This window comes from Massilia sp. BSC265, from assembly GCF_000740675.1.
GTDB lineage: Bacteria > Pseudomonadota > Gammaproteobacteria > Burkholderiales > Burkholderiaceae_D > Telluria.
In genome coordinates this window covers 113,177-169,479 of sequence record NZ_JPXI01000030.1, presented here as the reverse complement: position 1 = coordinate 169,479, position 56,303 = coordinate 113,177, and the positions used below count along the sequence as shown (strand labels likewise).

52 protein-coding genes and 1 riboswitch (2 of these 53 running past the window's edge) are annotated in these 56,303 nt (G+C 65.6%); of the genes, 19 read left to right on the top strand and 33 right to left on the bottom strand.

Features of this window, described 5'->3' with window-relative positions; genetic code table 11:
- On the bottom strand, positions 1–1,142 hold the 5' portion of the coding sequence (locus MA09_RS10585; protein WP_036248032.1) for an FAD-linked oxidase C-terminal domain-containing protein. Its footprint begins 340 nt before the window's first position; 1,142 of the gene's 1,482 nt are visible here — the first part of the coding sequence; the start codon lies at positions 1,140–1,142; its stop codon lies beyond the left edge, outside the window.
- An 81-nt stretch (positions 1,143–1,223) separates the two neighbouring features.
- Here MA09_RS10585 and MA09_RS10580 point away from each other — a divergent pair, with 81 nt between their 5' ends.
- Entirely contained in the window at positions 1,224–1,778 is a 555-nt protein-coding gene (locus MA09_RS10580; protein WP_036247917.1) for a cob(I)yrinic acid a,c-diamide adenosyltransferase, read from the top strand.
- A 4-nt stretch (positions 1,779–1,782) separates the two neighbouring features.
- Positions 1,783–2,481 carry a 2OG-Fe(II) oxygenase gene (locus MA09_RS10575; protein WP_036247914.1) on the top strand — a complete coding sequence of 233 codons (699 nt, stop codon included), beginning with the start codon at positions 1,783–1,785 and terminating at the stop codon, positions 2,479–2,481.
- A 111-nt stretch (positions 2,482–2,592) separates the two neighbouring features.
- Here the strand turns inward: MA09_RS10575 and dxs are convergent, their stop codons facing one another.
- Genes dxs through MA09_RS10560 form a run of 3 tightly spaced genes read right to left on the bottom strand, consistent with a single transcriptional unit; the run spans position 2,593 to position 5,591 of the window.
- Positions 2,593–4,464, bottom strand: a complete 1,872-nt coding sequence (dxs, locus tag MA09_RS10570) for a 1-deoxy-D-xylulose-5-phosphate synthase (protein ID WP_036247912.1) — start codon at positions 4,462–4,464, stop codon at positions 2,593–2,595.
- Positions 4,465–5,355, bottom strand: coding sequence for a polyprenyl synthetase family protein (locus tag MA09_RS10565; RefSeq protein WP_036247909.1), 891 nt, complete (start codon positions 5,353–5,355; stop codon positions 4,465–4,467).
- A complete protein-coding gene (locus MA09_RS10560) occupies positions 5,352–5,591 on the bottom strand; it encodes an exodeoxyribonuclease VII small subunit (RefSeq protein WP_036247906.1) in 240 nt (79 codons plus the stop codon). Before MA09_RS10560 ends, MA09_RS10565 begins: the two co-directional genes overlap by 4 nt.
- Before the next feature lie 336 nt (positions 5,592–5,927).
- On the opposite strand from MA09_RS10560, the gene MA09_RS10555 reads away from it, so the two are divergent.
- Genes MA09_RS10555 through MA09_RS10535 form a run of 5 tightly spaced genes read left to right on the top strand, consistent with a single transcriptional unit; the run spans position 5,928 to position 9,828 of the window.
- Positions 5,928–7,028, top strand: a complete 1,101-nt coding sequence (locus MA09_RS10555) for an aromatic ring-hydroxylating dioxygenase subunit alpha (RefSeq protein ID WP_036247904.1) — start codon at positions 5,928–5,930, stop codon at positions 7,026–7,028.
- Between the two features lie 14 nt (positions 7,029–7,042).
- Positions 7,043–7,969 carry a DMT family transporter gene (locus MA09_RS10550; RefSeq protein WP_036247901.1) on the top strand — a complete coding sequence of 309 codons (927 nt, stop codon included), beginning with the start codon at positions 7,043–7,045 and terminating at the stop codon, positions 7,967–7,969.
- Between the two features lie 8 nt (positions 7,970–7,977).
- Positions 7,978–8,844 (top strand): sulfurtransferase, encoded by an 867-nt coding sequence (locus MA09_RS10545; RefSeq protein ID WP_036247898.1) that lies wholly within the window; start codon positions 7,978–7,980, stop codon positions 8,842–8,844.
- A gap of 48 nt (positions 8,845–8,892) precedes the next feature.
- Positions 8,893–9,444 (top strand): hypothetical protein, encoded by a 552-nt coding sequence (locus MA09_RS10540; RefSeq protein WP_051933360.1) that lies wholly within the window; start codon positions 8,893–8,895, stop codon positions 9,442–9,444.
- Between the two features lie 6 nt (positions 9,445–9,450).
- Positions 9,451–9,828: a Fur family transcriptional regulator gene (locus MA09_RS10535; protein ID WP_036247895.1), complete on the top strand. Its 378-nt coding sequence runs from the start codon at positions 9,451–9,453 to the stop codon at positions 9,826–9,828.
- Between the two features lie 131 nt (positions 9,829–9,959).
- Here MA09_RS10535 and MA09_RS10530 read toward each other — a convergent pair whose 3' ends face one another.
- From MA09_RS10530 to MA09_RS10480, 10 genes are all read right to left on the bottom strand, one after another.
- Complete coding sequence (locus tag MA09_RS10530) at positions 9,960–10,340, bottom strand: MerC domain-containing protein (protein WP_036247893.1); 381 nt, start codon at positions 10,338–10,340, stop codon at positions 9,960–9,962.
- On the bottom strand, positions 10,340–12,445 hold the full coding sequence (locus MA09_RS10525) for a TonB-dependent receptor domain-containing protein (protein ID WP_036247891.1): 2,106 nt from the start codon (positions 12,443–12,445) through the stop codon (positions 10,340–10,342). The genes MA09_RS10530 and MA09_RS10525 overlap by 1 nt, the downstream gene beginning before the upstream one ends.
- 127 nt (positions 12,446–12,572) lie before the next feature.
- Complete coding sequence (locus MA09_RS10520) at positions 12,573–13,310, bottom strand: ZIP family metal transporter (protein ID WP_036247889.1); 738 nt, start codon at positions 13,308–13,310, stop codon at positions 12,573–12,575.
- Positions 13,311–13,445: 135 nt separating this feature from the next.
- A complete protein-coding gene (locus MA09_RS10515; protein WP_036247887.1) occupies positions 13,446–14,330 on the bottom strand; it encodes a dienelactone hydrolase family protein in 885 nt (294 codons plus the stop codon).
- A 77-nt stretch (positions 14,331–14,407) separates the two neighbouring features.
- Positions 14,408–15,610 (bottom strand): DUF4382 domain-containing protein, encoded by a 1,203-nt coding sequence (locus tag MA09_RS10510; RefSeq protein WP_036247884.1) that lies wholly within the window; start codon positions 15,608–15,610, stop codon positions 14,408–14,410.
- A 162-nt stretch (positions 15,611–15,772) separates the two neighbouring features.
- On the bottom strand, positions 15,773–16,426 hold the full coding sequence (gene udk, locus MA09_RS10505; protein ID WP_036247882.1) for a uridine kinase: 654 nt from the start codon (positions 16,424–16,426) through the stop codon (positions 15,773–15,775).
- Between the two features lie 119 nt (positions 16,427–16,545).
- On the bottom strand, positions 16,546–16,851 hold the full coding sequence (locus tag MA09_RS10500; RefSeq protein WP_036247880.1) for a putative quinol monooxygenase: 306 nt from the start codon (positions 16,849–16,851) through the stop codon (positions 16,546–16,548).
- Between the two features lie 78 nt (positions 16,852–16,929).
- Positions 16,930–20,484 carry a pectinesterase family protein gene (locus MA09_RS10495; protein ID WP_051933358.1) on the bottom strand — a complete coding sequence of 1,185 codons (3,555 nt, stop codon included), beginning with the start codon at positions 20,482–20,484 and terminating at the stop codon, positions 16,930–16,932.
- Positions 20,485–20,504: 20 nt separating this feature from the next.
- Positions 20,505–21,095, bottom strand: coding sequence for a PEP-CTERM sorting domain-containing protein (locus MA09_RS10485; protein ID WP_081897539.1), 591 nt, complete (start codon positions 21,093–21,095; stop codon positions 20,505–20,507).
- Positions 21,096–21,467: 372 nt separating this feature from the next.
- Positions 21,468–22,112, bottom strand: coding sequence for a glutathione S-transferase family protein (locus MA09_RS10480; RefSeq protein ID WP_036247873.1), 645 nt, complete (start codon positions 22,110–22,112; stop codon positions 21,468–21,470).
- 112 nt (positions 22,113–22,224) lie between these two features.
- Between MA09_RS10480 and MA09_RS10475 the strand changes: the two genes are divergently transcribed.
- Positions 22,225–23,262: a YafY family protein gene (locus MA09_RS10475; RefSeq protein ID WP_036247871.1), complete on the top strand. Its 1,038-nt coding sequence runs from the start codon at positions 22,225–22,227 to the stop codon at positions 23,260–23,262.
- Between the two features lie 5 nt (positions 23,263–23,267).
- Here the strand turns inward: MA09_RS10475 and MA09_RS10470 are convergent, their stop codons facing one another.
- The gene (locus MA09_RS10470) at positions 23,268–24,254 is read right to left on the bottom strand and encodes an aldo/keto reductase (RefSeq protein ID WP_036247869.1); all 987 of its coding nucleotides are present in this window, start codon (positions 24,252–24,254) and stop codon (positions 23,268–23,270) included.
- Between the two features lie 42 nt (positions 24,255–24,296).
- Positions 24,297–27,071, bottom strand: coding sequence for a DNA polymerase I (polA, locus tag MA09_RS10465; RefSeq protein WP_036247866.1), 2,775 nt, complete (start codon positions 27,069–27,071; stop codon positions 24,297–24,299).
- A 198-nt stretch (positions 27,072–27,269) separates the two neighbouring features.
- Here polA and MA09_RS10460 point away from each other — a divergent pair, with 198 nt between their 5' ends.
- From MA09_RS10460 to MA09_RS10450, 3 genes are read left to right on the top strand one after another with little or no spacing between them, the layout of a single operon-like run.
- On the top strand, positions 27,270–27,782 hold the full coding sequence (locus MA09_RS10460) for a hypothetical protein (RefSeq protein ID WP_036248022.1): 513 nt from the start codon (positions 27,270–27,272) through the stop codon (positions 27,780–27,782).
- Between the two features lie 59 nt (positions 27,783–27,841).
- Complete coding sequence (locus MA09_RS10455) at positions 27,842–28,801, top strand: homoserine kinase (protein WP_036247863.1); 960 nt, start codon at positions 27,842–27,844, stop codon at positions 28,799–28,801.
- The gene (locus tag MA09_RS10450) at positions 28,798–29,580 is read left to right on the top strand and encodes a BPSS1780 family membrane protein (RefSeq protein WP_036247860.1); all 783 of its coding nucleotides are present in this window, start codon (positions 28,798–28,800) and stop codon (positions 29,578–29,580) included. The genes MA09_RS10455 and MA09_RS10450 overlap by 4 nt, the downstream gene beginning before the upstream one ends.
- Before the next feature lie 115 nt (positions 29,581–29,695).
- Here the strand turns inward: MA09_RS10450 and MA09_RS10445 are convergent, their stop codons facing one another.
- Positions 29,696–32,008, bottom strand: a complete 2,313-nt coding sequence (locus MA09_RS10445) for a UvrD-helicase domain-containing protein (protein ID WP_036247858.1) — start codon at positions 32,006–32,008, stop codon at positions 29,696–29,698.
- Between the two features lie 157 nt (positions 32,009–32,165).
- Between MA09_RS10445 and MA09_RS10440 the strand changes: the two genes are divergently transcribed.
- A complete protein-coding gene (locus MA09_RS10440) occupies positions 32,166–32,672 on the top strand; it encodes a hemerythrin domain-containing protein (protein WP_081897538.1) in 507 nt (168 codons plus the stop codon).
- A gap of 23 nt (positions 32,673–32,695) precedes the next feature.
- Here MA09_RS10440 and MA09_RS10435 read toward each other — a convergent pair whose 3' ends face one another.
- Positions 32,696–33,100, bottom strand: a complete 405-nt coding sequence (locus tag MA09_RS10435) for a GFA family protein (protein WP_036247853.1) — start codon at positions 33,098–33,100, stop codon at positions 32,696–32,698.
- Positions 33,101–33,319: 219 nt separating this feature from the next.
- Here MA09_RS10435 and MA09_RS10430 point away from each other — a divergent pair, with 219 nt between their 5' ends.
- Positions 33,320–33,868 (top strand): SRPBCC family protein, encoded by a 549-nt coding sequence (locus MA09_RS10430; RefSeq protein WP_081897537.1) that lies wholly within the window; start codon positions 33,320–33,322, stop codon positions 33,866–33,868.
- A gap of 142 nt (positions 33,869–34,010) precedes the next feature.
- On the opposite strand, the gene MA09_RS10425 is transcribed toward MA09_RS10430, so the two are convergent.
- Complete coding sequence (locus MA09_RS10425; RefSeq protein WP_036247851.1) at positions 34,011–35,861, bottom strand: M56 family metallopeptidase; 1,851 nt, start codon at positions 35,859–35,861, stop codon at positions 34,011–34,013.
- Between the two features lie 227 nt (positions 35,862–36,088).
- Positions 36,089–37,195: an S-(hydroxymethyl)glutathione dehydrogenase/class III alcohol dehydrogenase gene (locus MA09_RS10420; protein ID WP_036247849.1), complete on the bottom strand. Its 1,107-nt coding sequence runs from the start codon at positions 37,193–37,195 to the stop codon at positions 36,089–36,091.
- A gap of 355 nt (positions 37,196–37,550) precedes the next feature.
- On the opposite strand from MA09_RS10420, the gene MA09_RS10415 reads away from it, so the two are divergent.
- The gene (locus MA09_RS10415) at positions 37,551–39,113 is read left to right on the top strand and encodes a S8 family serine peptidase (RefSeq protein WP_036247846.1); all 1,563 of its coding nucleotides are present in this window, start codon (positions 37,551–37,553) and stop codon (positions 39,111–39,113) included.
- Positions 39,114–39,161: 48 nt separating this feature from the next.
- Here the strand turns inward: MA09_RS10415 and MA09_RS10410 are convergent, their stop codons facing one another.
- From MA09_RS10410 to MA09_RS10400, 3 genes are all read right to left on the bottom strand, one after another.
- Positions 39,162–39,695: a GNAT family N-acetyltransferase gene (locus tag MA09_RS10410; RefSeq protein ID WP_036247843.1), complete on the bottom strand. Its 534-nt coding sequence runs from the start codon at positions 39,693–39,695 to the stop codon at positions 39,162–39,164.
- Positions 39,692–41,128, bottom strand: a complete 1,437-nt coding sequence (locus MA09_RS10405) for a M28 family metallopeptidase (RefSeq protein ID WP_036247840.1) — start codon at positions 41,126–41,128, stop codon at positions 39,692–39,694. The genes MA09_RS10410 and MA09_RS10405 overlap by 4 nt, the downstream gene beginning before the upstream one ends.
- A 94-nt stretch (positions 41,129–41,222) precedes the next feature.
- The gene (locus MA09_RS10400) at positions 41,223–41,969 is read right to left on the bottom strand and encodes a hypothetical protein (protein ID WP_036247837.1); all 747 of its coding nucleotides are present in this window, start codon (positions 41,967–41,969) and stop codon (positions 41,223–41,225) included.
- A 135-nt stretch (positions 41,970–42,104) separates the two neighbouring features.
- Here MA09_RS10400 and MA09_RS10395 point away from each other — a divergent pair, with 135 nt between their 5' ends.
- A complete protein-coding gene (locus MA09_RS10395; protein ID WP_036247834.1) occupies positions 42,105–42,419 on the top strand; it encodes a hypothetical protein in 315 nt (104 codons plus the stop codon).
- Positions 42,420–42,454: 35 nt separating this feature from the next.
- Here the strand turns inward: MA09_RS10395 and thiE are convergent, their stop codons facing one another.
- From thiE to thiC, 5 genes are all read right to left on the bottom strand, one after another.
- Positions 42,455–43,069 carry a thiamine phosphate synthase gene (gene thiE, locus MA09_RS10390; protein WP_036248018.1) on the bottom strand — a complete coding sequence of 205 codons (615 nt, stop codon included), beginning with the start codon at positions 43,067–43,069 and terminating at the stop codon, positions 42,455–42,457.
- A 41-nt stretch (positions 43,070–43,110) separates the two neighbouring features.
- Positions 43,111–43,854: a hydroxymethylpyrimidine/phosphomethylpyrimidine kinase gene (locus MA09_RS10385; protein WP_036247831.1), complete on the bottom strand. Its 744-nt coding sequence runs from the start codon at positions 43,852–43,854 to the stop codon at positions 43,111–43,113.
- On the bottom strand, positions 43,854–44,648 hold the full coding sequence (locus MA09_RS10380) for a thiazole synthase (protein ID WP_036247829.1): 795 nt from the start codon (positions 44,646–44,648) through the stop codon (positions 43,854–43,856). The genes MA09_RS10385 and MA09_RS10380 overlap by 1 nt, the downstream gene beginning before the upstream one ends.
- Positions 44,649–44,769: 121 nt before the next feature.
- A complete protein-coding gene (thiS, locus tag MA09_RS10375) occupies positions 44,770–44,973 on the bottom strand; it encodes a sulfur carrier protein ThiS (protein WP_036247827.1) in 204 nt (67 codons plus the stop codon).
- Positions 44,973–46,886, bottom strand: a complete 1,914-nt coding sequence (gene thiC, locus MA09_RS10370; RefSeq protein WP_036247826.1) for a phosphomethylpyrimidine synthase ThiC — start codon at positions 46,884–46,886, stop codon at positions 44,973–44,975. The genes thiS and thiC overlap by 1 nt, the downstream gene beginning before the upstream one ends.
- 67 nt (positions 46,887–46,953) lie before the next feature.
- Positions 46,954–47,057: riboswitch (TPP riboswitch) on the bottom strand.
- A gap of 90 nt (positions 47,058–47,147) precedes the next feature.
- Here thiC and MA09_RS10365 point away from each other — a divergent pair.
- Entirely contained in the window at positions 47,148–49,958 is a 2,811-nt protein-coding gene (locus tag MA09_RS10365; RefSeq protein ID WP_036247821.1) for a valine--tRNA ligase, read from the top strand.
- Positions 49,959–50,090: 132 nt separating this feature from the next.
- On the opposite strand, the gene MA09_RS10360 is transcribed toward MA09_RS10365, so the two are convergent.
- Together MA09_RS10360 and MA09_RS10355 are read right to left on the bottom strand one after the other, a co-directional pair.
- Positions 50,091–51,050: a hypothetical protein gene (locus tag MA09_RS10360; protein WP_036247818.1), complete on the bottom strand. Its 960-nt coding sequence runs from the start codon at positions 51,048–51,050 to the stop codon at positions 50,091–50,093.
- A gap of 37 nt (positions 51,051–51,087) precedes the next feature.
- Positions 51,088–52,074: a hypothetical protein gene (locus MA09_RS10355; protein ID WP_152594618.1), complete on the bottom strand. Its 987-nt coding sequence runs from the start codon at positions 52,072–52,074 to the stop codon at positions 51,088–51,090.
- 200 nt (positions 52,075–52,274) lie between these two features.
- Here MA09_RS10355 and MA09_RS10350 point away from each other — a divergent pair, with 200 nt between their 5' ends.
- From MA09_RS10350 to MA09_RS10340, 3 genes are all read left to right on the top strand, one after another.
- Entirely contained in the window at positions 52,275–52,721 is a 447-nt protein-coding gene (locus MA09_RS10350; protein WP_036247814.1) for a DUF2147 domain-containing protein, read from the top strand.
- Between the two features lie 106 nt (positions 52,722–52,827).
- The gene (locus tag MA09_RS10345; protein WP_036247812.1) at positions 52,828–53,169 is read left to right on the top strand and encodes an SMR family transporter; all 342 of its coding nucleotides are present in this window, start codon (positions 52,828–52,830) and stop codon (positions 53,167–53,169) included.
- A gap of 106 nt (positions 53,170–53,275) precedes the next feature.
- Positions 53,276–53,698 carry a hypothetical protein gene (locus MA09_RS10340; protein ID WP_036247809.1) on the top strand — a complete coding sequence of 141 codons (423 nt, stop codon included), beginning with the start codon at positions 53,276–53,278 and terminating at the stop codon, positions 53,696–53,698.
- Between the two features lie 40 nt (positions 53,699–53,738).
- Here MA09_RS10340 and MA09_RS10335 read toward each other — a convergent pair whose 3' ends face one another.
- The 3 genes in view from MA09_RS10335 to MA09_RS10325 are tightly spaced (at most 18 nt apart) and all read right to left on the bottom strand, a layout consistent with a single transcriptional unit that may run on beyond the window.
- On the bottom strand, positions 53,739–54,344 hold the full coding sequence (locus MA09_RS10335; protein WP_036247806.1) for a response regulator transcription factor: 606 nt from the start codon (positions 54,342–54,344) through the stop codon (positions 53,739–53,741).
- A complete protein-coding gene (locus tag MA09_RS10330; RefSeq protein WP_036247803.1) occupies positions 54,341–55,453 on the bottom strand; it encodes a sensor histidine kinase in 1,113 nt (370 codons plus the stop codon). Before MA09_RS10330 ends, MA09_RS10335 begins: the two co-directional genes overlap by 4 nt.
- 18 nt (positions 55,454–55,471) lie before the next feature.
- On the bottom strand, positions 55,472–56,303 hold the 3' end of the coding sequence (locus MA09_RS10325; protein ID WP_036248016.1) for a CIA30 family protein. 962 nt of this gene lie beyond the right edge of the window; 832 of the gene's 1,794 nt are visible here — the last part of the coding sequence; its start codon lies beyond the right edge, outside the window — the gene reads right to left on this strand; its stop codon occupies positions 55,472–55,474.

Genomic DNA, 56,303 nt, shown 5'->3' with positions numbered 1-56,303 from the left:
GCGTGGAACACGTTCGAGCAGCGCAGGTTGAAGGTCTTCTCCATCTGTTCGATGCCGCCGAGTACCCTCGCGAGCTGCTTGCGCGGAATGGTGCCGTCCATGCAGTAATAATCCGGCGAGATACGCCCTGCCGCCGGGAAGGCGTTCTTGCGGCCGGACCAGAAGCGCATGCGCTCGGCCTCGCTTTGCGAGACGGCAATCGCCGTGGCGCCGGCGCCCTCGAACACCGCCTTCATGCGTTCGATTTCTTCCGCCACTTCGAGCGCGGTGCCGTCGGCCTCGCACAGGAGGATGGCGGCGGCATCGGTATCGTAGCCGGCGCGCACGAAAGGCTCGACCATGCGCACCGAGGTGCGGTCCATCATTTCCAGGCCGGCCGGGATGATGCCGGCGGCAATAATGCTGGCCACCGCGTTGCCGGCCGTGATGACGTCGGCGAACGAGGCCATGACGACCTGGGCCACCGCCGGCTTCGGGACCAGTTTCACGGTGACCTCCGTCACGATGCCGAGCATGCCTTCGGAGCCGATGAACACGGCCAGCAGGTCCAGGCCCGGCGCATCCAGTGCTTCGCTGCCGAGCTCGATTATCTCGCCGTCGATGGTGGCCACGCGCACGCGCAGCACGTTGTGCACCGTCAGGCCGTATTTCAGACAGTGGACGCCGCCCGAGTTCTCTGCCACGTTGCCGCCGATGGTGCAGGCAATCTGCGACGAGGGATCGGGCGCGTAGTACAGGCCGTACTGCGCGGCCGCTTCGGAGATGGCGAGGTTGCGCACGCCCGGCTGGACCACGGCGGTGCGCGCAAAGGCATCCACCCGCACGATGCGGTTCAGGCGCGCGGTCGAGATGACGACGCCGTCGGCGATCGGCAGCGCCCCGCCGGACAGGCCGGTGCCGGCGCCGCGCGGCACGATCGGCACGCCCAGCTCGCGGCAGGTGTTCAAGATCGCCAGCACCTGCTCTTCGCCGGTGGGCAGCGTGACGATCATGGGCAGCTGGCGGTAGGCAGCCAGGCCGTCGCATTCGTAAGGACGGGTATCTTCGGGATCGGACAGGACGCAGCCATCGGGCAAGCGCGCGCGCAATGCGGCGGTGACCTGTTCACGCCGGGCGACAAGGGTGGAGACGGAGGCGTTCATCATGACATTGTAGGCACAATTGACGCGTTTTGTCGTATGCTCGCCCTATCGTTTTTTTACAATATTTCATAAGGCTACATCATGGGCAACCGACTTTCGAAAATCGCCACCCGCACGGGCGACGACGGCACGACCGGCCTCGGCGACGGCAGCCGCACCGGCAAGGACAGTGCACGCATCCACGCCCTCGGCGAAGTCGACGAGCTCAACTCCTTCGTCGGCCTGCTGCTGTGCGAAGAGATGCCGGCCGAACTGCGAGAGGAACTCATCTCGATCCAGCACGACCTGTTCGACCTGGGTGGCGAGCTGTGCATCCCGGGCTACGAGATGATCAAGGACGAGCACGTTGCTCGCCTGGACGGCCTGCTCGAGAAGTACAACGCCGACCTGCCGATCCTGAAGGAATTCATCCTGCCGGCCGGCTCGCGCGCCGCCTCGCTCGCCCACGTATGCCGCACCGTGTGCCGCCGCGCCGAGCGCAGCATCGTGGCGCTGTCGCATGCCGAGGAGATCCGCCCGCACCCGCGCCAGTACGTGAACCGCCTGTCGGACCTGATGTTCGTGCTGGCGCGCGTGCTGAACCGCTTCGCCGGCGGCAGCGACGTGCTGTGGCAGCACGAGCGCAAGCGCGGATAAACCGATGGAAGACTTCATCGGCATCTACGACCAGGCCCTCACTGCCGAGCAGTGCGAGGCGATCCGCGCGCGTTTCGACGCCAGCGGCAAGGTGGCGCGCGGCCGCACCGGCAACGGGGTCGACGTCAGCAAGAAAGACAGCTACGACCTGACCATCAACGGGCACCCGGAATGGGACGACGTCGGCGCCCTGCTCACGCAGACCATGGCGCGCCACCTGGCGCAGTACATGGACCGGTACCGCATGCTCCTGATCGGCGCGCTGTCGCCGCAGGTGGCGCATCCGCAGACCGGCGAGCCGGTGACGCTGTCCCTTGGCAACTTCGACGAATGCGGCACGCCGAACGTCGTGGCGCTGATGCAGTCGATGTACCGGGTCGGGAGCATCAACCTGCAGAAGTACCTGCAGGGCACCGGCGGCTACCATCATTGGCATTCCGAGATCTACCCGCAGAACGCCAGCTGCGAGACCCTGCACCGGGTGCTGCTGTGGCAGTTCTACCTCAACGACGTGGAAGACGGCGGGGAGACGGAGTTCCTGTACCAGGGGCGCAAGGTCGAGGCCCGCACGGGACGCCTGATCATTGCGCCGGCGGGGTTTACGCATACCCACAAGGGGCATGTTTCCAGGAGCGGGGACAAGTACATCGCGACCTCGTGGATTTTGTTCCAGAGGGCGGAGGCACTGTTCGGGGGTTCGTAGGGTGGGCGGCCATGCCGCCCACGCGGTGATAGTTTGCCGCAAGATCATCCGGCACGATGACGGCGCCGATAACGATCACCGCGTGGGCGGGAAACCCGCCCACGCTACAGTTCAGGTGTTGTTGACGACCAGGCGCGGTTCACCGACTGCAAAACGCTGGCGAATCGACGCCGCAATGCCCTTGGCGTCCAGCCCAACGGAAGCCAGCAGCGCCGCCGGATCCCCCTGGTCGATGAACTTGTCCGGCAGACCCAGGTTCAGCACCGGCTTGGCAATCCCTTCCGCCGCCAGCGCTTCCATCACCGCGCTACCTGCGCCGCCCATCACGCAGCCCTCTTCCACCGTCACCAGGTAGTCATGCTCCTTCGCCAGGCGCTTGACCAGTTCCACGTCGAGCGGCTTCACGAAGCGCATGTTGGCCACCGTGGCGTTCAGCTCTTCGCCGGCCGCGATGCTCGGCGCCACCATCGAGCCGAAGGCCAGGATCGCGATGCCCTTGCCTTCGCGGGCTACCACCCCCTTGCCGATCTCGATCGAGCTCAAGGCTTCCTGGATGCTTGCTCCGACGCCCGCGCCGCGCGGATAGCGCACCGCGGCCGGGCCGGGATAGTGGTATGCCGTGGTCAGCATCTGGCGGCACTCGTTCTCGTCCGATGCAGCCATGACGACCATGTTCGGGATGCAGCGCAGGTAGGCCAGGTCGTAGTTGCCGGCGTGGGTGGCGCCGTCGGCGCCCACCAGGCCTGCGCGGTCGAGCGCGAAGGTCACGTCCAGGTTCTGCAGGGCCACGTCGTGGATCAGCTGGTCGTAGGCGCGCTGGAGGAAAGTAGAGTAGATCGCCACGACCGGCTTCAGGCCTTCGGTGGCGATGCCGCCCGCAAACGTCACCGAGTGCTGCTCGGCGATGCCGACGTCGAAGTAGCGCTCCGGGTACTGCTGGTGGAAGCGCACCATGCCCGAGCCTTCGCGCATCGCCGGCGTGATGCCGACCAGGCGCTTGTCCGCGGCCGCCATGTCGCACAGCCAGTTGCCGAACACTTCGGTGTAGGTGATCTTGGCCGGTGCCGTAGCCGCCTTGATGCCTTCGAGCGGGTTGAACTTGCCGGTGCCGTGGTACAGGATCGGCTCGGCCTCGGCCAGCTTGTAACCCTGGCCCTTCTTGGTGACCACGTGCAGGAACTGCGGGCCCTTGAGCTTCTTGATGTTCTCCAGGGTCGGGATCAGCGAATCCAGGTCGTGGCCGTCGATCGGGCCGATGTAGTTGAAGCCGAATTCCTCGAACATCGTGGCCGGGACCACCATGCCCTTGGCGTGTTCTTCGAGCTTGCGCGCGAGATCCAGCACCGGACCCGGCAGCACGCTTTTTCCGACATTCTTGGCGGCGGCGTAGAACTGGCCGCTCATCAGGCGCGCCAGGTAGCGATTCAGCGCGCCCACCGGGGGCGAGATCGACATGTCGTTGTCGTTCAGGACGACCAGCAGGTTGCAGTCCTCCTCGACGCCCGCGTTGTTCAGGGCCTCGAAGGCCATGCCGGCGGTCATCGAGCCGTCGCCGATCACGGCGATGGCGTGGCGGTCTTCGCCTTTCAGCTTGGCCGCCTTGGCCATGCCCAGGGCCGCCGAGATCGAGGTCGACGAGTGCGCGGTGCCGAAGGTGTCGTAGATGCTCTCGTCGCGCTTCGGGAAGCCCGACAGGCCGTTCAGCTGGCGCAGCGTCGGCATGCGCCCGCGGCGGCCGGTGAGGATCTTGTGCGAATAGGTCTGGTGGCCCACGTCCCACACGATGCGGTCGTGCGGGGTGTTGTAGACATAGTGCAGCGCGATGGTCAGCTCCACCGTGCCCAGGTTCGACGACAGGTGTCCGCCGGTCTTGGACACCGAATCGAGCAGGAACTGGCGCAACTCGGTCGCGAGCGGGGTCAGTTGCGTGCGCGGCAGCTTGCGCAGGTCCGCGGGGTCGTTGATGGTCTCTAGCAGGTTCATTTATGCCTTCCGCTGCACGATGAGGTCCGCGAGTTCGCGCAGCCGCAGTGCTTGTTCTCCGAATGGCGCCAGCGCTTCGTGCGCTTCACGCCGCAATTGCTCGGCCAGTTCCTTCGATTGGTCCAGCCCGAGGATCGACACGTAGGTCGGCTTGTTGTCGGCGGCGTCCTTGCCCGCGGTCTTGCCCAGCGTGGCCGAATCGGCCGTCGCATCGAGCACGTCGTCCACCACCTGGAAAGCCAGGCCGATCGCCTTCGAATAGGCGCCCAGGGCTTCCAGCTCGACCGGCGACAGGTCGCGGCCGGCAAGCGCGCCCAGGATCACCGAGACGCGCAGCATGGCCCCGGTTTTGAGCTGGTGCATGCGCTCCAGTTCCTCGCGCGTGAGCGCCAGGCCGACGCTGTCAAGGTCGATCGCCTGGCCGCCGCACATGCCGCTCGATCCTGCCGCTTCGGCCAGCAGGCGCAGCATCGACACCAGGCGCGCGGGCGGCAGGGACGCGATCCCCGCCAGGGTCTCGAAGGCCTGGGCCTGCAGCGCGTCGCCGACCAGCAGCGCGGTCGCTTCGTCATAGGCGACGTGCACGGTCGGCTTGCCGCGGCGCAGGTCGTCGTCGTCCATGCAGGGCATGTCGTCGTGCACCAGCGAGTACACGTGGATCATCTCGACGGCACTGGCCACGCGCGCCAGCACTCCAGCGTCGCCGCCGAACAGGTCGCCGCTCGCGTAGGCCAGCAGCGGGCGCACCCGCTTGCCGCCGCCCAGCGCGGTGTAGCGCATCGCCTCGTGCAGCTTGTGCGGGACGGTCGTGCCGGCAGGCAGGAAGGTGCCGAGCGCGCGCTCGACGTCCTGCTGTACCTGCTGCATCCAGTCCTGGAATGACTGCGTCATTGCTCGCCCTCGCCTTCGGCGGAGAAGGGTTTCAGCATGTCGCCTTCGAGCACCTTGACCTGGGACTCGACCTTTTCCAGCTGGGCCGCGCAATACTTCACCAGCTCGGAGCCGCGCGCATAGGCGGCCACCGAGGCTTCGAGCGGAAGCTGGCCGGATTCCATCTGCGACACGAGCTGGGCCAGCTCGGCCATCGCGCCTTCGAAGGATTCTGGCGCATTCGTATTATTTGACATAACTTTGCTTGGGGAAAGGCGCAAGAGTGCGCCATGGGTCAGTCCAATCGCGTATTTTAGATCAATCCTTCCCCTCAAGGGGGCGCACATTGCACCGCTCGCAACTTGCTTTTATGAAACATTTTAACGCAATGGCGTCTATCCTCCTGAAACCCGTGAGTTTTCAACAACTTATTTGCGCGGTTTCGCCGCTTGCCCGTGACGGCCCCTGACCCCTGAGTCTGTTTCCACGGTATAATCTTCGGTTCTGTCCGAAATACCGTATTCCTTTTCCTAAGATTTTGGTCTTTGGATTCTTTCTCTTCTTTGGTAGTACTTGATTAAAGGGGGGTTGGGATGTCCGATCTGGCTACCCACGCCAAGCTGGCGCGCTCGTGCGCGCAGCTTCCGGTAGATGTCTACTTTGACAATGCGCTGATGCAGCGCGAACTGCAGCAGCTGTTTCACAAGGGCCCACGTTACGTCGGCCACGAATTGATGGTGCCTGAGGTAGGCGATTTCGCGACACTTGCATCCGAAAACGAAGGCCGCATGCTGGTCCGCAACGCGGGCGGCATCGAAGTGCTGTCCAACGTCTGCCGTCACCGCCAGGCGCTGATGTTCAATGGCCGCGGCAATGCCAATACCATCGTGTGCCCGCTGCACCGTTGGACCTATGACCTGAAGGGCCAGCTGATCGGCGCTCCGCACTTTCCGGAGACGCCGTGCCTGAACCTGTCGAAGACGCCGCTCCAGAACTGGAACGGCCTGCTGTTCGAACAGAACGGCTACGACGTCATGGAGAAGCTGAAGAACCTGTCGGTGACCAAGGACCTGGACTTCTCGGGCTACATGTTCGACCACGTCGAGATCCACGGTTGCGACTACAACTGGAAGACCTTCATCGAGGTCTACCTGGAGGATTACCACGTCGAGCCTTTCCACCCGGGCCTGGGCAATTTCGTCTCGTGCGACGACCTGAAGTGGGAATTCGGCCGCGACTACAGCGTCCAGACCGTGGGCGTGAACCGCGCGCTGCAGAAGGCGGGGTCGCCGGCCTACAAGAAGTGGCAGGAACAGGTCCTGAAGTTCAACAACGGCCAGCCGCCGAAGTACGGCGCCATCTGGCTGACCCTGTACCCGAACATCATGGTCGAGTGGTACCCGAACGTGCTGGTGGTGTCGACCCTGTGGCCGGTCGGGCCGCAGAAGACCCGCAACGTGGTCGAGTTCTACTACCCCGAGGAGTTCGTGCTGTTCGAGCGCGAATTCGTGGAAGCCGAGCGGGCCGCCTACATGGAGACCGCGGTCGAGGACGACGAGATCGGCCTGCGCATGGATGCCGGCCGCAAGATCCTGATGGAGCGCGGCGTCAACGAAGTCGGCCCCTACCAGTCGCCGATGGAAGACGGGATGCAGCACTTCCACGAGTGGTACCGAAGCAAGCTCGAGCTGTAATTACCAGGAACCCGATGGCTTCACTCTGGATGCTGTTTGCCAGCTTTGCGTTCGCCGCCATGGGTGCGGGCGTGAAGCTGGCGTCCGAGTTCTATTCCACCTCCGAACTGCTGATGTACCGCGGCCTCATCGGCACGCTGGTCCTGCTGGTGGCGGTGCGCCACCAGGGCGGCACCTTCAAGACCCCTTTTGTGGCGGCCCACGTCTGGCGCAGCGTCGTCGGCGTCGTCTCGCTGTGGCTGTGGTTCTTCGCCATTTCGCGCCTGCCGCTGGCCACCGCGGTCACGCTCAACTACATGGCGCCGATCTGGATCGCGGCCTGGATGTTCGCCCACGGCTGGTGGCACGGCACCAAGCTGCCCGAGTGGCCGCTGGTCATGGCGATCGCCATGAGCTTCTTCGGCGTGACCCTGGTGCTGCAGCCGGCGATCGAGACCAAGCAGTGGCTGGGCGGCCTGGCCGGTGTGGCCTCGTCGCTGATCTCGGCCGCCGCCTACATGCAGGTGCGCAAGCTCGGCCAGATGGGCGAGCCGGAATACCGTGTGGTGTTCTACTTCTCGCTGAGTACGACCGTGGCCGGCCTGTTCGGCACGCTCGCGGGCGACAGCGGGGCCGGCCCGGGCGCCGTGTTCCAGAGCCACACCCTGTACAGCGGCGCCCTGCTGCTGGGCGTCGGCATCTTCGGCCTGCTGGCCCAGATCGCGATGACGCGCGCCTACCGCGTCGGCAAGGTGCTGGTGGTGGCCAACCTGCAGTACACGGGCATCGTGTTTTCCAGCCTGTGGGGCCTGGTCCTGTGGAGCGATACCTTCGACTGGCATGTCTGGCTGGGCATCGGCGTGATCCTGGCATCCGGCATCGCCGCGACGTTCTACAATACACGCAGCACGGCCAAGGGCGCCGTGGTCAAGGATACCGATCCCATCGCCAGCGAAACTTGAGGAGCGACATGTACAACACCCTGATCTCCGCACACGACTTGGCAGCACATATCGATGACCCGTCCTGGATCGTGGTGGACTGCCGCCACGATCTGATGAACCTGGCGGCCGGCCGCGAGGGCTATGCCATCGGCCACCTGCCGGGCGCGGTCTTCGGCGACATCGAAACCGAGCTGTCGGGCGCCAAGCGCGGCCCGGACGGCGTCTTCCGCGGCCGCCATCCGCTGCCGGAAAAAGAGGCGCTGATCGACACCCTGCGCACCTGGGGCGTCAATGACGATTCGCAGGTCGTGGCCTACGACGCCCACGGTGGCATGTTCGCCGCACGCCTGTGGTGGCTGATGCGCTGGCTCGGCCACGAGGCGGTCGCGGCGCTGGACGGCGGCATGGCAGCCTGGCAGTCGCTCGGCAAGCCCTTGAGCACCGAGGCCGTGTCGAAACCGCGCGGCAGCATTAGCGTCCGCGCGCCCTTCGTGCCGACCGTGACGGTGGCCGAAGTGATGGAAAACGTCGAAAAGGGTGAACGCATCGTGATCGACGCGAGAGCAAGCGACCGTTTCCGTGGCGAGAACGAAACCATCGACCCGGTCGGCGGCCATATCCCGGGCGCCCGCAACCGCTTCTTCAAGGATAACCTGCAGCCTGATGGCCGCTTCAAGGATGCGGACACGTTGCGCAGCGAATTCGCGCCGCTGGTCGACGACCCGAAGCGCGCCATCATGCAGTGCGGCTCCGGCGTCACCGCCTGCCACAACCTGCTGGCGCTGGAAGTCGCCGGCATGCCTGGTGCGGCGCTGTATCCGGGGTCGTGGAGCGAATGGGTGGGCGACGGCAAGAACGAAACTGGCCGCCCGGTAGCAACCGGCGACGCTTGAAGCGGGGGCCTTCACATGAAACGAGCAGCAACGAAAGATAACGCAGCAATGTCGGATGTAGACAACAACAAGGCAGGCGCCCCGGCGCTGGAGATTCCCGAAGCGGTTGCCGCCGCCCTGAGCGGCTGGGTGCAGCAGGTAGCCGAGCAGACCGCCGCGCCGGTGCGCGCAGCACTGGCCGAGGTCGAGGCCGATGCGGCCGCCCTGCGCGAGACCAGCGCCGAGCTGCAGGCCGCGCGCGACCAGGCGCTGGCCGCATCCAGCGAACACCAGGCCGAGATCGAACGCCTGACGGCGGAACTGCGCGACGCGCGCCAGGTCGCCACCGAGGCGCTGGTGAGCAAGGCGAAGGACCAGCTGGCGATCGAGGGCAAGGACCGCCAGCTGGCCGACCTGCGCGCCCAGCTCGAGCGCAATGTCGCGGCACAGGCGGCCGAATCGGACGCGCGCCTGGCCGCGGAAATGGAGCTGGTGGGCGCCACCACCGCGCGCGACACCTTCGAACAAGAAGTGAAGACCCTGCGTGCGCAACTGGACAAATCCTACGCCGAGCGCAGCAACCTGCGCGCCGAGCTCGAATCGCTGCGCGCGAAGAAGTAAGCGGCCATGGAACAGCGCAATACACGCCAGCGCAAGGCGATCCACCAATGCATGGAAGACGCCGGGCGCCCGCTCGCGCCGCAGGAAATCCTCGAGCACGCCCAGACCGTGGTGCCGGGCATCGGCATGGCGACGGTGTACCGCAACATCAAGTCGATGCTGGAAGCGGGCGAGATCACGACCGTGTCGCTGCCGGGCGGCGGCGACCGCTACGAGCTCGCGGGGCATGGCCACCACCATCATTTCCACTGCCGCTCCTGCGACAAGGTGTATGAGGTGCATGCCTGTCCGGGGGATATGCAGAAGCTGACGCCGGATGGTTTCCTGCTCGAGACGCACGAGCTGACGCTGTACGGCTTGTGCAGCGCCTGCCGTTTACGATAATGGTTCTGTAGGGTGGGCGGCGTGTGATCTACGCCACTGGCGCAGATCACCCCACGCGGTCAACGCTCCCCAGCACGGCCGCGACGAATCAATATTTAGCGATCACCGCGTGGGCGGGAGACCCGCCCACCCTACCGGCAATCCTTGCAATAACGGTGGTTGCGCAGGTGCGCACCCAGCAGCAGCACGCTGCTCAGCACCGCTGCCACCGTCTCCGCCATCTCGCCCAGCTGCGGCCCGACCACGAACACGGCCAGCAGGAACGCGCCCAGCCCCGCCAATCCGAGCATTAATGCGACCGGGTCACGGTGCTTGACATACCCCGGCACCAGCGCCAGCAGCACCGGCACCGTCACGCCCAGCAGCAGCGCATCATGCAAGGCATGGTGCGCCCCGCCCAGCCCCAGCAAGGGAAATGCCGCGATCAACAGCGGCATCGCCAGGCAGTGCAGCAGACACAGGGCCGACGCCGCCATGCCGGCGTAGTCGGCAAACCTGATCAGGGCCTTCATCAGAAGATGAATCGCAGGCCGGCGGTGATGTTACGGCCGGGCAGCGGCGCGGCTTCCTTGATGAAGGAGGTATGGCTGAACGCCAGCTCGTTCGTCAGGTTGTTGATGCGCGCGTAGAGCTGGGCCGGCACGCCGGCAATGCGGGTCGTGTAGTGGGTGCCGAGGTTCAGCATGTTGTAGCCGCCGGTCGTTCCCTCGAACTCCGCCACCTTGTCCTGCTTGCCGACCCGCACCAGTTCGACCATGCCGTGCCACGCCTGCCAGTCCGCGTTCAGGCGCACGCCGATGCGGTGGGCCGGGATGCGCGGGATGTTGCGGCTGCCGTCGGCGCCGATGTCCTTGTCGAAGCGGGCGCGCACATAGTCGCCGAACAGCGTGCCTTCCACGACGTTCGAGAACTTGTGGCGCAGCTCTCCTTCGAGGCCGCTGAAGGTCGCATCGCGCTGGGCGTATTCGACCAGCTGGAAGCCTTCGTGGTTGTCCAGCGTGTGCGCGTAGATGTAGTTGTCGACGCGGTTGTGGAAGGCGCTCAGCGAGAAGGTGGTATTGCCCTCGAACTTGCGCAGGGTGACATCGATGTTGTTCGAGGTTTCCTTGCCCAGGTTCTGGTTGCCGATCTCGTAGGTAGAGGTGGCCAGGTGCACGCCGTCCGCGTACAGCTCCTCGGCGGCCGGCAGGCGGTGGGCGCGCGAGATCCCTGCGCGCAGCGAATACTGGGGCTGGAACTTCCAGACCGCGCCCAGCGCCACCGAGGTGCCCTTCGCTTCAGTGTCGCGTGCGCCGGCAAAGCGCGCATTGTCGACGGCGATGTCCTGCCATTCGTGGCGCAGGCCCGCTTCGAAGCGCCAGTTGTCGAGCTTGTACTCCTCGGTGACGAAGGCCGCGTGGCGCTTGGTCACGGTCGGCGGCACATAGGCTTCCTCGCCTTCGGTGTCGAAGTCGCGGCGCGTGGTCTGCAGGCCGATCACGCCGCGCCAGCCGGCGACCGGCAGGTGCTCGAGCTCGACGCGGGCATCGTGCGACTTGTTCATGAAACTGGTGGAGACCACGCCTTCTTCCAGTTCGTCGTGGCGGTAGTCGGTAAAGGAGGCGCGCAGGCGGGCCTTGGCGAAACCAGGCAGCGGATTGCGGTACTCGCCACGCAAGTCCCAGCGCTCGCTGTTCAGCTTCACGACCGGGACTTCTTCATGGCCGTGCCCGTGATCGTGGTCATGCTCTTCTTCATGCCCATGGCCGCCGCAGTGCAGGTGGTCGCCGTGCGGATGGCAGCTCGCGAATTCGTGACCGTGGCCCGGGATGCCGTATTCGGTGCGCTCCTTGGTGTAGGCGGCGCCCAGGTAGCCGCGCTCGCCCACCCAGGACAGGCCGACGGTGCCGGTCTCGGTGTCCTTATGGCTGCCGTGCACGCGCTTGCTCCCTTCCCCGCCCTCCCAGCCCTTGCCGACGCGGTATTCGCCGGCGTCGCGCTTGACGCCCTCGGCGTGGACGGCGAAGTTGCCGCTGCCGCCGGTCACTTCAAAAGCGCCGGTCTTCTCGCGCGCCACCGAATTGGCGCGTACCTCGGCGCTGCCCTCGACGCCCTTCTCCGGCACCTTGGTCGGAATCTTGCGGTCCAGGATGTTCACCACGCCGCCCACCGCCCCGCCGCCATAGGCCAGCGCCGAAGGCCCACGCAGCACTTCGATGCGCTCGGCCAATACAGGTTCAAAAGCGACAGCATGGTCCGGGCTGATGGTCGAAGCATCCTGCACTTCCGCACCATCCGACAGGATCTTCACGCGCGGGCCGTCCATGCCGCGGATCACCGGACGGCTGGCGCCGGCGCCGAAGTGGCTCGAGGTGATGCCCGGCTGGTTGGCCAGGGTTTCGCCCAGCGTCGATTCGCGCACGCGCACCAGTTCTCCGCCGCCGAGCGAGGTGACCGGGGTGATCATGTCGTCGCTCACCACGCCCAGGGCGCTGGCGGAAACCACCACGGTCGGGACGGTGTCGGGATCGGCCTGGAGGCGGCTATCGGTCTGGGTTTGGGCTTGGGCCAGTGGTGCGCCGAAGGCAAACAGGATCGCCAGCGCGAGCGGCGTACGTGGGAAGGTCGAAGCGGGCATACAGGGTTCCTCCGTTGAATTCTCCGGTAATGATAAGTCATTATCATTAGCGAAGCAAGAAGGAAACACGGCCTGCCCTCCCTTGCCGGAGCGCCATGTCGATCCGGGAAAGGGAAGCAGCCGCCGCTCAGTAAGCGTGGTTCAGCGCGACCACGATCGCAACGCCAAGCGCAATCAGGAGTACCTGCGGCACCGATTCGCGCACGGTGGCGCGGCGCTGCATCTGCGGCATCAGGTCGCTGACCGCGATATAGATGAAGCCCGAGGACGCGAACACCAGCACGTAGGGAATCAGGTCGCTGGCGCGGTCCAGGGTGAAGTAACCGAGCAGGCCCCCGGCCACCGACAGCAGGCTGCACAGGAGGTTGAAGACGTAGGCGCGCAAGCGCGAGAAGCCGGCATTGAGCAACACGATGAAATCGCCGATCTCCTGCGGAATCTCGTGGGCGACGATGGCGAGCGCGGTGACAATGCCCAGTTCCGGGTTGGCAAGGAAGGCCGCGGCGATCAGGATGCCGTCGGTGAAGTTGTGCATGCCGTCGCCCAGCAGGATCATCCAGCCCGACTTGCCGGCCTGGCGGGCGTCATGGCCGTGGGCGTGGTGGTGGCCGTCGCCTTCGTGGTGGTGCGAGTGGCGCAGGATCGCCAGCTTTTCCAGCACGAAGAAGGCCAGCAGGCCGCCCAGCAGCGTGGCGAACAGGCTGCGCGTGCTGGCCCCGGACGCGAAAGCTTCCGGCAGGGCGTGCAGCAAGGAGGTGGCCAGCATGATGCCGACCGACAGGCTGACCATCCGCTCCACCACCTTCGACAGCAGCGCGAACGAAAACACGGCAGCGCCGGTAATGCTGGCGACGCCGGCGATCACGGTCGCCAGCAGGATGGAAGAGAGAATGGGGTCGATTTGAAAACCTCTTGTTCTGATCTAACGCGGAGCGGCAAACCGGGCATTGTACCCTGCCCGGCCGCGCTCGGTGCAGATCAGGCAAGGCCGTGCCGGTTCTTAGGCGACGCCGTGCTTGGAGAACCAGTCCAGCGCCTTGGCCCAGCCGTCCTTGGCGTCGGCGGCATTGAAGCTCGGACGGTAGTCGGCGTGGAAGGCATGGCCCGAGTTCGGATAGACGTGGATCCTCGAGCGGCTATTGCCGGCGTCGAGCGCCGTGCGCATGCGCTCCACCGATTCCAGCGGGATGCCGGTGTCCTTGGCGCCGTACAGGCCGAGCACAGGCACCTTCAGGTTCTGGGCGATGTCGATCGGATGCTTCGGCTGCAGCGGGTTGGTCTCGCCCACCAGGCGGCCGTACCAGGCCACGCCGGCCTTGACGTCCTTGTTATGCGCGGCGTACAGCCAGGTAATGCGGCCGCCCCAGCAGAAACCGGTGATGCCCAGCTTGTCGGTATTCCCGCCGCGCTGCCTGGTCCACTTGACGATGGTGTCGAGGTCCGTCATGACCTGGGCGTCCGGGACCTTGGCGATGATGGTCTTCATCAGGGTCCCGGTATCCGGCGCCTTGGTGGCGTCGCCCTGGCGCACGAACAGGTCCGGGGCCACGGCCAGGTAGCCGGCCTTGGCGAAGCGGCGCACCACGTCCTTGATATGTTCGTGGACGCCGAAGATCTCGGAGATGACCAGCACCACCGGCAGGTTGGTGCGGTCCTTGGGCTGGGCGCGGTAGACCGGCACGTCCTGGCCGTTGACGACCACGATGTGGTCGGCCGCATCCAGGCCCTCGGTACTGGTCTGGATCTGGGTCTGCGCCACCACTGGCAGCGCGGCGACGGCGAATCCGCCGCCGGCGGCGGCTTTCAGGAAGACGCGGCGGTCGACACCCTCGCTGAACGCGCTGGCGGACAGCAGGCTTTCGGCATCGCGAATGAGATCTTTCATGTGGCCCCTCCGGTTGTGTTGGACAGGCTTGCTATCTTAGCAAAGTCCGGAGGGGCGCACGCTAGCGCTGAGTTGCGTTAGCGGGTCAGCGCGAAGTTGACGCTCGACTGGTTGGCGCTACCGATGTCGACGTTGTCGACCGACTTCGTCACGTAGCCGGCTGCGGCTGCCTCCACGCGGTACTTGCCGCTTGCTGCCGCCGTGCTGGCGCTGAAGGCAAGCGGCAGCGTGGTGCTATACATGGCGAACTGCGGCGCCGCCACCGGCAGGTTGGCAATCGTGTAAGCGCCGGTAGCCAGGTCCGCGCCCTGGTACTTGATGGTGACAGTCGGGCCGGCAGCGAAGCTCTGCTTGGCCGAGACGTAGGCAGCTTCGGTACTGGCGGGGCTCATGGTGACCGTGCCGCCGATCGAGCCGGTATTGCCCGGCGCAAGCAGGATCGGGGCGCTCGATGTGCTCAGGACCGTGGTGCTGCTGGTCGAGGCCACCGGCACGCTTGCCACCACGCTGGCCGCGCTGTCGTTGGCGGTGATGACGACGTCGTAGTTGCCCGGCGCGAGGCGTGAGAGGACGAATTCACCGGTGGTCGGATTCGGCGTGGTGGCGCTGACGACCTGGCCGTTCTGCTGCGCCGAGACCTGTACGCTGCGGCCCAGCAGCGCGGTGCTGACGAAACCGGAGATGCCGTTCAGGGTCGCCGGCACCACCTTCACGACGGGTTTCAGCGCATAGCTGTTGCGGCCGCGGGTGACGACGGACTTGCAGGCGTCGAAGTCGAGCACGACGTCGGTCCTCTGGCCGGCCGTCACCTCGAAGTTCCCGACCAGCTTGATGCCGCTCCGGACTGCACTCGGCGTTTCGAGCGGCTGCTCGGTCTTGCCGGCAGTCGGCACCACGCTGCTGCCATTGCCGTCCAGGACCAGGCGCAGCTGGGTGTAGCGGCCCGCTTCCAGCGACGTCTGGCCGAGCGCTTCGAGCACGCCGTTGGTCAGGTTCAGCAGGTTGATCTTCTTTGCCGGGCTCAGGGTGATGTCGGTCCAGCCGGCATCAAGCTCCGACGCGCCTTCGCTGCGGTGCACGCGCACCTTGGAAACGGTGACGTTGACGGCGTCGAAGCCGCAGGCCGGGGCGTCGGTCATCGACACGGCCAGGGTACCGAGGGTGCTGATCGGCGTGGTGGCCGGGACGTCGCTGCCGCCACCGCCGCCACAGGCAGACAGAACGGCGGCGCTGATGGCGGTGGCGCCCAGCAGGGCGAGGCGGGGTGTGGTCTCGAACATGTGATGGATTGCCTTTCAATGGGTCTGCCAACAGCAGCTTTGAAGGAATCCTAGCATTCAGAAAAGCAACTGTTACGTGTTTCGGCACACATTGAAACAGTTGCTTACAGTCTTTACAGATGAGCAGGGTTTGACTGGCCTGCACGCAACAGCCGAGCGGCGTCAGCGATCGGTCGAACGCCGCTTCAATTGGCCGATAACGCTTGCCACCTTGGTCGTGATGACATCGACTGCCGGGCCGTTGGCGCCGTGGGGCAGGATGACGTCGGCATTGCGCTTGGTCGGCTCGATGAATTGCTTGTGCATCGGACGCACCGTTTCCAGGTACTGGCTGACGATGCTTTCCGTCGTGCGGCCGCGTTCCGCGATATCCCGTTGCATGCGGCGGATGAAGCGCACGTCGGCAGCGGTGTCGACGAAGATCTTCAGCGACATCATGTCGCGCAGGTCCGCGTCATACAGGGCGAACAGGCCTTCGATGACGATGACCGGGGCCGGCTTGACGGGAATGGTCTTGTTGGAACGGTTGTCGATCGTGAAGTCGTACTCCGGCATCTCGATCGCTTCGCCACTGCGCAGGGCCCGGACGTGCTTCACCAGCAGTGGCCAGTCGAAGGCATCCGGGTGGTCGTAGTTCTGCTTGCGGCGGACTTCGGGGGTAAGATCGGATTGGTCGCGGTAGTAATCGTCCTGCATCACGACCGACACCATCTCGGCGCCGAAGGACGCCAGGACTTGCTGGGTCACCGTTGACTTGCCACTGCCGCTGCCTCCGGCGACACCAATGACAAACGGTTGGAAGGAAATCTCGTTCATTCACGCATGATACCGGAGGGGCGGGCGAACCGACAGGGCCGCTTGGCGGAAGAACTGCAGCTTTTCCGTGACAAAGACCAGTATTCCGTACGTAACTTGTTCGTTCAGCAATGACCGCTTCAGGCTGTTACCGCCCCGCCCGCAAGTTTGGTCAACAACAGCACATCGCTCGATTCGATGCATTCAGGCACCTGCTCGGAGAGCGCCCGCAAATGCGGGGCCGCAAGATGCCGGTCGAGGTCGGCCTGGCTCCGCCATTCCTCGGTAAACACGAAGCGACGCGGGTTCGCCATGTCGCGATTGATCTGGTAGCTGATGCAGCCTTCCTCGCCCAGGGTCGTGGCGACAACGCCCCGGAACAGGGCCTCCAGCTTCTCTTCGAAGCCGGGTTTGGCGACGAAAATGGCGACAACGGGCAAGCTCATGGCGGTCTCGAGAAAGGTGCGATACCCAAGCTTAGCACGCCGGCGTTCCCGCCATGCAGGAACGCCGGCCAACTCGGATCACGGCTGCGGATTCCACCCCGCCCCGTTGCCATACCCCGCAAACACCTTCTCGCGCGAAGCGAAGCGATTTGCCACATCGGTGTCGCTCAGGATGTAGCCACCCACCCGCGCCGCCAGGTTCAGCGGATTGCCGGCCATATCAAGGCTGCCGTACTCGCGCCAGCCCGCATCGGCGCGGGCCACGAGCGGGTTCGGTGCCGGCTGCCCATTCACGCCCTGCCCTGCCCAGCCGGCCGCTGCCACGTGCGTATCCATCCTGCAGTTGATGAAGGCGATGTTGTCCCAGGTGGCGGTGTTGCCCGAACTGCGCGCCAGGTAGGTGGCGCCGTTCGGCACGTCGCCGCGCAGCGGACCCGGACCCGGACCATGGGTCAGCGCGCTGTTCAGGAACACGTAGCCGATATCGCTGCTAGTGGGCACGCGCGCCTGCAGCACATAGCCGCCGCTGCCGGCATTCGCGCTGTCGCCCACCGAGCGGATTTCGCTCTCCTCGAACAGCGCGGCGCGGCTACTGCCCCAGATGAAATCGACGTTGCCCTCCACCAGCGTGCGGTAGAACCAGGACCAGCCCTTCAGGTTCAGGGTGTCCTGCTCGCTGTAGAAGCTGGCGTTCTTCACCACCAGGCGCCCCTCGCTGTTGAAGTAGATGGTCTCGGCCTGTCCCGAGATGCCGCTGGAGCGGATGGTGGTGTTCTTCAGGCTCAAGGTGTCGAGGCTGAGCATGTCGGATGCCTCCACCAGCATCACCGCGCGTCCGCCGGACGGCGTACCGGCCGCCGTGCTGGCCTGGCTGCTGCCGGTGCCCGGATTGAAGCTCTCGTTATTGGTATACGAGATCATCACGCCGTCGCGGCTCTCGCCCTTGATGCTGACATTGTCCTTGCCGTTCAGGTACAGCAGTTCCTCGTAGCGGCCGTTTCGGATATGGATCGTGACCGGATCCGCCTTCGCGAAACGCTGCATCGCATGGTTGAGCGCGCCCTGCACGGTGCGGAAGTCGGCATCGCCGTCGTCGTCCACCGTCAGGCTGCTGCCGGTAGGCGCAGCGGCCCTGGTGGTGAAGGTCCAGCCGGCCGCCTTGCCGATGCCGACGAAAGGCGTGCCGCCCAGGCTGGTGCCCGTGAACACGCCGTCGGCAATCGCCACGTAGTACTCGGTGCCATAGCTCAACCTGTTGCTGTGCGGCTTGATCGTGACCGTGTTGCCGACGATCCGGATCGGCGTGGTGTTCACCTTGCGCACCTGCGCCTGGCCTTCGTAGCCCAGCACGTCGGTTTCATCCCTGATGCGGATGACGTCGACCAGGGCATCGTCCATCTTGCGGAAGATGCGGATGCTGCCGCTGGCGCCAAGGGTCGGCGGCTTGTCGAAGACCAGCCTGAGCGAGGTGTCGACGTGCGTCGCCGCGTCGAGCGGCGCCGGGAAGCTGGCGCCCTGCATCGCGTACACCTGGGTCGGCTGCACGAACTGCGGCGCGATGGTGGCGGCGATGGTGCGGGTGATCGAGGGCTCGGAGCCGCTACGGACCACGATGTCGGCCTTGCCCGCACCGACCGGCGTGAGGGTGATGGTATTGCCGCTGCTGGCCACCGCCACCACGGCCGGGTTGCTCGATTCGACACTGAAGCTGTCCGGCTGGCCGTCACTGGCCACGGCCGTGATCCTCGCCTGATAAGGGGCGTCGCCGACTTCCGCCGACCAGGCCTGCCCGGCCGGGTCGAGGTTCAGCTGTACGGGTTTGAGGCGCGGATCGCCGACGCGCACGTCGTCGATCATGAAGGACTTGTTCGCCGTGTACAGGCCGATCAGGCCGCGCGCCGCGAACGCACTGTCCGTCACCGAACCGAGGTTGCGGCCATCGAGGTAGACCGTCAGCGTGCTGCCGATCATCTCGAAGCGCACCGTGTAGAAAGCTGCATCCATCTCGATCGGCATGCGCACCTGGCGGATCCGGCTCAGGGTATTGTTCAGCATCCGGGCGATTTCCACCTGGGTGCTGGTGCTGCTGTTCTGCACGTTCAGGCCGGCCGCGTACCAGTTGGACGGATTGACGTAGCGCGTGACGAGATACAGGAACTTGTTGCCGGTCGTGCCGTTCGTCATCGGACGGATGCGCGCCTCGACGAAGTAGTCAGCCGAGGGGACGCCGCCGAAGGCCTCCGGCTTGACCAGGGCGAGGACGCCGCCCGTGGTCGCGGCCGTGTACTGCAGCACCTTGTTGTCGCCACCGGCCACCTCGGATGTCACGCTGAATTTGCCGTTCGGGCCCGGCACCGGCAGCAGGTCCCACTTGGCAGTGCTGCCGTTCTGGAAGTCGTCGCAGAAAGTCAGGCCGGTGGCCGGGCATGCCAGGGTCGGGTTCTGGTCCACGGTGACCTTGCCGCTGCCGCTGATCGCCGTGCTGATCTTGCCGACGCCGGCCTGGGCCAGCGCATTGGCCTTCACCAGCGATGCCGGACGCGGCGTGAAGGCATACGGCGGGGTCCAGGTGACGGCGTTCGAGACCGAGCAGGCGCCCAGCGCTTTGCCATTCAGCACCGAACCGCTGTCCTTGAAGGCGCCCGGGTTCGCACTGCTCATGTTGGTGACGACCCCGTCGCAGCCTGGCGCGCCGGCGATCTCGAACACGTTGTTCGTCGACAGGATCTTGGCGTTCTTGCCGGCGCCGATGCTGTAGCTGTGCGCATATGGCGACGCGGACTTGCTGCCGACGAAATAGTTGTTGAACACGTGGACCTGGCCGAAGCGTACGCGCGGGGCGCGCTGGGCCACGTCGCGGTACACGTTGTTGCTGAAGGTGACGCGCAGCTTGCCTTCGTCGGCCGTCGCCGAATCGCCGCCGCCGACCAGCGTGGTCTTGTCGTGCTGGCCGAAGACGTTGTACGACACCGTCACGTAGTCCGAGGCATTGGTGATGTCGAGCGCGCCGTCGTGGCACTGCTTCTTCTTGCCGTTCTCGACCGGCAGGAAATCATCGGTCAGCGGCGCGTCGGTCAGGGTCACACGGTCGACCCAGACGTGGTGCGAGTTCGAGACGCCGATCGCGTCATAGGCCGCATTCCAGTTGCCGGTGGAACCGTCGGTCGGGTCCCAGACCGGCTCCACGTCGCAGGGCGCGACGATCTTGAGGTTGCGGATGATGACCTGCGAGACGTTCGACACCAGCACGGTGCCGTTGACGATGCCCGCATTGGCGTCGGCCCCGATCAGGGTGGTATTGCTCTTGAGACGGATGGCGCCGCGCGCCGCCTGGTCGGAGGTCGAGGTGTAGGGCCTGCCCTCGCTCATGTCGATGCTGCCGACCAGCTTGATGATTTTCGGGTTGTCGCCGCCATTGTTCAGCGCCGCCAGCAGTTCGGAGCGCTTGCTGACGGTGTAGATATGGTCGATGCCGGCTGCCGAGCCGCCGAGCGTGCCGCCGGCCTGGCCGGCCCAGCCGTCTGTTGGCGCCGCCTGCCGTGCCGGGTCGGTTGCTGCGGCTGCCGGCATGCCGAACACGCACGCCAGCAGGATGGCAGCACGTGCCGCTGCCTTGAAACCTGGATGTTTCATGTGAGCTCCTGTAACTGGGTTTAGCGTTGTGCTGCGCTCTTGCGGCGACGGGCCAGGGCGAGGCCGGCCAGGCCCGCCAGCGCCAGGCCGGCGCTGCCGGGCTCCGGCACTTCCGCCGCCGCGCCGATCTGCGCGGAGAACCCGCTGAAGGCATCGTTCCAAGTGACGGTGGAGAGATCGATCGCAATCGCGTGCTCATTGATCACCGACAGGACGGGCAGCGTCCCGATACCGCTGGTGTCATCCAGCGTGAAGCTGCCGATCCGCTGGGCCAGGCCGCTGCCGAAGTCGAAGAGCGCGCGATAGTTCCCAAGGGGAGCCTCGAGGGCGTTGAGGGTCACGGTCAGCCGGCCGGTGGCACTGAAGTCAAAGGCGAACAAGGTGTCCGCACTAAGAAATTCGACCTCCTCATAGCCGTTGGGATCAATGGTGGTGATGTTGCTGCCCGGTTCCGGTTGGAACAGGTGGTCCAGTCCCAGCATCCCTTCGGCCGAGCCGTTATAGGTGCCGGTGATGGTGCTGCCTTGCAGGGAAATGGGTGCAGCGCCCGCCTGGGTTGCCGTGAGCGCTGCAGCCAATACCAGTGTCTCCAATATGATTTTTGTTTTCATTTCTTGGTCCTGATCGGTCGAGGTGATGGTGTCGACAGGCGAGCGCCGGCGCCGCGCCTCGCTGGGACGCGCGCTGTTCGCTATGGCTTGTCGTTTGGAGAAGCGTCACCGGCCCCGGCCCGTGCGTGGCCTTTGCCGGTGCCGGGTGTCGGTGAGTAGTACGCGTGAACCATCACCTGGAAGATGCTCGCTGCACGGCTTTGCCAGCCTCGTGGGCTGTCCTGCGCCGTCCAGCGAGCGATCGTGGTGATACGGGTCCAGCCCCAGCTGCCGAACTCGGCAGTGGAGCCTTCAGGTTAGCATAAATGAATCGAATTTGGTCAGACCATTTTTCAAATTTGGTCTAGCCGATACTCAAGGGTGGCCTGCCGATCAAGCCACCAGCGCAGCCTCATGCGCGGCAACGAGTGCATTGTCGCGTTCTTCGACGCGTTTTGCTGCCGGGCGGGCGCCGATCCGCTCGGCATAGTCCAGCAAAGCCGGAAGGCGCGGCACGCCGGCAAACGCCATGCCCCAGCCCAGCGCCGCCCCCCATAAAACGTCGGCAGCCGACATGGTATCGCCGAGCAGATAGGGTGCGCGCCGCAGCTGGGTGTCGATCACGTCGATCATGGCGTCGAAGTCGCCATAGGGTGAGCTCATGGGCGGCGCCGGCTCGCGTTTCATGAAACGGTCCACCAGCGCCGGCTCGTAACAGGCGGCGTAGTAGACGAGCCAGCGCAGGTAGGCGCCGCGCAGCGGATCCCCGAGGGATGGCGCCAGTCCCGCTTGCGCGAACCGGTCGGCCAGGTGAATGAAAATCGCCACCTGCTCGGTCACGACGGTGTCGCCGTCCAGGATGGCCGGCACTTTTCCCAGCGGGTTCACAGCCAGGAAGGCGCTCTGGCGTTGTTCGCCCGCCTTCATGTTCAAGACCCGCAGCTCGTAGGGTGCGCCGAGTTCTTCGAGCAGGATGAAGGTTGAGGTCGAGCGGGTCTGTGGCGAATGGAAGAAGGTAATGCTGCGCTGTGTATGCATGGGATGTCCTCGATGGCTGGTTGGATGTCGGTGTGCCGATCCGCGGTCGACCGAGAGCATGGTATGCGTGCCAAGCTGACATCTTCTGTCAGGTATGGATTACACTTGGAACATGCGCGCCAGCCGACTCCTTTTCATCCTCACCACACTGCAGGCGCGCGGCCATGCGACGGCGCGGGCGCTCGCCGACGAGTACGGGGTGTCGCTGCGCACGATCTATCGCGACGTCGACGCCCTGAGCGCCGCCGGAATTCCCATCTACAGCGAGCGCGGCAATCTAGGGGGTTACCGGCTGCTGGACGGCTATCGAACGCGCCTGAACGGCATGTCGGCGCTGGAAGCCGAAGCCTTGTTCCTGGGCGGCCTGTCCGGACAGGCGGCTGAATTGGGACTGGGCGCGGCCTGCGCAAGCGCGCGGGACAAGCTGCTGGCTGCGCTTCCCGCCGAGATCCGCGAAGGCGCCGGCCGGATGCGCTTGCGCTTCCATCTGGACGTGCCCGGCTGGTTCGACGCAAGCGAACGCCCGGCTTGCCTGCCGCGGCTGGCGGAAGCCGTCTGGGGTGAACGGCCGATCCGCATCCGCTATCGGAGCTGGAAAGCAGAGAAAGAGCGTGTGCTGGACCCGCTCGGCATCGTGCTCAAGGGCGGCGCCTGGTACCTCGTCGCCAGGGCCGGGACGGACGTGCGAACCTATCGTGTCTCGCGCATCCTTGAACTGACGCTGCTCGACGGCCGTGTCGACCACGTCGACGACTTCGACCTGCCGGCCTACTGGGCCGAGAACGCCCGCCGCTTCGCGCAGGAGCAGCACCCGGAACGGGCCAGCGTACGGCTCTCGCCGTGGGGAGTCAAGATGATGGAGGCCTTCCTGCCTCCCTTTGCCGTCGCTCACGCCACGATCGGGGAAGCCGCCGAAGATGGATGGCGAACCGTGGTCCTTCCCGTGGGGCCGGTTCACCACGCCGCATACGAGCTGCTACGCTTCGGCGCCCACGCCGACGTCCTGGCGCCGGAGGCACTGCGCATCCAGGTCGCTCGCATCGTTTCACTATTGGCCAAGACCTACACGACAAACCTGCACACGCCGGCTGACGATGCCGATGCCGTCCTCGCAGCAGAAGCCGCGTGGGAACACGCGTGTGCCCCGTAGCGCGACTACCAGAGATGGTGGACGTGCGGTGCAATCATCTCACGGTAGAGCGAGCGCAACTCTGACATGACTTCCGGGGAAATAGGTGCAAGCCCCGCTGCTTCGGAGTTAGCCATCGCTTGCCGCGCGTTCCTGGCCCCGGGGATAACGGTGCTGACACCCTCTTCCATCAGGATCCAGCGCAAGGCAAACTGCGCCATCGAAGCGTCGCCGGGGACCAGCTTGCGGATGTGTTCCACCGCTTCCAGCGCCAACGGGTAAGGAACGCCGGCGAAGGTTTCGCCTTTGTCGAATGCTTCGCCGTTGCGGTTGAAGGCCCGGTGGTCGTCCGCGGCGAATGCGGTGTCGGCACTCATCTTGCCGGTCAACAGGCCCGATGCCAGCGGCACGCGCACGATGACGCCGACGTCGCGCCGCTTCGCTACGTCGAAGAACAGCTTGGAGGGGCGCTGGCGGAAGATGTTGTAGATGATCTGGACGGTGGCCACATTCGGGTATTCGATGGCTTTCAGGGCCTCTTCCACCTTTTCGACCGACACGCCGTAATGCCGGATCTTGCCCTCGGCAACCAGCTCATCCATCGCCTGGAATACCTCGGGCCGGTAATACACGGCGGGCGGCGGGCAATGCAGCTGGACCAGGTCCAGGCAATCGACACGCAGGTTGCGCAGGGAGCGTTCCACGAATTCGGCCAGGTTCGCCTTGGTATAGCCTTCCGCCGCATGGGGGACGAGGCGGCGGCCCGCCTTGGTGGCGACGAACGGCCGCTCGCCGCCACGTTCGGCCAGCACCTCCGCGATGATCTGTTCCGAACGGCCATCGCCGTACACGTCGGCGGTGTCGATGAAGGTGCAGCCCCCGTCCAGGGCCGCATGCAGTGCAGCCTTGGCGTCTTCCATGCTGACGTCGCCCCAGGCGCCGCCGATCGCCCACGCGCCGAAACCGATTTCAGAGACGGCTACACCGGTACGGCCCAGTTTTCGTTGTTGCATAGTTCCCCTCGGATGATCAGTTCAATGGGCGCAAGCCCATACTCAATGGGCTCGCTCCCAGTTCGGCCCGACGCCGGTCTCGGCCACCAGCGGCACGTTCAGCGTGGCCACGCCCGCCATCAGTTCCGGCAGCTTCACCCGCACCAGTTCCAGTTCGGCTTCCGGCACCTCGAGCACCAGTTCGTCGTGCACCTGCATGATCATGCGGGTGCCCAGCTTCTCGGCTTCCAGCCAGGCCTGCACCGCGATCATGGCCAGCTTGATCAGGTCGGCCGCCGTGCCCTGCATCGGCGCATTGATCGCCGCACGTTCGGCGCCGGCGCGGCGCGGGCCGTTCGGCGAGTTGATCTCGGGGAGCCACAGGCGGCGTCCGAATACCGTCTCGACGTAGCCGCGCGCCTTGGCCTGCAGGCGGGTCTCGTCCATGTACTGCTTCACGCCGGCGAATCGGGCGAAATAGCGGTCGATGTAGCTGGAGGCCGCGCCGCGCTCGATGCCCAGGTTCTGGGCCAGGCCGAAGGCGCTCATGCCGTAGATCAGGCCGAAGTTGATCACCTTGGCATAGCGGCGCTGCTCGCTCTGCACTTCTTCCGGCGCAATGCCGAAGATCTCGGCGGCGGTGGCACGGTGGATGTCCTCGCCTTCCGCGAAAGCTTTCAGCATGGCCGGGTCGCCCGAGATGTGCGCCATGATGCGCAGCTCGATCTGCGAGTAGTCGGCCGACACGATCACGCTGCCCGGCGGGGCGATGAAGGCTTCGCGGATGCGACGTCCTTCGGCATTACGCACCGGGATGTTCTGCAGGTTCGGCTCGTTCGAGGACAGGCGGCCGGTGATGGCCACCGCCTGTGCGTAGTTGGTATGCACGCGGCCGGTCTTCGGATTGACCATCTTCGGCAGCTTGTCCGTATAAGTCGACTTCAGCTTGGACATGCCGCGGTGCTCGAGCAGGATCTTCGGCAGCGGGTAGTCCTCGGCCAGCTTCTGCAGCACCTCTTCATCGGTGGACGGCGCACCGGTGGCGGTCTTCTTGATCACCGGCAGGCCGAGCTTGCCGAAGAAGATCTCGCCGATCTGCTTCGGCGATCCGAGGTTGAAGGGGCCGCCGGCCAGCTCATAGGCCTGCTGCTCCAGCTCCAGCATGCGCGCGCCCAGCTCGCCCGACTGCACGGCCAGGAGCTCGGCGTCGATCAGGACGCCGTTGCGCTCGATCTTCTGCAGCACCTGCATGGTCGGCATCTCGATGTTGCGGTAGATGGTGGTCAGGCCCTTGTCGGCTTCGACGTGGGGCAGCATGACCTGATGCAGGCGCAGGGTGATATCGGAATCCTCGCCCGCATACTCGGTGGCGCGGGCCAGCTCGACCTGGTCGAAGCAGATCTGGCTGGCGCCCTTGCCGCACACGTCCACGTAGGGAATCGTGGTGTAGCCGAGGTGGCGCATCGCCATGGTGTCCATGTCGTGCGGCTTGTGCGATTCGAACACGTAGGACTGCAGCAGGGTGTCGTGCACGATCCCCGCGAGCTTGATGCCGTGGTTCTCGAAGATGTGCATGTCGTACTTCAGGTTCTGTCCGAGCTTGGGCTTGGCCGGGTTTTCCAGCCAGGAGCGCATGCGCTCGAGCACGTGCTCGCGCGCGAGCTGGTCGGGCGCGCCGGCGTAGCGGTGCGCCACCGGGATGTAGGCGCCCTTGCCCGCTTCGACCGACAGCGAGATGCCGACCATCTCGGCCGCCATCGGGTCGAGCGAGGTGGTCTCGGTGTCGACCGAGGTCAGCTCGGCCGCGTCGATCAGCGCCAGCCACTTGTCGAGCTGTTCGTCGGTAAGGATGGTCTCGTATTCGCCCTTGATGATGGGGATGCCCGGCAGTGAGCCGGGTGCCCCTTCGGGGGAATTGAGTGGCGCGCCGCCGGGACCGATGCCGCGGGCCGGCGCCACGGCGCCGTCCGCACGGCCGCCGCCGCCCAGGTCGCGCAGCATGGTCTTGAAGCCGTAGCGCTGGAAGAAGTCGCGCAGCGCCTCGGCGTCTTCGGGACGGCCGACCAGGGTTTCCTCGAACGAGACCACGTGCTTCACCAGGTCGCAGTCGGTCTTCACGGTGATGAGCTCGCGGCCCTTCGGCAGCCATTCCAGCGCCGCGCGCAGGTTCTCGCCCACCGCGCCGGTGATGGCGTGGGCGTTTTCGATCACGCCGTCGAGCGAGCCGTGCAGGGTCAGCCACTTCAGCGCCGTCTTCGGGCCGCACTTGTTCACGCCCGGGACATTGTCGACGGTGTCGCCGATCAGGGTCAGGTAGTCGATGATGCGGTTCGGCGGCACGCCGAACTTGGCGACCACGCCGGCCTCATCCAGCTTCTCGTTGCTCATCGTATTGATGAGCGTGACCTTGTCGTTGACCAACTGGGCCAGGTCCTTGTCGCCGGTCGAGATGATGGTCTTCATGCCGCGCGCGGTGGCCTGCACGGCCAGGGTGCCGATGACGTCGTCGGCTTCGACGCCTTCCACCGTCAGGATCGGCCAGCCGAGGTGGCGCACCACTTCGTGGATCGGCTCGATCTGCTTGCCCAGGTCTTCCGGCATCGAGGCGCGGGTGGCCTTGTATTCCGGGTAGAGGTCGTCGCGGAAGGTCTTGCCCTTGGCATCGAACACGCAGGCGATGTAGGCCGCCGGGTAGTCGGCGCGCAGGCGGCGCAGCATGTTGACCATCCCGTGCATGGCGCCGGTGGGGAAACCGTCCGGGCCGCGCAGGTCGGGCAGCGCGTGGTAGGCGCGGTAGAGATAGCTGGAGCCGTCAACGAGCAGCAGGGTATTTTCCATAGGGCGACGAGATAAATAGAAGGCAGAGTAAAGCCGGCGCAAGCGCCAAAAGTGTCCGGCATTATCGCAGAATCAGCTTGGCCGACGCACAAGCGATGCCGGGCACGGCGGGACGGGACCCGGTCAGCTCTCTGCACACTTTTCACAGGGAAGCGTGTCTGTTTGTTACAATGAACCAAACGACACAAGGTGACCATCATGTTGCGCACATCTTCCCGCCTGAAACTCCAGTCGCGCGTTTGCGCGACCCTATGCCTCCTCGCATATGCAGGTTTGGCCGCGGCGCAGAACCAGCAACCGCCGCAGCAGCAACCGCAGCAGCAGCGTCCGGCCCAGACGCCGCCGAATCTCGAGCGCATCGAGCCGGGCAGCGATCAGCCGGCCACCACCATTCCGCCACGCGAGCGTACCCGCATTACCGAAAAGCGGGGCAACGACGGTTCGGTCACCGAAGTGGAAGTGCAAAGCGGCAAGAGTCGCTACATCATGAAACCGAACGTTGCACCAGGAAACGCCCAACCCGGCGACGTCCAGAGCAGCGCGATCCGCGCCCCACAATGGCAGGTCATGGAATTCGACTTTGGCAATCCGAAGAAGCAGGAGGCCAATCCGGCCAACGCGGCCCCCTCGCCGGCGCCGGCCAAGGCAGGCGTGCCCGCGCGCGCCGACGTACCGCCTCCGCCACCGCTGGAACCAGTCGAAAAAAAATAATCCTGGCGCTGCGGCCAGCTTCGATGGCTGCAGCCGACCCTCACCTTTGTTGCTAGCTCATGGCAGTTTTTACCGCGGTCTCGCTGGACGACCTTTCCCAGTGGATCAAGCAGTTCCCCCTCGGCGACGCCCTCGCACTCCAGGGCATTTCCTCCGGCATCGATAACAGCAACTTCTTCCTTACCACCGGGCGTGGGGAGTTCGTGCTGACCATTTTTGAAAACCTCAGCTTCGAACAGCTCCCTTTCTACGTGCAACTGATGCGCCACCTGGCCGAGCGCGGCATTCCGGTGCCGGCGCCGGTGCCGACACACGAAGGTGAGCTGGTCGTCACCCTGCACGGGAAGCCGGCGATCATCGTCAGCCGCCTGAGCGGCGCGTCGCAGCTGGATCCGCAGCCGGTGCACTGCGCCGAAGTCGGCCGCATGCTGGCGCGCATGCACCTGGCGGGGCGCGACTTCGCGCTCAGCCAGCCGAACCTGCGCGGCCTCGACTGGATCAGCGCCACCGCGCCCACCGTGCTGCCGCTGATCTCGGGCCCGGAGGCCGCGCTGCTGCGCAATGAAGTCGCGTACCAGGCCGAGTTCGCCGGCAGCGCCACCTATGCCGCCCTGACCCGCGGCCCGGTGCACGCCGACCTGTTTCGCAACAACGTGATGTTCGAAGGCGAGCGCCTGACCGGCTGCTTCGACTTCTACTTTGCCGGCGTCGACACCTGGCTGTTCGACGTCGCCGTGACCGTCAACGACTGGTGCGTCGATCTCGCCACCGGCGTGCTCGTTGATGCGCGCGTGCGCGCCCTGCTGGACGCCTACCACGCCGTGCGCCCGTTCACGCTCCACGAACAAGCCGCGTGGCTGCCGATGCTGCGCGCCGGCGCGCTGCGCTTCTGGCTGTCGCGCCTGTACGACCTCCATATTCCGCGTGCGGCAGAACTGCTCACGCCCCACGACCCCACCCACTTCGAACGCATCCTGCGTGCCCGCATCGAGCGTGGCGCGCCCGACCTGCCCACATGAACTCTATTCCTGCAATCACCGGCTGGCACTGGCTCAAGCAAGGTGCCGGCCTGTTCCGCAAACAACCGGCCGCGCTGACCACGCTGCTGTTCGCGAACATCCTGATCAGCATCGGCATCAGCGCCGTGCCCCTGCTCGGGCCGATGATCGCGGTGGTCCTGATTCCCTCGTTCTCGATGGCCTTCATGAAGGCCTGCCTGATGATCGAGAACGGCGAACGCGTGACGCCGGGTGTGCTGCTGACGGGCTTTCGCCAGCCGGTGGTCAGGGACTTGTGCAAGGTGGGCCTGATCTACCTGGCCGTGTCGCTCCTGATGGCCATGCTCACGCGCTTCGCGGTCGATCCGGGCTTCTGGGAACAGGTGGCGCGCCAGGGACGCGAGGGCGGCCAGCCGCAGGTAGCGGGTTCGGACGTCCTGGCGATGTTCATGATTTTCGGGATCGACGTGGCGGTGCTGATGTCGCTGTGCTTCGCTGCCCCGCTCACCTACTGGCAGAAGATGACAGCGGGCAAAGCGGTGTTCTACAGCTTCTTTGCCGTGGTGCGCAGCGCACGCGTGTTCATCGTGCTGCTGCTGGCGTGGTTCGCGATGTTCTTCGGGATCTGCATGGTGATCACCCTGCTGCTGGGCGCCTCGAACATGACGCGCGTGGTGATCATGTGGCTGATCTTCCTGTTCATCCTGCTGCTGCAGTGCGCGATGTACGCGGGGTACCGGCAGATTTTCGGGAAGCCGGTGGATGGGTCGCAGACCGGATCGGTCAACCTGACCAAATAAACCGTAGGGTGCGCAGGTTTCCTGCCCACGCGGTCGACCGGCTGCAAGATCATCCGGTAGAGACATTCATCCGATAGCGATCACCGCGTGGGCGGCAAAGCCGCCCACGCTACGGTTAACGACCGACCCGCTCCAGCTTCGCAATCGACAGGTCCAGCACCTTCATCCCCGCCGCCCCGAAGTTGATCTGGGCGCGCGCCGCGCCCGCCCCGCCCTCGATATTCACGATCACGCCCTCGCCGAACTTGGCGTGGGAAACGCTCTCCCCCACGCGCCAGCCGGAGCCGTTGCCGGACTTCTGGGTGATCTGCTGCGCGATCTTGTTGTCGGAACCGTCGCGGAAGGTGGCATCGTCCCAGGCCGTGGTCGATTTACGGCCGGCGAACCAGTTGGTCTGCACGCGCGGCGACAGCCACTTGATCGATTCTTCCGGCAGTTCGTCGAAGAAGCGCGACTTCATGTTGAAGCGCGTCTGGCCGTGCAGCATGCGCTGCTGGGTAAAGCTCATGTACAAACGCTTGCGCGCACGCGTGATCGCCACATACATCAGGCGCCGTTCTTCGTCGACGCCATCGAGCTCGCGCGCGCTGCTCTCGTGCGGGAACAGGCCTTCTTCGAGGCCCGTGATGAAGACCGCGTCGAATTCCAGGCCCTTGGCCGAGTGCACCGTCATCAGCTGCAGCGCATCCTGCCCGGCCTGGGCCTGGGCGTCGCCCGCTTCCAGCGACGCGTGCGTGAGGAAGGCCGACAGCGGCGACATCACGCTGGCCAGCGGCGCATCCGAATCGAGGATCTCGATGCCGTCCTGGTTGACGATGGCCTCGCCCGTCGAGGGCAGCGCCTGCGGGCCGAGGTGGGCCGGGGCGCCCTGGCCGAAGCCTTCTTCCTGCACGAACTGGGTGGCGGCGTTGACCATCTGCTCCAGGTTCTCGATGCGGTCGGCGCCTTCCTTCTCGTTCTGGTAGTGCTGCAGGAGGCCGCTGCGCTCCAGCACCACGCTCACCAGTTCCGGCAGCGGCAGCTGCTGGGTCTCGAAGCGCGCCGACTCGATCAGCTTCACGAAATTACCCAGCGAGCTGCCGGCCTTTCCCGTCATGTAGGGCACCGCCGCGTACAGCGAGATGCCATAGGAGTCGGCCGCCATCTGCAGCTGCTCGATCGAGCGGGCGCCGATGCCGCGCGTGGGGAAGTTCACCACGCGGAGAAAAGCCGAATCGTTGTGCGGGTTGTCCATCAGCTGCAGGTAGGCGATGGCGTGCTTGACCTCGGCGCGCTGGAAGTAGCGCAGGCCGCCGTACACGGTATAGGGCAGGCCCGCGGCGAACAGCGCGTGCTCAATGACACGGCTCTGCGCGTTGGAGCGGTACAGGATCGCGATCTCGCTGCGCGACAGGCCATCCTTCATCAGGCTCTTGGCTTCCTCGATGATCCACTGCGCTTCTTCGAGGTCGCTGGCCGCTTCGTACACCCGCACCTGCTCGCCCTGCCCCGCGTCGGTACGCAGGTTCTTGCCGAGACGCTTGGTGTTATTCGCGATGAGGTAGTTGGCGCTGTCCAGGATGTGGCCGAAGGAGCGGTAGTTCTGCTCCAGCTTGATCAGGTTCTTGACGCGGAACTCGCGCTCGAAGGCCTGCATGTTGCCGACGTTGGCGCCGCGGAAGGCGTAGATGCTCTGGTCGTCGTCGCCCACGGCGAAGATGGCGCCACCGCCCTCCTCGTCATGGCCGGCCAGCAGCTTGAGCAGGTTGTACTGCAGGTCGTTGGTATCCTGGAACTCGTCGACCAGGATATGGCGGAAACGCATCTGGTAGTGGTGGCGCAGCGGCCCGTTGCGCGCCAGCAGCTCGTACGAGCGCAGCAGCAGCTCGGCGAAATCGACCACGCCCTCGCGCTGGCACTGGCCCTCGTACAGCTCGTAGAGCTCGATCATGCGGCGCTCGATCGGGTCATTTGGCTCGAGACGATTCGCGCGCAGGCCCTGCTCCTTGGCGTTGTTGATGAAGTACATCAGCGCCTTGGCCGGGTATTTTTCATCGTCGACGTTGTGGGCCTTCAGCATGCGCTTGATGAGCGAAAGCTGGTCTTGCGAATCGAGGATCTGGAAGGCCTGGGGCAGCGCCGCGTCCTTGTAGTGGGTGCGCAAGAGGCGGTTGCACAGGCCGTGGAAGGTGCCGATCCACATGCCGCGCGTATTAATCGGCAGCATGGAGGACAGGCGGGTCAGCATCTCCTTCGCCGCCTTGTTCGTGAAGGTCACGGCCATGATGCCGGCGGGCGACACCTGCCCGGTCTGGATCAGCCAGGCAATGCGGGTCGTCAGCACGCGCGTCTTGCCGGAACCGGCGCCGGCCAGGATCAGCGCGCTCTGCGACGGCAGGGTGACGGCGGCGAGCTGTTCAGGATTGAGGTTATGGAGGAGATTCTGCATCCGGCCATTATAACGCCGTGATTACTGTATGCCCATCCAGCTGTGCAGCGGGAGCCACGCCATCCCTTGTTTTATCCATTGCCTGTACTAGCCTGAAAGGCCACGGCGGCGGCAGGACGCCGTCGCCATATGAACAATCACGAACACGGAGGATGGTATGGCAAGCGATATGGAACAAGGTGGCGGCGGGGCATTCCCGGTCGACCGCCCGATCGAGGCCCTGGTGCGCGACCATGACATGGTGCGCACCCTGGCCGACAAGTATCTCAACAGCGACAGCCAGGAAGTGAAGAAGCAGGCCGGCAAGCAGATCCTGCAGGCCCTGCACATGCATTCGCGGCTGGAAGAGTCGGTGTTCTACCCGGCGGTGCGCTGCATCGACGAGTCGCTGGTCAAGCACTTCGAACAGGACCACCAGAAGGTGGATGACCTGCTGGCCACGCTGGACGGCATGTCGCTCGACGACGCCCACAGCGACACCCTGATGCGCGAGCTGATCAGCGCCATCACGGCGCACATCCAGGAAGAAGAAACCGACCTGTTCCCGCGCATCGAAGGTTCCAGCGTGGACATGACCCCGGTCGGGGTACAGATGGCGGCCTTCGAAGCCAACATGGTGCACACGCAGGCCCAGCTGAGCGACCAGGGCGCGATGCGGCGCTGATGCCCTGCCGGACAGGACGAAGCCTAGCCCCCTGCCGACCTGGTCGTCGGGTATTCGGGCAGGCCGTCGTCCATCTTCATCCAGGCCAGCCGGCTGCCCACGAAGGTATGGTCGGCCGGCGGGACCTGTCCGGGATCGTCGAGGCTGGCGCTGGCGATATCGAGTTCTTCCGGCCAGCGCGCATCCTCGAAAGTGAGCGCCGTGCCGCATTGCGGGCAGAAGCCGCGCAGCACCTGTTCGCTCGAGGAGAAGCGCTGCGGCTCGCCTTGCGTGAAGCGGAAGTCGGCCCGGCGTGCGCTGAACCAGGCCAGCGCCGGGGCGCCGGAAACCCGGCGGCAGTCAGTACAATGGCACAGTGTACTGTTGAAAATCTCACCGCTTACCGTATAGCGAACTGCACCGCAGAAACATCCTCCCTGCAAGTTCATCCTCGTCTCCTTTCCAGCGGCTAACAACGAGCTCATCAGTATAAGCGGCCCATCCTTTCGCGCGCCGCCCGATTGTCTTTTCGCTTATTTTAATTAGAGATTCGCGACAGATCGCGTGGCCCGTTAGACCATTACGTCACGAAGCATTAGTCTCGCACAACTCGTTTCGGGCCAACATTTCGCAGGTGCGAGCAGCTTCCAGCTCAAAGGAGAACTCTTATGCTGAACCGCGTAGTTACCGTTGCCGCGCTCGCCGTCGGCGGCATGATGCTGTCCAAGAAACTCAAACAGAACCGTAGCGGCTTCGGCGCCAGCTCGTCGGTCTCGGAATCCATCGAGATCAACGTTCCGGTCAAGACCGCCTACAACCAGTGGACGCAGTTCGAGGATTTCCCGCAGTTCATGAAGAGCGTCAAGGAAATCCGCCAGCTCGACGACAAGCACCTGCACTGGCGCGCCAACGTGGCTGGCGAAGAGAAGGAGTGGGATGTCGAAATCACCGAACAGATCCCGGACAAGCGCATCGCATGGCGCAGCGTCACCGGCGTGAAGAACGGCGGTGTCGCCACCTTCCACAAGATCTCGGACAACTGCTGCCGCGTCATGGTCCAGATGGACTATGAACCGGACGGTGCCCTCGAAGCCATCGGCGACGCCATGGGCGCCGTCCGCATGGAACTGCGCGGCAACCTGCAGAACTTCAAGGAATTGCTGGAGAAGCGCGGCTCGGAAACCGGCGCATGGCGCGGCAAGGTCTCGCAACAGTGAGATCACGCAGCACCAGCGCGCGCCGCTGAGGCAGCGCGCGCTGCCGGTTTTCTGACCAGTTGGTAGAAAACGGCCTGTCGCACAACGCGGCAGGCCGTTTCTTTTTCAGCGCCGGGCTCGCCTGGCTGCCCCGCAAGCGGGCTCAGCCCGCCTGCGGCACCGGCTTCGCCAGACCCTTCTCGCGCGCCTCGCGGATCAGGGCGCGCACCGTCTTGTCCGCCGCCTTGCTCTCGCGCTCGATCTCCTTGCCGAGCGCGCCCATCTTCTTGCCGATCGCATCCATCGGCTTGCCGGCCTCGCCCATGCGGCGGCCGATCTCGTCCATCGACTTCTGCGCCTGGCGCATGCCGGGCTCGTTGTGGAGCCGGCTGATCTCCTGGCCTGCCGCCGACAGCTGCTGACCGACCTCGCTCATGCGGCGCTGGAGGCGTTCGCGCTCCTTGACGCTATCGGTCGCGCCCAACTGCTTGCCGAGCTTGTCCATCTCGTCGCCGAGCGCTTCCATCCGCGCTTCGACGAGGCGCAGCTTATCCTCGTCCGGCTTGAAGCCGCGCGCCGCCACGTCCATTTCCTTGCCGAGCGCATCCATCTTCTTGCCGTGCACGTCCATTTCCTTGCCGTACACGTCCATCTGCGCACCCAGCCTGTTCATCGGCGCCCACGCGGCATCGACCCGGGCCAGCACGCCCGCATCCTGGATGTAATACGCCTTGCCGCCCTCGCGGAACCACAGGAAGTCGCCGCCAATGCGACGCTTGGCTTCCTTGATGTCGTCCCAGTCGTCGCTGCTGCCCGTGATGGTCGTGTCCTTGTCGCCGGCGCGGACGAGGGCATACGGGTCGACGCGATCGGCTTTGTGCCCCCTGTGCCGCTCGGCCCTGGGTTCGGGCGCAGGCGTCGTCCGGGACGGCTGGGCATGCTGGGCGGCGTGCGGGCCGGGTTCGGGACGCGGATCGGCAGATGCCTGCGCCGGCGCGGCCCAGGCGTAGAAGGCGGCGCAGGTGGCCAGGCCCAGGATGGGCACGGACAGTAGAGGCAGGGACAGCTTCCAGTTCAGCGGTTCGGCTTCGGGGCGAACCAGGCGTTTGATGCGGGACATAAGGTTTCCTCCATGTGCTGCTGGGGCAAGTTGCGGGGTGAACTGGAACAGGTCCAGTTCGGACAATGCAAGTGCCAGGCGCCGCGGTTCGCCGAGCGTGCTTGCGGCTACATCATCTGCAATCTGTTCGCGCTCTTCGCGGATCCGGTTCGACAGCCACCACACGGCCGGGTGGTAGAACAGCAGGATCTCGATCGCGCTCTGGACCAGATTCACTACGTAATCACAACGGCGGACATGGGCCAGTTCGTGCGCCAGCAGCGCTTCCAGCAATTGCGGCGGCATGCCCGACACCAGCGCCGCCGGCACCAGTACCACCGGGCGCCACCAGCCGGCCGTCACCGGGCTGGTCAAATCCTCGACCAGGCCGAGCGTGACGCGGCGGACGATGCCCATCCCCTGCGCCATCCTGTCGAGCCGCGCCTGCCAGGCCGGGTCCAGTCGGTACTGCCCCGGCTGGCTGCGCCGGCGCACCCAGGCCAGCCCGAGCACCATGCGCAGGGCCAGCAGCCCGGCGCCCAGCGCCCAGAACAGCACCACCAGCGGCAGGCGCTCCTGCAGGGCAGCTTCCCAGCCGGCGAACCGCCCGGCATCGATGGCGGCCACCGGCAGCGCCGACACCGCCGTCGCTACCGTGCCCGCGGCCACCAGGGGCAGCGCCGAGCTGGCCACGCCGGCATCCGCCTCGGCCATGCGCGTGGCCATTCCGGCCAGCGGCAACGCCGCGCACAGCAGCAGCGCAGCGCAGGCCACCAGGTAACGTGCGTGCGGCCCTGCCTTGCGCATCAGCGCCAGCAGCAGCGCGGCGGCCCAGCCGACCAGCAGGCCCTGCCACAGGAAGTCGATCAGCGCCCAGGCCAGGCTTGCTGCTGCCGTACCGAATAGTTCGTGCATCGGGTGTGCTCCCTTCGTCTTTGCATCGCGTTGCAAACTAGATTAAAAGTTCTAGATAAAATTGTCTAGAACTTTTTTTCTACTTTGGGCGGGACGGTCCGGCGATGCAGATACTTTAGGCGCGTGCAGGGATGGGGGCCAGCCCGGTGCGACAGGCGGCTGGAATAGCGGAGCAGAATGAAAAAACGCGGCCCGGAGGCCGCGTCGAGGATGCCCGCTGGCGGGAGTCAGTAGACCACGACGGAGCGGATCGACTCGCCCGACTTCATCAGGTCGAAGCCTTCGTTGATGCGCTCGAGCGGCAGGTGGTGGGTGATCAGGTCGTCGATGTTGATCTTGTTTTCCATGTACCAGTCGACGATCTTCGGCACGTCGGTGCGGCCGCGCGCGCCGCCAAACGCGGAACCCTTCCAAACGCGACCGGTCACCAGCTGGAACGGACGGGTCGAGATTTCCTGGCCGGCCGCCGCCACGCCGATGATGATCGACTGGCCCCAGCCCTTGTGGCAGCACTCCAGCGCCTGCCGCATCGTGGTGACGTTGCCGACGCATTCGAAGCTGTAGTCGGCGCCGCCGTCGGTCAGCTGGACGATGGTGTCGACCACGTTCTCGACCTTGGTCGGGTTGATGAAGTGAGTCATGCCGAACTTGCGCGCCATGGCTTCGCGTTCCGGGTTCAGGTCGACGCCGATGATCTTGTCGGCGCCCACCATTTTCGCTGCCTGGATCACGTTCAGGCCGATGCCGCCCAGGCCGAACACGACCACGTTGGCGCCCGCCTCCACCTTGGCGGTAAAGATCACGGCGCCGATGCCGGTGGTGACGCCGCAGCCGATGTAGCAGATCTTGTCGAAGGGCGCGTCCGAACGCACCTTGGCCAGCGCGATTTCCGGGACCACGATGTAGTTCGAGAAGGTCGAGGTGCCCATGTAGTGGTAGAGCGGCTTGCCGTCCAGCGAGAAACGGCTGGTCGCGTCGGGCATCAGGCCGCGGCCCTGGGTCGAACGGATCGCCTGGCACAGGTTGGTTTTCTGCGACAGGCAGAACTTGCACTGGCGGCATTCCGGGGTGTACAGCGGGATGACGTGGTCGTCCTTGCGCAAGCTCGTGACACCGGGGCCGACATCGACTACCACGCCCGCGCCTTCATGGCCGAGGATGGCCGGGAACAGGCCTTCCGGATCGGCGCCCGACAGCGTGTAGTAGTCGGTATGGCAGATGCCGGTCGCCTTGACTTCGACCAGCACCTCGCCGGCCTTCGGGCCTTCGAGCTCGACTTCTTCGATCGTGAGCGGATGGCCCGCCTTCCATGCTACTGCAGCCTTGGTCTTCATGTTTCCCTTCCTAAACCGAGCGTTGGACGCCGCCGGATTGCAACGCCGTAAAGTTTGAAATGATAACAAGGAGCGGCCATGCGTGTGGCGCGGGCTTGCATTCGGAAGAAGGAGCTCTTCCGCCGTGTTTACCGAGGGTGTTTGGGGAAAACGATAACACGCTGTCGAGGCTGTATCTATGGAGATTTGGTAGCGAACTGTGCTTGATCAAGTCTTTCCCTCACACAGTTGTATTTTGTATGCATAGATAGAAGTTTTTGAAATACACTGAATTCACCGCCTACCGGCGGACACAACAGCGCACGAGGCCTACAGAGCCAAGGCGACATAACTTGTTTTCAAACGGAGAATAGTAATGGTAGACAAAAACACTCGCGCATCCTCCCTTCGCGTTTGCCTGGCAGCCCTGGTCGCTGCCGGCGTCCTCGGCAACGCGCAAGCCGCAGCTCCCGACACCACCCGTATCATCGTCGCCTTCAAGCCGGGCGCCGCTGCCAAGGTAAAGTCGGCCGTCGCCGCGGTCAGGGGATCGGTCAAGCACGAAATCTTCGGCATGAACGCCATGGCCATCGAGGTCCCGGCAGTCGCGCTGAAAGGCCTGGAGAACAACCCGAACGTCGAATACATCGAAGAAGACGTGGTGCGCAAGCCGTTCGCCCTGACCAGCCCGTCGACCGGCACCCCGTATGCCTCGGGCCAGCAGGTCCCGTACGGCATCAAGCAGGTGCAAGCCGACCTGCTGTCGGACAGCGCCGCCGGTAACCGCAAGGTCTGCATCATCGACTCGGGCTACGACCGCAGCCACGAAGACCTGTCCGCCAACCCGGCCACCGGCGAATACGACGCCGGCACCGGCTGGTGGTACACCGACGAGAACAGCCATGGCACCCACGTGGCCGGCACCATCGCCGCCATCAACAATGCCGGCACCGGCGTGGTCGGCGTGGCCGCCAACAAGCAGCTCAAGCTGCACATCGTGAAGGTGTTCGGCAAGGATGGCTGGGCCTATTCCTCGACCCTGGCCTCGGCCGCCAACAAGTGCGGCGCCGCCGGCGCCAACGTGATCAGCATGTCGCTGGGCGGCGGCCGCTCCAGCCGCACCGAGCAGAGCGCCTTCGACAAGCTGTACTCGGGCGGCGTGCTGAACCTGGCTGCCGCCGGCAACGACGGCAACACCGTGGTGTCCTACCCGGCAGGCTACAACAGCGTGATCATGGTCGGCGCGGTCGACGAGAACAAGCAGTGGGCCACCTTCTCGCAGTACAACAGCCAGGTCGAACTGGCCGGCCCCGGCGTGAGCGTGCTGTCGACCGTCCCGATGGGCACCGGACAGGAAGCCGTCCTGACCGTCGGCACCGCCACCTACGCCCCAGGTTCCATGGAAGGCTCGCCGGTCAAGACCGCCACCGCGCCGCTGGCCGACTTCGGCATCGGCGACAAGGTCAACACCGCCGTCTCGGGCAAGGTCTGCCTGATCCAGCGCGGCACCGTGGACTTCGCGACCAAGGTCGTGAACTGCCAGAACAGCGGCGGCGTCGGCGCCGTGGTGTACAACAACGCGGCGGGCGCCTTCGGCGGCACCCTGGGCACCACCGTGACGAACATCCCGTCGGTCACCGCGACCGATACCGAAGGCGCGGCGATGAAGAACCAGCTGGGCCAGAGCGCGACGGTCGGCATCAAGACCAGCAACTACGCCTACTTCGACGGCACCTCGATGGCGACCCCGCACGTGTCGGCCGTCGCCGCCCTGGTGTGGAGCTACTTCCCGACCTGTACCGCGGCGCAGATGCGCGCTTCGCTCACCAAGAGCGCGCTCGACCTGGGCACCGCCGGCCGCGACACCAAGTACGGCTTCGGCCTGGTGCAGGCCAAGGCCGCACGCGACCGCATCGCTTCGCTGGGCTGCGGTAACTGATCCTGGCGCTGCAATGAAAAATGGGACGCCTCCGGGCGTCCCATTTTTTCATGCCGTCACGGACAGGTCCAAGCGCATTTCCTGTTCCATGTGCGGGGCTCCCTCGCGCATGAGATAAGGTACGCCGATCGGCCGGAAGCCCGCCCGTTCGTACAGCCTGAGCGCGCCGGCATTCGCATTGTTCACGCCCAGGTGCACGACCCGCGTCCCGCGCGCCCTGGCCCAGCCGAGCGCCTCGTCCAGCAGCGCCGCCGCCACGCCGCACCCGCGCGATTCCGGCGCCACCCACATCTGGAACAGGTTCACCCGGGCCGCGTCCTGCGCATCCACCTTGGCCCACAGCAGGCCGGCCAGCAGGCCGCCCTGCTCCGCGACCAGCGCGCAATCGATCCCCGACACCGCGGACTTCGCCACCCGCGCTGCCCAGGTGTCTTCCGGCAGCGCCTCTTCCCGCGCCAGCGTGCTGCCGAAGGCGTCGGGCGCATCCGCCAGCGCGCGCAGGCGGATCGCGCGGTAGGACTGCCATTCCTGCGGCTGCAGGCGGCGGACCAGGACTGCCCCGCCGCTCGCTTGGCAGCTCATTTTGCAGCCGGTTCGCCGGCCGTGAGCGCGCGTCCCTTGGCCGCATAGTTGGCCGCCTTCGGCGCAGCCGTCCAGGTCGGACGCTCGGCCGCGTTGGCGATGTCGTACACCCCCTCGGTCAGCATGCGCGTGACGCGCGCCATGTTGTCGTAGTCGAGCTTGTCCCAGGTGTCGTCCTTGCCGTGGTAGTCCGAGAAGCCGTAGGCCACCGACAGGGTATGCGCCGGCACGCCGGCGTCGGCCAGCGACTGGTTGTCGGCGCGCGAGAAGAACTGGTCGCTGAAGGCCGCATGCTTCCACAGGCGGACGCCGGTGCGATCGGCGGATTTCTTGAGCATGTCGCCGAGCGTCGAGAAATCGTAGCCGGTCATCGCGATCGAGTTGATCTGCTTGCCTTCGCTGTCGTCGGTACGGCCGGTCTGCTCGAGGTTGATGTTCACCACCGTGTCCTTCAGCGGAAACACCGGGTGGCGCGCATAGTATTTCGAGCCGAGCATGCCCAGTTCTTCGCCGAAGAAGGTCATGAACACGATGCTGCGGCGCGGACGTTCCTTGCGCGCGGCCAGCGCGTTGGCCGCTTCGATGATCGACACCACGCCGCTGGCGTCGTCGTTGGCGCCGTTGTAGATTTCGCCGTCGCGGATGCCGACGTGGTCATGGTGCGCCGTCATCAGCACATAGGTGTTTTTCAGGGCCGGGTCGGAACCGCGCAGCACGCCGATGACGTTGCGCAGCTTGACCGGGCGGATGCTCGGTGCGGCAACGCGTGCCGTCACAGTCGCGCCGCCCTTCTCCAGCACCGCCGCCGCGTCCGGCGCGTGCAGGACCAGCACCGGCGGCACAGCCTTCGGACGCGGCTGCTCCGGATCGATCAGCCAGCCGCCGGTGCCGGCGCCGTGGCGCCGCTCGCGGTCGATCATGACGACGAGCAGGGGCTTGCTCTTGAGCTTCTCCTGCAGCTGGCGTGCGGCGCCCGGTACCGGCGCGGCCGGCACCACCAGCACCTTGCCGTTGGCTGCTTCGCTGTTTTCCAGCGCATCCTTCCAGGCCATGAACACCGCCGGCGTCGCCCCCAGCGCGACCGGGTCGAGGAAGTTGCCGGTGGCGCCGCCGCTTGGGACCGCGATGGTGCTGCCGCCCGCGCTTACGGTCAGGTTCACGTCGTCCGCCTTGCGCTCGGCATACTGCCAGTTCGCGGTCTGGAAGTAGCCGTCGTCGCCGGCCGGCTCCAGGCCGGCCTTGCGGAACTGGGCCGCGATGTAGTCGGTGGCGAGGTCCTGCCCGCGCGAGGGCGTGCCGCGGCCTTCGAGTTCATCGGAGGACAGGTATTGCACGTGGGTGCGCAGCGCCTCCGGCGAGATGGCGGCGGTGGGGACCTGGGCGCAGCCGGCGCTGGCCAGTGCGAGGACGAGAGCGGTGACGTAAAGACGCATTGCTGATGCTTTCGATGGAAGTGGCTAGAAAAGCAATATCGCATGCGGCGCCACGGCCGGTCAATCCGCGGCGGGCGCAATTTGATACATATGCCTAGCGTGGCGGCCGCAGCCGCGCATCCAACTCCTCTTCGTCAGGCGGATTCGCAAACACCTGTTCCAGCGTCCAGCCTTTCTTGTCGAGCAGGTAGGCGACCTTCAGGTGGAATTCGCGATACAGCCCGCTCCGGTCGCGGTCGAGCGCGGCGGCGCCGGCGGCGAACAGCGCGCGATTCTCCTCGAAATCGAAATCGCCGCCCTTGCCCACGTAGTCGGCATAGCCTTCCAGCAGCCACTCCGGATAGCGCAGCACGACCGTGCGCCCGAAACGGCGCGCCACGTCGCTATGGGTGATCTCGTGCGCGATGAAGTACGACAGGGGACGCTGCGCGGCATCCGCCAGCGGCTTGCCTGTCGGCGTATGGATGCGGTTGACCGGAATGTCGGAAGCGCGGATGAATACCTGCCGCGTCAGCAGGACGGGGACCACGCCGCCCATGCCGGCGCTGAACATCCGGCCGTACAGCCACAGGCGCCAGGGCTCGTTGCAGAAGAAGATCTCGACCGGCGTATCGCGGTCGTGCAGGCTGGAGGTGCGCAGGCGCCGTGTCACGTCGTCCAGCACCGCAGCGATCTCGTCCGGGATCGGCCGGTCGGACCAGACCCGGTAGTTCTCGTAGCTGAAGCGGTAGTCGAACATCGGCTTCGGATAGGCGGCGGCAAGCACGTACGCGGCGAGCAGCGCCAGCAGGACGGCGACGCAGGTTTTCAGCAGGAGGAAGGCGCGGCGGGTCTTGGACATTATGAACGCGAGAAATGGCGCAGCAATGGCGGGATTGCCGGGGCTGCAGACGCGGCCAAGGTAAGGTATACATCTTATTGACGACTTAACACGACGCGTGACGGTCGCACTTTATTCACCACGGATGAGGAAGACATGGACGATGCAACCCGGGCCGAGATCCTGGAAACAGGCTGGCGGATCCACGATGCGGTCGAGGACAGCCTGCTGCGCCATCCGGCGACCAGGGGCGGCGACGGCTGGCAGGACAAGCAGCGCCTGCTGCTGGCCGACATGGCGCTCCACCTGCTGCAGGCGGCGCTCGCGCCCGGCGACATCCGGCTGGACAAGCTCAGGAACAGCCTGCACGCCATCTTGACGGTATCGGATGGCCTGCTGCCGCAGGCCGGGCTCAGGGAAGCAAGCAGGAATCTCTACGCCGCCGAAGAAGCAGGCGTAGCGGTCGCATGATCAGCGTGGCCAGCTCGGCAACTGCTATTGCAGGTTCAGGCCCGCCGGAACAGCGCGCAGAAATCACGTACCGCCGTGGCCGGATCCGCGGCCGCATATACGCTCGTGATCGCCGCCACCATCGCCGCGCCACGCTCCACCAGCGGCGCCGCGTTCAGCGGGGTCATGCCGCCGATGACGACCATCGGCAGCGATACGCGGTCGCGCCAGACATCGATGAGTCCGGGAGGCGTGACGAAGCTGTACTTCTTGACCGGCGAGGGATAGAAGCCGCCGAAGGCCACGTAGCTGGCGCCGGCCTGCCGGGCGGCTTCGGCCAGCTTCAGCTCGCCGTAGCACGAAGCGCCGACGATCTTGTCCGGACCCAGCAGGACCCGTGCCTGCGCCACCGGACTGTCCGTGCCGCCGACGTGCACGCCGTCGGCGTCGAGGTCGCGGCACAGGTCGATGTGATCGTTGATCACGAGCGGCCGCTGATGGCTGCGGCACAGCGCCAGCAGGGCCGCAGCCTGCTCGGCCCGCAAGGCGGGGCTGGCACGCTTGTGGCGGTACTGCACCAGGGAGGCGCCGGCGCTCAGGGCAATGTCGGTGACGGCGAGCAGGCGATCGGTGTCGTCCCAGTCGGGAGTGACGAGGTAGAGCCCTCGCATGAAATGCTTGTTCAAGATAATCCTCTCGTGTGCTCGATGGCTCAGTGAATATGCAGGATGCGGCGCGGGATGCGCTGCCCGGGCGCGATCCGGAAGGCGTGCGCCAGCGTCTGGTGGCAGTAGTCCTGCGCGTGCTGGAGCGCCTGCGCCATCGGGTCGCCCAGGGCAAGGCGGGCCGCGATGGCGGCGGCCAGCGTGCAGCCGCTGCCGTGGTAGCTGTACGGCAGGCGCGGCAGACGCCAGCTGCGCTGCTCCACGCCGTCGCGCAACCAGCGGTTGACGATGATGTCGCCCTCCCCATGCCCCCCGGTGACCAGCACGTGCTCGCAGGGCACCGCGCCCAGCGCCTCGGCTTCGGGCAGGTTCGGCACCAGCACGGTGGCCAGCGGCAGCAGTTCGTCCAAGGCGGCAATGGCATCGCCCTTGCCGAGCGCGTCGCCATTGCCGCTCGCGAGTACCGGGTCGAGCACCACCGGCAGCGCCGGGTCGGCGGCGTGCAGCTGGCGCAACAGCCGCGCGATGGCGGCCGCGTTCTCCCTGCTGCCGGGAATGCCGATCTTGACCGCGTCGATGCTGCAGCAATCGATGATGGCATCGGCCTGGCGTGCGACCAAGCCGGCGTCGACCGGCCGCACCTCGTGCACGCGGTTGTTGTCCTGGACAGTCAGGGCCGTCGCCACCGGCAGGGCATGGCCGCCGAGTGCGCCGATGGCGGTGATGTCCGCCGCCAGCCCTGCTCCCCCGCCGGGATCGAGTCCGGCGAAGACAAGCACGGTGGGTACCATCAGGTGGCCATGCCCTGCACCGGCGACGAAGGGGAGGCCGCGAAGCGCTTCGGCATGCGCCCCGCCAGATGCGCCTCGCGCCCGGCGATCACGGCGTGGCGCATTGCGCGCGCCATGCGCACCGGGTCGCGGGCGCAAGCGATCGCCGTGTTCATGAGCACGCCGTCGCAGCCAAGCTCCATCGCGATGGCCGCATCCGAGGCCGTGCCCACGCCGGCATCGACCAGCACCGGCACCGTGGCCTGCTCGATGATCAGCGACAGGTTCCAGGGATTGAGGATACCCATGCCCGAGCCGATGAGCGAAGCCAGCGGCATCACGGCCACGCAGCCGATCTCCTGCAGGAGTCTAGCCTGCACCGGGTCGTCGCTGCAGTAGACCATCACGTCGAAGCCGTCGCGCACCAGCGTTTCCGCGGCCTTGAGCGTCTCCGGCATCTGCGGGAACAGGGTCTTTTCGTCGCCCAGTACTTCCAGCTTGACGAGCTTGCGCCCGCCCAGCAGCTCGCGCGCCATCTGCAGCGTGTACACGGCGTCTTTCGCCGTATAGCAGCCCGCCGTGTTGGGCAGGATGGTGAACTCATCCGGCGGCAATACGTCCAGCAGGCTGGGGGCGTTCGGGTCCTGGCCGATGTTCACGCGGCGGATCGCCACGGTAATGATCTCGGCGCCCGCAGCCAGGGTCGCTTCGCGCGTCTGCGCCAGGTCGCGGTACTTGCCGCTGCCGACCAGCAGGCGCGATCCGTACTGGCGGCCGGCGATGGTCAGCAAATCTTTATCTTCAACTGCGTTCATATCGTCTCCTGTAGGGTGGGCGGGTCTCCCGCCCACGCGGATGACCTGCCCAAATTCAAGCATCGTGTCGATTCATGCGGGGTTTGACCGCGTGGGCGGGAATCCGCCCACCCTACGATCCTCAGCCGCCGCCGATGGCGCGCACGATGTCCACCTTGTCCCGGGCCTGCAGGCGGCGCTGCGGCCACTGCTGGCGCGGCACCACTTCGCGGTTGACCGCGACCGCCACCGCCTGCTCCGCCAGGCCCAGCTGGCCGGCCAGGTCCAGCAGCGACACCCCTGCCGGAACCCGGTACACGGCGCCATTCAGTTCGATCTCCGTCATCACACCTCCCGGTACAGTTTCGCGCCGCCGCGCACGAACTCGATCGCCTTCTCTTCCATGCCTTTGGTTAGCGCGGCCTGCTCGCCCACGCCGCTGGCGGCCGCATACTCGCGCACTTCCTGCGTGATCTTCATCGAGCAGAAGTGGGGGCCGCACATCGAGCAGAAATGGGCCACCTTGGCGGAATCCTTGGGTAGTGTCTCGTCGTGGAAGGCGCGCGCCTTGTCGGGGTCCAGCCCGAGGTTGAACTGGTCTTCCCAGCGGAATTCGAAACGTGCTTTGGAAAGCGCGTTGTCGCGTAGCTGTGCCCCCGGATGACCCTTGGCCAGGTCCGCCGCGTGGGCCGCGATCTTGTAGGTGATGATGCCGTCCTTGACGTCCTGCTTGTCGGGCAGGCCCAGGTGCTCCTTGGGCGTGACGTAGCACAGCATGGCGGTGCCGTACCAGCCGATGGTGGCCGCGCCGATGCCCGAGGTGATGTGGTCGTAGCCGGGCGCGATGTCGGTGGTGAGCGGCCCGAGGGTGTAGAACGGGGCTTCGCTGCACTGCGCCAGCTGCAGGTCCATGTTCTCCTTGATCAGGTGCAGGGGCACGTGGCCCGGGCCCTCGATCATGGTCTGGACGTCGTGCTTCCAGGCGATTTGCGTCAGCTCGCCCAGGGTCTTCAGCTCGGCCAATTGGGCTTCGTCGTTGGCGTCGTAGATCGATCCGGGACGCAGGCCGTCGCCCAGGCTGAAGGACACGTCATAGGCCTTCATGATCTCGCAGATCTCTTCGAAATGCGTGTACAGGAACGATTCCCGATGATGCGCCAGGCACCACTTGGCCATGATCGAGCCGCCGCGCGACACGATGCCGGTCAGGCGCTTGGCCGTCATCGGCACATAGGCCAGGCGCACGCCGGCATGGATGGTGAAGTAGTCGACGCCCTGCTCCGCCTGTTCGATCAGGGTGTCGCGGTAGATCTCCCAGGTCAGTTCCTCGGCCTTGCCGCCGACCTTTTCCAGCGCCTGGTAGATCGGTACCGTCCCGATCGGCACCGGCGAGTTCCGGATGATCCACTCGCGCGTCTCGTGGATATGCTTGCCGGTGGAGAGGTCCATCACGTTGTCGGCGCCCCAGCGGATCGCCCAGGTCATCTTTTCCACTTCCTCGCCGATCGACGACGTCACGGCCGAGTTGCCGATGTTGGCGTTGATCTTCACCAGGAAGTTGCGGCCGATGATCATCGGTTCGATCTCGGGGTGGTTGATGTTGGCCGGGATGATGGCGCGGCCGCGCGCCACCTCGTCGCGCACGAATTCCGGCGTGATCTCCGGCGGGATGCTGGCGCCGAAGGACTGGCCCGGGTGCTGGCGCGACAGCAGGCCGGCCACGCGCGCGCCCATCGGGCCGGAATCGACCAGCGAGGCGATGTATTCCTTGCGGCGCAGGTTCTCGCGCAGGGCGACGAATTCCATCTCGGGTGTGATGATGCCCTGGCGCGCGTAGTGCATCTGGGTGACGTTGCGGCCGCTGCGGGCGCGGCGCGGCGTGCGCTGCAGCTCGAAGCGCAGGGCGGCCAGCGCCGGGTCGGCCAGGCGTGCCTTGCCGTAGTCGGAAGTCGGGCCGGGCAGCTCCTCGGTGTCGTCTCGTTCGAGGATCCACGGCAGCCGCGGCGTGCCAAGGCCGCGGCGCACGTCGATACTGGCGGCTGGGTCGGTGTAGGGTCCCGAGGTGTCGTAGACGAACAGCGGCGGATTCGGCTCGCCGCCGAAGCTGTCGGGTGTCGGGGATTGCGAGATCTCGCGCATCGGCACGCGGATATCGGGCCGGCTGCCTTCGATGTAGACCTTGCGGGAATTGGGGAAGGGTTCGATCGCCGCCTGGTCGACCGTGGCGGTCGCGGCTTCGAATTTGAGCGGTGCGTTCATGTGGCTCCTTTGCGGAGCCAGCAAAGGAGTGTGCCAGGTCCGGCCGCACGGGCGCGCCCGCGCCCTGGCCGTGTTCTGACTGCTTCCCTTCGCTGGCATTATCCAGATCAGGTTCGGAGGGTATTTCTCACCCGTGTCGCATTTGCGACAACAGGACCCCTAGCGTGTGCCGCGTCTGGCTTCCCAGGACGCAGCGGGCGGATTATAGCCGCATCTACTCTATAATGGTTCTTTTCGCACAATTTTTTAGTTGACCACATCATGGAACTTGCCAAGTCTTTCGAGCCCGCAGACATTGAACAATACTGGCGCACCGAGTGGGAACAGCGCGGTTACTTCACCGCCACCATGGAAGACGGCAAGCCGTCGTTCAGCATCCAGCTGCCGCCGCCGAACGTGACGGGCACCCTGCACATGGGCCATGCCTTCAACCAGACCGTCATGGACGGCCTGACCCGCTACTACCGCATGCGCGGCTACAACACCGCATGGATCCCGGGCACCGACCATGCCGGCATCGCCACCCAGATCGTGGTGGAGCGCCAGCTCGACGCCCAGAAGATCTCGCGCCACGACCTGGGCCGCGACGCATTCGTGGAGAAGGTCTGGGAGTGGAAGGAAAAGTCGGGCAACACGATCACCGGCCAGATGCGCCGCATGGGCACCTCGCCGGACTGGCAGCGCGAATACTTCACCATGGACGAGACCCGCTCGAAGGTCGTGTCGGAAGTCTTCGTGCGCCTGTTCGAACAGGGCCTGATCTACCGAGGGAAGCGCCTGGTCAACTGGGACCCGGTGCTGGGCACCGCGGTGTCGGACCTGGAAGTCGACTCGCAGGAAGAAGACGGCTCGATGTGGTACATCAAGTACCCCCTCAGCGACGGCTCGGGCCACCTGACTGTTGCCACCACCCGTCCTGAAACCATGCTGGGCGACGTCGCCGTGGCGGTCGACCCGACCGACGAGCGCTACCTCCACCTGCACGGCAAGCTGCTCACCCTGCCCCTGACTGGCCGCCAGATCCCGGTGATCGCGGACAGCTACGTCGACAAGGAATTCGGCACCGGCTGCGTGAAGATCACCCCGGCCCACGATTTCAACGACTACGCGGTCGGCCAGCGCGCCAATCTCGCGCCGATCAACATCTTCACGCTGGACGCAAAAATCAACGAGAACGGCCCGAGCCAGTACCAGGGCCTGGACCGCTTTGCCGCGCGCAAGCAGATCGTCGCCGACCTCGAAGCGCAAGGCCTGCTGGAGCAGGTCAAGCCGCACAAGCTGATGGTGCCGCGCGGCGACCGCACCGGTGTCGTCATCGAACCGATGCTGACCGACCAGTGGTTCGTCGCCATGAGCAAGCCGGCGCCGGAAGGCACGTTCAATCCGGGCAAGTCGATCACCGAAGTGGCGCTGGAAAAGGTCGCCAAGGGCGAGATCAAGTTCGTGCCGGAGAACTGGACCACTACCTACAACCAGTGGCTGGGCAACATCCAGGACTGGTGCATCTCGCGCCAGCTGTGGTGGGGCCACCGCATCCCGGCCTGGTACGGCGAGAACGGCGAAATCGTCGTCGCCCGCAACGAAGAAGAAGCCCAGGCCAAGGCCGCCGCACAAGGCATCACGGGCGCGCTGCGACGCGACGACGACGTGCTCGACACCTGGTTCTCCTCGGCCCTGGTGCCCTTCTCGACCATGGGCTGGCCGGAAGAAACCCCGGACATGAAGCACTTCCTGCCGTCCTCGGTGCTGGTGACCGGCTTCGACATCATCTTCTTCTGGGTCGCCCGCATGGTGATGATGACGGCCCACTTCACCGGGAAGGTGCCGTTCGAGACCGTATACGTGCACGGCCTGGTGCGCGACTCGCAGGGCCAGAAGATGTCCAAGTCGAAGGGCAACACGCTCGACCCGATCGACCTGATCGACGGCATCGACGTCGAGTCGCTGGTTGCCAAGCGCACGTCCGGCCTGATGGACCCGCGCACTCTTGATAAGATCGCCAAGGCCACCCGCAAGGAATTCCCGGAAGGGATCCCGGCCTTCGGCACCGACGCCGTGCGCTTCACGATGGCGAGCTACGCTTCGCTGGGCCGCAACATCAACTTCGACCTCGGCCGCTGCGAGGGCTACCGCAACTTCTGCAACAAGCTGTGGAACGCCACCCGCTTCGTGATGATGAACACGGAAGGCAAGGACTGCGGGCAGCCGGATCCGGAAGACCTGTCGCAGGCCGACCGCTGGATCATCTCCCTGATGAACCGCGTCGAGCTGGAAGTAGCCAAGGGCTTTGCCGACTACCGCTTCGACAACATCGCCAGCAGCATCTACAACTTCGTCTGGTACGAATACTGCGACTGGTACCTGGAACTGGCCAAGGTCTCGGTCCAGCAGGGCACGGAGGCCCAGCAGCGCGCCACCCGCCACACCCTGCTGCGCGTGCTGGAAGTGGTGCTGCGCCTGGCGCACCCGATCATCCCGTTCGTGACCGAAGCCCTGTGGCAGGCGATCGCGCCGCTGGCCGGCAAAGGATCGGGCGACAACCGCGATTCGATCATGACCCAGCCGTATCCGCTGGCCAACACCTCCTTTGTCAGCGAAGAGGCGGAAGCGTGGATGGAGCAGCTCAAGTCGCTGATCGACGCCACCCGCAACCTGCGCGGCGAGATGTCGCTGTCGCCGTCGGTGCGCGTGCCGCTGATCGTCGAGCCGGGCACCGAGGAAGATCGCGCCCGCATGGCTGTGTTCGCCCCATACATCCAGTCGCTCGGCAAACTGCAGGAAGTGCAGATCGTCGACGCGCTGCCGGAATCGCCGGCAGCCGTGTCGATCGTCGGCACTACCAAGCTGATGCTGAAGGTCGAGATCGACGTGGCCGCCGAGCGCGAGCGCCTGTCGAAGGAGATCGCGCGCCTGCAGGGCGAGATCGCCAAGGCCAGCGGCAAGCTGTCCAACGAGAGTTTTGTTGCGCGCGCGCCGGCCGCGGTGGTGGAGCAGGAGAAGGAACGCGTGGCGAACTTCTCTGCGACGCTGGCCAAGATGCAGGAGCAGCTGGCGAAGTTGCCGACGGCCTGAATCAAATGAAAACCCCCAAAGTTGTGTCCAACTTTTGGGGGTCAGTTCACTCGGCCGCGTTTTTCGTAGGGTGGGCGGCTCTACCCGGCACGATGGATATCGGTGCTGCGAACGCCGCCCACCCTACAGGCCTTACTGGCCAGACGCTGCATGCGCAGTGCGCAGCTTCTTCACCGCTCCGACCACGGCCGTGCGCGCGGCGCCGCAATCCAGCTTCGCCATCTGCTGCATGCTCATGGTTTTCCCGATCTCTTCTGCCACCAGATAGCCCAGGTAATAGCCGCGCCGTGCCGGCAGGCCGGTCTTGTCGCCGCCGCTGCCGTAGAACAGGCCGGCATAGTCGGTCCGGTCTTCGCTGTCCAGCTTGCCGTGCAGGTCTTCCAGTGCGCGGCCCAGCGCCTTGCGGGTGTCGGCCACCAGGTTGGGCGGGAAGTCGAGCAGCAGTTCGCTGTTGTTTGCCGACGGATTCATCTGCTTGGCCACATAGGTGGCCAATCCCTCGCTCCACAGCGACGCCCAGATCGGCCGAGGCTTGCATTCCATGCCGTGGTAGTCGTGGAACAGCTCGTGGTGGAAGAACGCGGCTTCGTCACCGTCGCCGTGGTACTTGACCATCGAATCGGCGCCGAAGATGAAGTACCGCTTCCCGTCGATGGTGCGGCTGCCGCCGTCCATCTCGCCGAGCGAGTGCAGGAACCAGATGTCGGTCGTGGCCGGGTAGTCCGGGAAGGCGGCCCGGAAGCTGGCGACGTGCGCCGGGAGGTCCTGGGTGAAGCGCGCCACCTTCTTCACGTAAGCCTCGCGTATCCCCGGGAACTCGGCGAAGGCCTGGACCAGGTCGGCCTCGCGCTGGGCTTCGCTGCGTTGCCCCTTGAAACGCTCGGCCCCGTAGAAGCCCGGGAAACGGGATGCGACGGTGGCCTTGAAGTCCTGCACGAACTCACGTTCGGACTTGCCGGCGTTGCGGTCGAAGACCGTCGTGAAGCCGCTTGCCAGGTCGTGTACCTTCATGGCGGGAGCCGGTGCGGAGAGGCTGGCGGCGCCGGCGGACAGCGCCGTGCCGAGGAAGATCAGGGGAAGCAGTTTTTTCATTCTCGTTATCGTATTGGTTTTGGCAGGAAAAATCGGATTATTTGGCTGCGGCGTGCGCCTTGCGTAGGCGTTCGACCGCCGCCACCACCACCGGACGCACGGCGTCGCACGGCAGCTTGGCCAGCTGCTGCAGGCTCATCGACTTGGCCGCCTCCTCCGCCACCAGCATGCCGAGGTAGTAGCCGCGCCGCGCCGGCATGCCGCTCTTGTCGCCCTTGCGCAGGAACAGACCGCTGTAGGCTTCCTGGTCGGTGCTGTCCAGCTTGGTGTACAGGTCGTCGAGCGCGCGTCCCAACTGTTTGCGGGTGTCTACTGCCATATTCGGTGGCAAATTCAGGAGCATCTCGTCATCGGTCGCATTCGGATTCAGCTGCTGTGCCGCATAGCTGGCCAGCCCCTCCTGCCACAGGGAAGTCCATACCGGCCAGCTGCTGCATTGCATCGGTTGATAGTCGTGGAACAGTTCATGATGGAAGAAAAACGCGCCGGCGTCCTTGCCCTGGTTTTTGGCCATCATGTCCGCCCCGAAGATGAAGACCAGCTCGTCGTTCAGGCGCCGCTTGCCGCCGTCCATCTCGCCCAGCGAATGGACGAACCAGAGATCGTTCTTCGCTTCATAGTCCGGGAACAGCTTGCGGAAGCTGGCGATGTGGGTCGGGAGGTCCCGGTTGAAGCTGTTCACCTTTTGCGTATATGCATCGCGCAGCGCCGGAAAGGCTGCCCGCGCTGCGGCGATCTCGGCGTCGCGCTGCGCTTCGCTCTTCTTGCCTGCGAAGCGCTCGACGCCATAGAAAGCCGGGAACTTCGCTGCCACGGTAGCCTTGAAGTCGCGGATGAATTCCTCGTCGGACCTGCCCACGTTCCGGTCCCACACTTCGGCGAAGGGGCCGGCCAGGTCGTGTACCTTCATCACGGGCTGCAGTGCCGTCCCGTCCGCGTGGACGGTGCCGGCGGCGCCAACGGCCATCAGGGTGCCCAGCAGCGGGCCCAGCAAGAGGCGAGAGAGACGGGAAATGCGCTTCACGGTAGACGGATCCTCTATGAAAAAGCGGCATTGTATCGGCATGAAAATGGGAAGAATGTCATCAAGTGTCGCAAAATTGTCAAGACACCCATGTCGCACGGGTCATGGCAATTGGAGGACATCCTCGGATTCCGCCATCCACTTGGCAGGAAGTGTTTGCTACACTCTGCGGTACCAATAACGATTCTGGAGACACCAAGATGCGACAACTGATGAAGGCAAGCCTGATTGCCATGATGTTCGCGATGCCCGCAGCCATGGCGCAAAACGCCTCGCCGGCAGGCGTATGGAAAACGATCGACGACGAAACCGGCAAGCCGAAGTCGCTGGTGCGCATCACCGAAGACAACGGCGTCCTGACCGGCAAGATCGAAAAACTGTTCCGCCCGGCCGACCAGGACCAGAACCCGAAATGCACCGCCTGCGAAGGCGCGCGCAAGGACCAGCCGATCGTCGGCATGACCATCCTCTCGGGCCTCAGGAAGGACGGCAACGAGTACACCGGCGGCGAGATCCTCGACCCGTCCAAGGGCAAGACCTACAAGAGCAAGGCGGCGCTGAAGGACAACGGCAGCAAGCTGGAAGTGCGCGGCTACATCGGCGCGCCGATGTTCGGCCGTTCGCAGACCTGGGTCCGCGAGCAGTAATCCACCGGGGCGGCAGCATCAGGCGGGCACCATGATTCGCAATCACATGGTCGTGCGACGGCTGCCGCATCATGGCCGGCGCCTGGCCCGGTTGTAAGATGGGCGCATGACCCAGACCCAGGCCTATCTCTACCTCGCCTTCGCCATCGTCGCGGAAGTCATCGGCACCACGGCGCTCAAGGCTTCCGACAGCTTTACGCGGCCGATTCCCAGCCTGGTCACCGTCGGCTGCTATGCCCTGTCCTTCTACCTGCTGACCTTCAGCCTGCGCGTACTCCCTACCGGGATCGCCTACGCGATCTGGTCGGCGGTCGGTATCGTGCTGATCTCCGTGATCAGCTGGTTCGTCTACGGACAGCGCCTCGACCTGCCCGCCATCGCCGGGCTCGGGCTGATCATCGCGGGGGTGGCGGTCATCAACCTGTTCTCGACAAGCGTGCGTCACTGAGCGTTCCATACCGGGCCTTCCATTCGCGCGCCGCAGAAATTGCATTTTCGCTATCTTCGCTTATTGCTGAGTTGTTCTTACAACAATTAAATACGAGGAAAGCCGAATGATCTTCTTGCGTCTCGCCTGCCTGCTGGCAGGCGTCCTGGTGCTGGTGACGCCACCGGTCGTGCTGTTCCCGAACGGCGCCTCCACGCTGGAACTGTCGCGTTCCACCGCCCTGCTGGCGGCCATGCTGCTTGCTGCATCGAGTTTCTTCTTCATCGGCATGGCCGGCCACCGCATCAAACGCTCGCCAGCGCTGGGCCGCCTGTCCGCCCTGGTGCTGCTGGTCACCTTCGTGGCAGGCAGCGCGATCCTGTGGGGCAGCGCCGAACCGACCGCCCTGTGGCTGAGCGGGGCGCTGCTCGGCTTCACGTTGATCGTGTCGCTCGCGCTGGCCCTCCTGATGCTCCAGGAACCGAGCGCGAGCCGCGTGCGCGCCCGCGAACGCCGCCAATCGCGCCTGCCGGTGGTACACCACCTCTGACGGCAAGCTGCGGCCGGCGCGGGCCGCGGCGACGCACGCGCTACAGCCAGCCGGCGTCGCGCGCCATGCGGTAGGCCTCGACCCGGTTGGCGGCGCCCAGCTTGCTGATCGCCTCGGACAGGTAATTGCGCACCGTGCCTTCGGACAGGTGCACCTGGCGCGCGATGTCGGCGCTGGCGCGCCCTTCGCCGGCCAGGCGCAGCACCTGGCGTTCGCGCTCGGTCAGCGGGTCCTCGCCGCCGCTCCAGCTCTCCAGCGCCAGCTCGGGCGCGATCGCACGTCCGCCCCCATGCACCGCGCGGATCGCCACGCCCAGGGAATCCACCGGCGCATCCTTCAGCAGGTAACCGCGCACCCCGGCCTCCAGCGCGCGGCGCAGGTAGCCGCTGCGCCCGAAGGTGGTCACCACGATCAGCTTGGCCGGCAGGCGGCGCTCCTTCAGCTGCGCTGCCAGCTCCAGCCCGGTCATCAGGGGCATCTCGATGTCGGTCAGGACGATGTCGGGCAGGAGCCGCTCGCACATGTCCAGGGCTTCCCTGCCGTTGGTGGCGGCGCCGACGACCTCGAAGTCCGGCTCGAGCCTGAGCAGCGCGGCCATTGCGCCGAGGACGAGGGTCTGGTCTTCGGCCAGCAGTATGCGAATCATGTAGATACTCCCGCAGGAACACGTAGTTCGAGTTCGAGGCCGGCCCGGGCGCGCAGCGCCAGCCTGCCGCCCAGCGACTGGGCGCGCTCGCGCATGCCGCTCAAGCCGTTGCCGTGCCGGATGTCGGCCTCGCTGCGCGCCCGGCCGTCATCTAGAATGCGCAGCACGGCCACGCCGTGTTCGAGGACGAGCGACACGCTGCAGCGGCGCGCGCCGGCGTGGCGCACCACGTTGGTGACCGCCTCGCGCAGCGCCAGCGCCAACACGTTCTCGGCGGCCGGCGCCAGCGCGAAGCGTTCCACCTTTTCTTCCAGCCGGACGTCTGCCGCCGCCAGGCTGGCGCGTGCGCCGGCCAGCGCGTGGGCCAGGCCTTTCTCGCGGTAGCCCGTCACGGCGGCGCGCACCTCGGCCAGTGCCTGACGCGCGCTGGTTTCGATGTCGCCGACTTCGCGCGCGCACGCCTCGGCATCGCGGTGCACCAGCTTGCGCGCCAGTTCGGCCTTCAGGGCGATCAGCGAGAGCGAATGCCCGAGCAGGTCGTGCAGGTCGCGCGAGATGCGCTCGCGCTCGGCGATGGTTGCCATGTGCTCGACCTCTTCCTGCTTGCGCACCAGCTCCTGGCGCGAGCGGCGCAGGCGCGCATCCATGAAGGCGCCCATGCCCACCGGCAGTCCGGCAGTCAGGAGCGGCATCAGGAAGATGAAGCGCATTTGCCCGTGCCTGACCTGCAGGGACGCGAGCAGTCCAAGGGCAATCACGCCCCCGATCGCCAGCATGGCGCGCCGGAAGTCCGTGAAGCGGGCCGCCATGGCGCAGGCGAAGATGAAGAACGTGGCGGCGCCGACGTTCCAGCGCGCCCAGACCGCGCCGATCAGGCAGCCCGCGCCCATGCAGGCGAGGACTTGCCAACCGCGTGCCCAGTAGCTGGCGAAATACAGCGGCACGAAGACCGCCAGCGTCAGGGCCAGCAGGGACAGCTCGAGAGGACCGGGTGTGACGTAGAAGTACTTCCAGCCCAGGTAGCCGAGGCTCAGCAGCCAGAAGTACGGCATCTTGCCCAGCTCGGGCGGGACCCACGGTCCCGCCAGCACCTGTTTGATCTTGTTCATGTCGTGAGGACGGTGGTGTCAGTTCGCCAGCAGGCGCACGTCGGCGATCTCGAAGCGGTAGTCGCCCGGTTGCGGGCCCGCATTGAATCCTAACATGGTGACAGCCGCCGGATCGATGCCCTTGAGTTCGCTGAAAGGCACCGTCACTTCACGCCACTCCGGGCCGGCCACGAAACTCTTCGCGCCCGGAATCTGCACACCCTGCGACATGGCGATCAGCTGGTAGGTCTTGCCGTCGCCGCGCGTCCGGAAGCGCACCAGCTTTACACTGCTCAGGTCCACCGACCCCATCGGCTGCGCTCCCGGCATGAAGGCCACGCCGGCCCAGGCAAAGGGCAGTCCCGGCTCCACCTTGGCATCGATCGCGAGCGGCACCTGGCCGTCCGGCAGCGCCGGTTGCGCCGCCAGCTTCACGGACGATTTGCCGCCCGCGAAGCTGTCGGTGGACGGTCCCCATCCCATGCCGAAGGGGCTGGCCAGGCGCTTGTCGCTGAACTGGCTGATGCGGCCATCGGGCGGCAAGGCGAGCGCCTTCGCGCCGGGCTGGGCGGCCTTCGCCACCTGCCGCCGCTGGTCCTCGCGCAGCCCGTTCGCGCTCTCGCCATCCTTCCAGACTTCGGCGATCCGGCGCGTGGCCTTGATATCGAGCGCCGGGTTGCCCTCGACCAGCAGCAGATCGGCCTTGTAACCCTTGGCGATGCGGCCGCGCTGGCCCAGCCTGAACGCCTTGGCCGGCGCGCTGGTGGCGGCCGCCAGGGCCTGCACCGGGCTCAGGCCGGCTTCCACCAGGGCCGCCAGTTCGCGGTGCATGCTGATGCCGTACTGGGTGCCCGGATTGCCGGCATCGGTG

Coding starts and splice junctions, on each gene's coding strand:
- MA09_RS10580 (WP_036247917.1), top strand. CDS start 1,224: ATGGGCAACCGACTTTCGAAAATCGCCACCCGCACGGGCGACGACGGC.
- MA09_RS10575 (WP_036247914.1), top strand. CDS start 1,783: ATGGAAGACTTCATCGGCATCTACGACCAGGCCCTCACTGCCGAGCAG.
- dxs (WP_036247912.1), bottom strand. CDS start 4,464: ATGAACCTGCTAGAGACCATCAACGACCCCGCGGACCTGCGCAAGCTG.
- MA09_RS10565 (WP_036247909.1), bottom strand. CDS start 5,355: ATGACGCAGTCATTCCAGGACTGGATGCAGCAGGTACAGCAGGACGTC.
- MA09_RS10560 (WP_036247906.1), bottom strand. CDS start 5,591: ATGTCAAATAATACGAATGCGCCAGAATCCTTCGAAGGCGCGATGGCC.
- MA09_RS10555 (WP_036247904.1), top strand. CDS start 5,928: ATGTCCGATCTGGCTACCCACGCCAAGCTGGCGCGCTCGTGCGCGCAG.
- MA09_RS10550 (WP_036247901.1), top strand. CDS start 7,043: ATGGCTTCACTCTGGATGCTGTTTGCCAGCTTTGCGTTCGCCGCCATG.
- MA09_RS10545 (WP_036247898.1), top strand. CDS start 7,978: ATGTACAACACCCTGATCTCCGCACACGACTTGGCAGCACATATCGAT.
- MA09_RS10540 (WP_051933360.1), top strand. CDS start 8,893: ATGTCGGATGTAGACAACAACAAGGCAGGCGCCCCGGCGCTGGAGATT.
- MA09_RS10535 (WP_036247895.1), top strand. CDS start 9,451: ATGGAACAGCGCAATACACGCCAGCGCAAGGCGATCCACCAATGCATG.
- MA09_RS10530 (WP_036247893.1), bottom strand. CDS start 10,340: ATGAAGGCCCTGATCAGGTTTGCCGACTACGCCGGCATGGCGGCGTCG.
- MA09_RS10525 (WP_036247891.1), bottom strand. CDS start 12,445: ATGCCCGCTTCGACCTTCCCACGTACGCCGCTCGCGCTGGCGATCCTG.
- MA09_RS10515 (WP_036247887.1), bottom strand. CDS start 14,330: ATGAAAGATCTCATTCGCGATGCCGAAAGCCTGCTGTCCGCCAGCGCG.
- MA09_RS10510 (WP_036247884.1), bottom strand. CDS start 15,610: ATGTTCGAGACCACACCCCGCCTCGCCCTGCTGGGCGCCACCGCCATC.
- udk (WP_036247882.1), bottom strand. CDS start 16,426: ATGAACGAGATTTCCTTCCAACCGTTTGTCATTGGTGTCGCCGGAGGC.
- MA09_RS10500 (WP_036247880.1), bottom strand. CDS start 16,851: ATGAGCTTGCCCGTTGTCGCCATTTTCGTCGCCAAACCCGGCTTCGAA.
- MA09_RS10495 (WP_051933358.1), bottom strand. CDS start 20,484: ATGAAACATCCAGGTTTCAAGGCAGCGGCACGTGCTGCCATCCTGCTG.
- MA09_RS10485 (WP_081897539.1), bottom strand. CDS start 21,095: ATGAAAACAAAAATCATATTGGAGACACTGGTATTGGCTGCAGCGCTC.
- MA09_RS10480 (WP_036247873.1), bottom strand. CDS start 22,112: ATGCATACACAGCGCAGCATTACCTTCTTCCATTCGCCACAGACCCGC.
- MA09_RS10475 (WP_036247871.1), top strand. CDS start 22,225: ATGCGCGCCAGCCGACTCCTTTTCATCCTCACCACACTGCAGGCGCGC.
- MA09_RS10470 (WP_036247869.1), bottom strand. CDS start 24,254: ATGCAACAACGAAAACTGGGCCGTACCGGTGTAGCCGTCTCTGAAATC.
- polA (WP_036247866.1), bottom strand. CDS start 27,071: ATGGAAAATACCCTGCTGCTCGTTGACGGCTCCAGCTATCTCTACCGC.
- MA09_RS10460 (WP_036248022.1), top strand. CDS start 27,270: ATGTTGCGCACATCTTCCCGCCTGAAACTCCAGTCGCGCGTTTGCGCG.
- MA09_RS10455 (WP_036247863.1), top strand. CDS start 27,842: ATGGCAGTTTTTACCGCGGTCTCGCTGGACGACCTTTCCCAGTGGATC.
- MA09_RS10450 (WP_036247860.1), top strand. CDS start 28,798: ATGAACTCTATTCCTGCAATCACCGGCTGGCACTGGCTCAAGCAAGGT.
- MA09_RS10445 (WP_036247858.1), bottom strand. CDS start 32,008: ATGCAGAATCTCCTCCATAACCTCAATCCTGAACAGCTCGCCGCCGTC.
- MA09_RS10440 (WP_081897538.1), top strand. CDS start 32,166: ATGGCAAGCGATATGGAACAAGGTGGCGGCGGGGCATTCCCGGTCGAC.
- MA09_RS10435 (WP_036247853.1), bottom strand. CDS start 33,100: ATGAACTTGCAGGGAGGATGTTTCTGCGGTGCAGTTCGCTATACGGTA.
- MA09_RS10430 (WP_081897537.1), top strand. CDS start 33,320: ATGCTGAACCGCGTAGTTACCGTTGCCGCGCTCGCCGTCGGCGGCATG.
- MA09_RS10425 (WP_036247851.1), bottom strand. CDS start 35,861: ATGCACGAACTATTCGGTACGGCAGCAGCAAGCCTGGCCTGGGCGCTG.
- MA09_RS10420 (WP_036247849.1), bottom strand. CDS start 37,195: ATGAAGACCAAGGCTGCAGTAGCATGGAAGGCGGGCCATCCGCTCACG.
- MA09_RS10415 (WP_036247846.1), top strand. CDS start 37,551: ATGGTAGACAAAAACACTCGCGCATCCTCCCTTCGCGTTTGCCTGGCA.
- MA09_RS10410 (WP_036247843.1), bottom strand. CDS start 39,695: ATGAGCTGCCAAGCGAGCGGCGGGGCAGTCCTGGTCCGCCGCCTGCAG.
- MA09_RS10405 (WP_036247840.1), bottom strand. CDS start 41,128: ATGCGTCTTTACGTCACCGCTCTCGTCCTCGCACTGGCCAGCGCCGGC.
- MA09_RS10400 (WP_036247837.1), bottom strand. CDS start 41,969: ATGTCCAAGACCCGCCGCGCCTTCCTCCTGCTGAAAACCTGCGTCGCC.
- MA09_RS10395 (WP_036247834.1), top strand. CDS start 42,105: ATGGACGATGCAACCCGGGCCGAGATCCTGGAAACAGGCTGGCGGATC.
- thiE (WP_036248018.1), bottom strand. CDS start 43,069: ATGCGAGGGCTCTACCTCGTCACTCCCGACTGGGACGACACCGATCGC.
- MA09_RS10385 (WP_036247831.1), bottom strand. CDS start 43,854: ATGGTACCCACCGTGCTTGTCTTCGCCGGACTCGATCCCGGCGGGGGA.
- MA09_RS10380 (WP_036247829.1), bottom strand. CDS start 44,648: ATGAACGCAGTTGAAGATAAAGATTTGCTGACCATCGCCGGCCGCCAG.
- thiS (WP_036247827.1), bottom strand. CDS start 44,973: ATGACGGAGATCGAACTGAATGGCGCCGTGTACCGGGTTCCGGCAGGG.
- thiC (WP_036247826.1), bottom strand. CDS start 46,886: ATGAACGCACCGCTCAAATTCGAAGCCGCGACCGCCACGGTCGACCAG.
- MA09_RS10365 (WP_036247821.1), top strand. CDS start 47,148: ATGGAACTTGCCAAGTCTTTCGAGCCCGCAGACATTGAACAATACTGG.
- MA09_RS10360 (WP_036247818.1), bottom strand. CDS start 51,050: ATGAAAAAACTGCTTCCCCTGATCTTCCTCGGCACGGCGCTGTCCGCC.
- MA09_RS10350 (WP_036247814.1), top strand. CDS start 52,275: ATGCGACAACTGATGAAGGCAAGCCTGATTGCCATGATGTTCGCGATG.
- MA09_RS10345 (WP_036247812.1), top strand. CDS start 52,828: ATGACCCAGACCCAGGCCTATCTCTACCTCGCCTTCGCCATCGTCGCG.
- MA09_RS10340 (WP_036247809.1), top strand. CDS start 53,276: ATGATCTTCTTGCGTCTCGCCTGCCTGCTGGCAGGCGTCCTGGTGCTG.
- MA09_RS10335 (WP_036247806.1), bottom strand. CDS start 54,344: ATGATTCGCATACTGCTGGCCGAAGACCAGACCCTCGTCCTCGGCGCA.
- MA09_RS10330 (WP_036247803.1), bottom strand. CDS start 55,453: ATGAACAAGATCAAACAGGTGCTGGCGGGACCGTGGGTCCCGCCCGAG.